This window comes from Campylobacter concisus (genome assembly GCF_003048445.1).
GTDB classification, from domain to species: Bacteria; Campylobacterota; Campylobacteria; order Campylobacterales; family Campylobacteraceae; genus Campylobacter_A; species Campylobacter_A concisus_BF.
Map to the genome: position 1 here is coordinate 1 of NZ_PIQW01000009.1, position 56,176 is coordinate 56,176.

General features: G+C 40.4%; 64 protein-coding genes, 1 tRNA gene and 1 pseudogene (1 of these 66 cut by a window edge). 12 read left to right on the plus strand and 54 right to left on the minus strand.

The window, feature by feature from the left end; translation table 11 throughout:
• Positions 1–292: 292 nt before the first annotated feature.
• The 3 genes from CVT14_RS06380 to CVT14_RS06390 form a co-directional block, all read right to left on the minus strand.
• Positions 293–4,408, minus strand: coding sequence for an Ig-like domain-containing protein (locus CVT14_RS06380; protein WP_021090164.1), 4,116 nt, complete (start codon positions 4,406–4,408; stop codon positions 293–295).
• 30 nt (positions 4,409–4,438) lie between these two features.
• Positions 4,439–4,624 (minus strand): hypothetical protein, encoded by a 186-nt coding sequence (locus CVT14_RS06385; protein ID WP_021090166.1) that lies wholly within the window; start codon positions 4,622–4,624, stop codon positions 4,439–4,441.
• A gap of 127 nt (positions 4,625–4,751) precedes the next feature.
• Positions 4,752–5,126 carry a RidA family protein gene (locus CVT14_RS06390; protein WP_021090165.1) on the minus strand — a complete coding sequence of 125 codons (375 nt, stop codon included), beginning with the start codon at positions 5,124–5,126 and terminating at the stop codon, positions 4,752–4,754.
• 94 nt (positions 5,127–5,220) lie between these two features.
• Between CVT14_RS06390 and CVT14_RS06395 the strand changes: the two genes are divergently transcribed.
• Complete coding sequence (locus tag CVT14_RS06395) at positions 5,221–5,694, plus strand: hypothetical protein (protein WP_021090170.1); 474 nt, start codon at positions 5,221–5,223, stop codon at positions 5,692–5,694.
• Here the strand turns inward: CVT14_RS06395 and CVT14_RS06400 are convergent.
• Genes CVT14_RS06400 through CVT14_RS06410 form a run of 3 tightly spaced genes read right to left on the minus strand, consistent with a single transcriptional unit; the run spans position 5,672 to position 7,668 of the window.
• Positions 5,672–6,211 (minus strand): L-cystine-binding protein TcyA, encoded by a 540-nt coding sequence (locus tag CVT14_RS06400; protein ID WP_107849961.1) that lies wholly within the window; start codon positions 6,209–6,211, stop codon positions 5,672–5,674. The two genes, CVT14_RS06395 and CVT14_RS06400, sit on opposite strands and share 23 nt — an antisense overlap.
• Before the next feature lie 41 nt (positions 6,212–6,252).
• Entirely contained in the window at positions 6,253–6,813 is a 561-nt protein-coding gene (locus CVT14_RS06405) for a Fe-S-containing hydro-lyase (protein ID WP_021092611.1), read from the minus strand.
• A gap of 9 nt (positions 6,814–6,822) precedes the next feature.
• A complete protein-coding gene (locus tag CVT14_RS06410; protein WP_009295312.1) occupies positions 6,823–7,668 on the minus strand; it encodes a fumarate hydratase in 846 nt (281 codons plus the stop codon).
• Positions 7,669–7,826: 158 nt separating this feature from the next.
• Here CVT14_RS06410 and CVT14_RS06415 point away from each other — a divergent pair, with 158 nt between their 5' ends.
• Genes CVT14_RS06415 through CVT14_RS06425 form a run of 3 tightly spaced genes read left to right on the plus strand, consistent with a single transcriptional unit; the run spans position 7,827 to position 9,968 of the window.
• Positions 7,827–8,390: a LemA family protein gene (locus CVT14_RS06415; RefSeq protein WP_107849962.1), complete on the plus strand. Its 564-nt coding sequence runs from the start codon at positions 7,827–7,829 to the stop codon at positions 8,388–8,390.
• A gap of 9 nt (positions 8,391–8,399) precedes the next feature.
• Complete coding sequence (locus CVT14_RS06420) at positions 8,400–9,290, plus strand: DUF3137 domain-containing protein (protein WP_107849963.1); 891 nt, start codon at positions 8,400–8,402, stop codon at positions 9,288–9,290.
• A gap of 9 nt (positions 9,291–9,299) precedes the next feature.
• A complete protein-coding gene (locus tag CVT14_RS06425; protein WP_103602845.1) occupies positions 9,300–9,968 on the plus strand; it encodes a sugar transporter in 669 nt (222 codons plus the stop codon).
• Between the two features lie 442 nt (positions 9,969–10,410).
• On the opposite strand, the gene CVT14_RS06430 is transcribed toward CVT14_RS06425, so the two are convergent.
• On the minus strand, positions 10,411–11,751 hold the full coding sequence (locus CVT14_RS06430; RefSeq protein WP_021086551.1) for a hemolysin family protein: 1,341 nt from the start codon (positions 11,749–11,751) through the stop codon (positions 10,411–10,413).
• A gap of 170 nt (positions 11,752–11,921) precedes the next feature.
• Between CVT14_RS06430 and CVT14_RS06435 the strand changes: the two genes are divergently transcribed.
• Positions 11,922–13,235, plus strand: coding sequence for a sodium-dependent transporter (locus CVT14_RS06435; protein ID WP_107849964.1), 1,314 nt, complete (start codon positions 11,922–11,924; stop codon positions 13,233–13,235).
• A 39-nt stretch (positions 13,236–13,274) separates the two neighbouring features.
• Here the strand turns inward: CVT14_RS06435 and CVT14_RS06440 are convergent, their stop codons facing one another.
• On the minus strand, positions 13,275–13,721 hold the full coding sequence (locus CVT14_RS06440) for a DUF411 domain-containing protein (protein WP_107849965.1): 447 nt from the start codon (positions 13,719–13,721) through the stop codon (positions 13,275–13,277).
• Positions 13,722–13,830: 109 nt separating this feature from the next.
• Here CVT14_RS06440 and CVT14_RS06445 point away from each other — a divergent pair, with 109 nt between their 5' ends.
• The 4 genes from CVT14_RS06445 to CVT14_RS06460 all read left to right on the plus strand — a co-directional run bounded on the left by CVT14_RS06445 (position 13,831) and on the right by CVT14_RS06460 (position 16,656).
• Positions 13,831–14,799, plus strand: a complete 969-nt coding sequence (locus CVT14_RS06445) for a putative transporter (RefSeq protein WP_107849966.1) — start codon at positions 13,831–13,833, stop codon at positions 14,797–14,799.
• Between the two features lie 437 nt (positions 14,800–15,236).
• Positions 15,237–16,040 (plus strand): M48 family metallopeptidase, encoded by an 804-nt coding sequence (locus tag CVT14_RS06450; protein ID WP_107849967.1) that lies wholly within the window; start codon positions 15,237–15,239, stop codon positions 16,038–16,040.
• A gap of 2 nt (positions 16,041–16,042) precedes the next feature.
• On the plus strand, positions 16,043–16,525 hold the full coding sequence (locus tag CVT14_RS06455; protein WP_021090162.1) for a GNAT family N-acetyltransferase: 483 nt from the start codon (positions 16,043–16,045) through the stop codon (positions 16,523–16,525).
• 43 nt (positions 16,526–16,568) lie between these two features.
• A tRNA-Ser gene (locus CVT14_RS06460) sits at positions 16,569–16,656 on the plus strand.
• Between the two features lie 89 nt (positions 16,657–16,745).
• Here CVT14_RS06460 and CVT14_RS06465 read toward each other — a convergent pair.
• The 14 genes and pseudogenes from CVT14_RS06465 to CVT14_RS06530 all read right to left on the minus strand — a co-directional run bounded on the left by CVT14_RS06465 (position 16,746) and on the right by CVT14_RS06530 (position 31,872).
• Positions 16,746–17,258 carry a chemotaxis protein gene (locus tag CVT14_RS06465; RefSeq protein ID WP_107849968.1) on the minus strand — a complete coding sequence of 171 codons (513 nt, stop codon included), beginning with the start codon at positions 17,256–17,258 and terminating at the stop codon, positions 16,746–16,748.
• A gap of 95 nt (positions 17,259–17,353) precedes the next feature.
• Positions 17,354–19,458, minus strand: a pseudogene (locus tag CVT14_RS06470) (TonB-dependent siderophore receptor).
• The gene (locus CVT14_RS06475; protein ID WP_021090168.1) at positions 19,439–20,536 is read right to left on the minus strand and encodes a PepSY-associated TM helix domain-containing protein; all 1,098 of its coding nucleotides are present in this window, start codon (positions 20,534–20,536) and stop codon (positions 19,439–19,441) included. Before CVT14_RS06475 ends, CVT14_RS06470 begins: the two are co-directional and overlap by 20 nt.
• Before the next feature lie 1,225 nt (positions 20,537–21,761).
• Entirely contained in the window at positions 21,762–22,172 is a 411-nt protein-coding gene (locus tag CVT14_RS06480; protein WP_107849969.1) for a tetratricopeptide repeat protein, read from the minus strand.
• A gap of 133 nt (positions 22,173–22,305) precedes the next feature.
• On the minus strand, positions 22,306–23,133 hold the full coding sequence (locus CVT14_RS06485) for an ABC transporter permease (RefSeq protein ID WP_103633393.1): 828 nt from the start codon (positions 23,131–23,133) through the stop codon (positions 22,306–22,308).
• Positions 23,126–23,779 (minus strand): ABC transporter ATP-binding protein, encoded by a 654-nt coding sequence (locus CVT14_RS06490; protein WP_107849970.1) that lies wholly within the window; start codon positions 23,777–23,779, stop codon positions 23,126–23,128. The genes CVT14_RS06485 and CVT14_RS06490 overlap by 8 nt, the downstream gene beginning before the upstream one ends.
• Positions 23,780–23,788: 9 nt before the next feature.
• Positions 23,789–24,688 carry a NapH/MauN family ferredoxin-type protein gene (locus CVT14_RS06495; protein ID WP_021089279.1) on the minus strand — a complete coding sequence of 300 codons (900 nt, stop codon included), beginning with the start codon at positions 24,686–24,688 and terminating at the stop codon, positions 23,789–23,791.
• 2 nt (positions 24,689–24,690) lie between these two features.
• Positions 24,691–25,152: a c-type cytochrome gene (locus tag CVT14_RS06500; protein WP_021089249.1), complete on the minus strand. Its 462-nt coding sequence runs from the start codon at positions 25,150–25,152 to the stop codon at positions 24,691–24,693.
• Positions 25,149–25,700 carry a c-type cytochrome gene (locus CVT14_RS06505; protein ID WP_107849971.1) on the minus strand — a complete coding sequence of 184 codons (552 nt, stop codon included), beginning with the start codon at positions 25,698–25,700 and terminating at the stop codon, positions 25,149–25,151. Before CVT14_RS06505 ends, CVT14_RS06500 begins: the two co-directional genes overlap by 4 nt.
• Positions 25,697–26,374 carry a 4Fe-4S dicluster domain-containing protein gene (locus CVT14_RS06510; protein ID WP_107849972.1) on the minus strand — a complete coding sequence of 226 codons (678 nt, stop codon included), beginning with the start codon at positions 26,372–26,374 and terminating at the stop codon, positions 25,697–25,699. Before CVT14_RS06510 ends, CVT14_RS06505 begins: the two co-directional genes overlap by 4 nt.
• Positions 26,367–27,623, minus strand: coding sequence for a nitrous oxide reductase family maturation protein NosD (locus CVT14_RS06515; protein ID WP_107849973.1), 1,257 nt, complete (start codon positions 27,621–27,623; stop codon positions 26,367–26,369). The genes CVT14_RS06510 and CVT14_RS06515 overlap by 8 nt, the downstream gene beginning before the upstream one ends.
• Positions 27,616–28,371, minus strand: coding sequence for a hypothetical protein (locus tag CVT14_RS06520; RefSeq protein ID WP_021089269.1), 756 nt, complete (start codon positions 28,369–28,371; stop codon positions 27,616–27,618). Before CVT14_RS06520 ends, CVT14_RS06515 begins: the two co-directional genes overlap by 8 nt.
• 81 nt (positions 28,372–28,452) lie before the next feature.
• Positions 28,453–31,041 (minus strand): Sec-dependent nitrous-oxide reductase, encoded by a 2,589-nt coding sequence (gene nosZ / locus CVT14_RS06525; protein ID WP_103610910.1) that lies wholly within the window; start codon positions 31,039–31,041, stop codon positions 28,453–28,455.
• Positions 31,042–31,053: 12 nt separating this feature from the next.
• Positions 31,054–31,872 carry an ATP-dependent protease gene (locus CVT14_RS06530; protein ID WP_107849974.1) on the minus strand — a complete coding sequence of 273 codons (819 nt, stop codon included), beginning with the start codon at positions 31,870–31,872 and terminating at the stop codon, positions 31,054–31,056.
• Positions 31,873–32,289: 417 nt separating this feature from the next.
• On the opposite strand from CVT14_RS06530, the gene moaC reads away from it, so the two are divergent.
• From moaC to CVT14_RS06545, 3 genes are read left to right on the plus strand one after another with little or no spacing between them, the layout of a single operon-like run.
• Positions 32,290–32,766, plus strand: a complete 477-nt coding sequence (gene moaC, locus CVT14_RS06535) for a cyclic pyranopterin monophosphate synthase MoaC (RefSeq protein WP_180996194.1) — start codon at positions 32,290–32,292, stop codon at positions 32,764–32,766.
• Positions 32,741–33,007, plus strand: a complete 267-nt coding sequence (locus tag CVT14_RS06540; RefSeq protein ID WP_103651616.1) for a DUF493 domain-containing protein — start codon at positions 32,741–32,743, stop codon at positions 33,005–33,007. Before moaC ends, CVT14_RS06540 begins: the two co-directional genes overlap by 26 nt.
• Positions 33,008–33,016: 9 nt before the next feature.
• A complete protein-coding gene (locus CVT14_RS06545) occupies positions 33,017–34,255 on the plus strand; it encodes a hypothetical protein (RefSeq protein ID WP_107849975.1) in 1,239 nt (412 codons plus the stop codon).
• 69 nt (positions 34,256–34,324) lie between these two features.
• Here the strand turns inward: CVT14_RS06545 and CVT14_RS06550 are convergent, their stop codons facing one another.
• The 32 genes from CVT14_RS06550 to rplN all read right to left on the minus strand — a co-directional run.
• On the minus strand, positions 34,325–35,119 hold the full coding sequence (locus CVT14_RS06550) for an undecaprenyl-diphosphate phosphatase (RefSeq protein ID WP_103557804.1): 795 nt from the start codon (positions 35,117–35,119) through the stop codon (positions 34,325–34,327).
• Positions 35,120–35,177: 58 nt separating this feature from the next.
• Positions 35,178–37,088, minus strand: coding sequence for a transketolase (tkt, locus tag CVT14_RS06555; RefSeq protein WP_107849976.1), 1,911 nt, complete (start codon positions 37,086–37,088; stop codon positions 35,178–35,180).
• A gap of 107 nt (positions 37,089–37,195) precedes the next feature.
• Positions 37,196–38,095 (minus strand): polyprenyl synthetase family protein, encoded by a 900-nt coding sequence (locus tag CVT14_RS06560; protein ID WP_107849977.1) that lies wholly within the window; start codon positions 38,093–38,095, stop codon positions 37,196–37,198.
• A complete protein-coding gene (locus CVT14_RS06565; protein ID WP_107849978.1) occupies positions 38,092–39,201 on the minus strand; it encodes a PDZ domain-containing protein in 1,110 nt (369 codons plus the stop codon). Before CVT14_RS06565 ends, CVT14_RS06560 begins: the two co-directional genes overlap by 4 nt.
• Positions 39,198–39,512: a YbaB/EbfC family nucleoid-associated protein gene (locus CVT14_RS06570; RefSeq protein WP_021091096.1), complete on the minus strand. Its 315-nt coding sequence runs from the start codon at positions 39,510–39,512 to the stop codon at positions 39,198–39,200. The genes CVT14_RS06565 and CVT14_RS06570 overlap by 4 nt, the downstream gene beginning before the upstream one ends.
• A 3-nt stretch (positions 39,513–39,515) precedes the next feature.
• Entirely contained in the window at positions 39,516–39,863 is a 348-nt protein-coding gene (gene panD / locus CVT14_RS06575) for an aspartate 1-decarboxylase (RefSeq protein WP_012140546.1), read from the minus strand.
• Positions 39,864–39,865: 2 nt separating this feature from the next.
• Entirely contained in the window at positions 39,866–41,149 is a 1,284-nt protein-coding gene (locus CVT14_RS06580) for a UDP-N-acetylmuramoyl-L-alanyl-D-glutamate--2,6-diaminopimelate ligase (RefSeq protein ID WP_107849979.1), read from the minus strand.
• The gene (locus CVT14_RS06585; protein WP_009295268.1) at positions 41,127–41,681 is read right to left on the minus strand and encodes a hypothetical protein; all 555 of its coding nucleotides are present in this window, start codon (positions 41,679–41,681) and stop codon (positions 41,127–41,129) included. Before CVT14_RS06585 ends, CVT14_RS06580 begins: the two co-directional genes overlap by 23 nt.
• A complete protein-coding gene (locus tag CVT14_RS06590) occupies positions 41,668–41,943 on the minus strand; it encodes a NifU family protein (RefSeq protein ID WP_009295267.1) in 276 nt (91 codons plus the stop codon). Before CVT14_RS06590 ends, CVT14_RS06585 begins: the two co-directional genes overlap by 14 nt.
• Before the next feature lie 136 nt (positions 41,944–42,079).
• Positions 42,080–43,000 carry an ABC transporter substrate-binding protein gene (locus CVT14_RS06595; protein ID WP_107849980.1) on the minus strand — a complete coding sequence of 307 codons (921 nt, stop codon included), beginning with the start codon at positions 42,998–43,000 and terminating at the stop codon, positions 42,080–42,082.
• Between the two features lie 75 nt (positions 43,001–43,075).
• Positions 43,076–43,768 (minus strand): ABC transporter ATP-binding protein, encoded by a 693-nt coding sequence (locus CVT14_RS06600; protein WP_107849981.1) that lies wholly within the window; start codon positions 43,766–43,768, stop codon positions 43,076–43,078.
• A complete protein-coding gene (locus tag CVT14_RS06605) occupies positions 43,765–44,514 on the minus strand; it encodes an ABC transporter permease (RefSeq protein ID WP_021089229.1) in 750 nt (249 codons plus the stop codon). Before CVT14_RS06605 ends, CVT14_RS06600 begins: the two co-directional genes overlap by 4 nt.
• Complete coding sequence (locus CVT14_RS06610; RefSeq protein WP_021089266.1) at positions 44,511–45,122, minus strand: hypothetical protein; 612 nt, start codon at positions 45,120–45,122, stop codon at positions 44,511–44,513. Before CVT14_RS06610 ends, CVT14_RS06605 begins: the two co-directional genes overlap by 4 nt.
• A gap of 105 nt (positions 45,123–45,227) precedes the next feature.
• A complete protein-coding gene (locus CVT14_RS06615; RefSeq protein WP_107849982.1) occupies positions 45,228–46,202 on the minus strand; it encodes a hypothetical protein in 975 nt (324 codons plus the stop codon).
• 850 nt (positions 46,203–47,052) lie between these two features.
• Complete coding sequence (rplQ, locus tag CVT14_RS06620) at positions 47,053–47,409, minus strand: 50S ribosomal protein L17 (RefSeq protein ID WP_002941584.1); 357 nt, start codon at positions 47,407–47,409, stop codon at positions 47,053–47,055.
• Positions 47,410–47,420: 11 nt separating this feature from the next.
• Entirely contained in the window at positions 47,421–48,437 is a 1,017-nt protein-coding gene (locus CVT14_RS06625) for a DNA-directed RNA polymerase subunit alpha (protein ID WP_002941564.1), read from the minus strand.
• Positions 48,438–48,451: 14 nt separating this feature from the next.
• Positions 48,452–49,078 carry a 30S ribosomal protein S4 gene (gene rpsD / locus CVT14_RS06630; protein WP_002941501.1) on the minus strand — a complete coding sequence of 209 codons (627 nt, stop codon included), beginning with the start codon at positions 49,076–49,078 and terminating at the stop codon, positions 48,452–48,454.
• Between the two features lie 25 nt (positions 49,079–49,103).
• Positions 49,104–49,496, minus strand: coding sequence for a 30S ribosomal protein S11 (gene rpsK / locus CVT14_RS06635; protein ID WP_002941551.1), 393 nt, complete (start codon positions 49,494–49,496; stop codon positions 49,104–49,106).
• A 22-nt stretch (positions 49,497–49,518) separates the two neighbouring features.
• Positions 49,519–49,887: a 30S ribosomal protein S13 gene (gene rpsM / locus CVT14_RS06640; RefSeq protein ID WP_012140556.1), complete on the minus strand. Its 369-nt coding sequence runs from the start codon at positions 49,885–49,887 to the stop codon at positions 49,519–49,521.
• 3 nt (positions 49,888–49,890) lie between these two features.
• Positions 49,891–50,004 (minus strand): 50S ribosomal protein L36, encoded by a 114-nt coding sequence (gene rpmJ / locus CVT14_RS06645; RefSeq protein ID WP_002941545.1) that lies wholly within the window; start codon positions 50,002–50,004, stop codon positions 49,891–49,893.
• Between the two features lie 189 nt (positions 50,005–50,193).
• Positions 50,194–50,412 carry a translation initiation factor IF-1 gene (infA, locus tag CVT14_RS06650; protein WP_002848031.1) on the minus strand — a complete coding sequence of 73 codons (219 nt, stop codon included), beginning with the start codon at positions 50,410–50,412 and terminating at the stop codon, positions 50,194–50,196.
• A gap of 32 nt (positions 50,413–50,444) precedes the next feature.
• Positions 50,445–51,203, minus strand: coding sequence for a type I methionyl aminopeptidase (gene map / locus CVT14_RS06655; protein WP_021089278.1), 759 nt, complete (start codon positions 51,201–51,203; stop codon positions 50,445–50,447).
• A 1-nt stretch (position 51,204) separates the two neighbouring features.
• The gene (gene secY, locus CVT14_RS06660) at positions 51,205–52,467 is read right to left on the minus strand and encodes a preprotein translocase subunit SecY (protein ID WP_009295263.1); all 1,263 of its coding nucleotides are present in this window, start codon (positions 52,465–52,467) and stop codon (positions 51,205–51,207) included.
• A complete protein-coding gene (rplO, locus tag CVT14_RS06665; RefSeq protein WP_021089212.1) occupies positions 52,467–52,868 on the minus strand; it encodes a 50S ribosomal protein L15 in 402 nt (133 codons plus the stop codon). Before rplO ends, secY begins: the two co-directional genes overlap by 1 nt.
• 15 nt (positions 52,869–52,883) lie before the next feature.
• Positions 52,884–53,327, minus strand: a complete 444-nt coding sequence (gene rpsE / locus CVT14_RS06670) for a 30S ribosomal protein S5 (protein WP_002941646.1) — start codon at positions 53,325–53,327, stop codon at positions 52,884–52,886.
• A gap of 15 nt (positions 53,328–53,342) precedes the next feature.
• Positions 53,343–53,699: a 50S ribosomal protein L18 gene (gene rplR, locus CVT14_RS06675; protein WP_002941658.1), complete on the minus strand. Its 357-nt coding sequence runs from the start codon at positions 53,697–53,699 to the stop codon at positions 53,343–53,345.
• A gap of 10 nt (positions 53,700–53,709) precedes the next feature.
• On the minus strand, positions 53,710–54,246 hold the full coding sequence (gene rplF, locus CVT14_RS06680) for a 50S ribosomal protein L6 (RefSeq protein WP_002941606.1): 537 nt from the start codon (positions 54,244–54,246) through the stop codon (positions 53,710–53,712).
• Positions 54,247–54,443: 197 nt separating this feature from the next.
• The gene (gene rpsH / locus CVT14_RS06685) at positions 54,444–54,839 is read right to left on the minus strand and encodes a 30S ribosomal protein S8 (RefSeq protein ID WP_035169968.1); all 396 of its coding nucleotides are present in this window, start codon (positions 54,837–54,839) and stop codon (positions 54,444–54,446) included.
• A 9-nt stretch (positions 54,840–54,848) separates the two neighbouring features.
• Positions 54,849–55,034, minus strand: a complete 186-nt coding sequence (locus tag CVT14_RS06690) for a type Z 30S ribosomal protein S14 (protein ID WP_002941532.1) — start codon at positions 55,032–55,034, stop codon at positions 54,849–54,851.
• 1 nt (position 55,035) lies between these two features.
• Positions 55,036–55,581: a 50S ribosomal protein L5 gene (gene rplE, locus CVT14_RS06695; protein WP_002941643.1), complete on the minus strand. Its 546-nt coding sequence runs from the start codon at positions 55,579–55,581 to the stop codon at positions 55,036–55,038.
• Positions 55,582–55,586: 5 nt separating this feature from the next.
• The gene (gene rplX / locus CVT14_RS06700; RefSeq protein ID WP_002941666.1) at positions 55,587–55,823 is read right to left on the minus strand and encodes a 50S ribosomal protein L24; all 237 of its coding nucleotides are present in this window, start codon (positions 55,821–55,823) and stop codon (positions 55,587–55,589) included.
• A protein-coding gene (gene rplN, locus CVT14_RS06705) for a 50S ribosomal protein L14 (RefSeq protein ID WP_002941516.1) crosses the window boundary here: on the minus strand, positions 55,823–56,176 show its 3' portion. Its footprint extends 15 nt past the window's final position; 354 of the gene's 369 nt are visible here — the last part of the coding sequence; its start codon lies beyond the right edge, outside the window; the stop codon is at positions 55,823–55,825. Before rplN ends, rplX begins: the two co-directional genes overlap by 1 nt.

Genomic DNA, 56,176 nt, shown 5'->3' on the forward strand with positions numbered 1-56,176 from the left:
ATAGACTGGCTCAATCGATCACTTGTTTAGATTTCAAAGATTGACTAATAGTTTTAACAATTGTAAGTTAAAAGAACAACGATAAGAAAAAGGCTTTATTAACGTTGAAGTTAAAGGTGGTTTCTCGTTTCGTGAGCTGGAATTATATATGAGGGATGCTTAAAGATAGTTGAAATAATTGCAAAATATTTTATAAATTTAAATTTTATTTCTTAGGTAAAAATTTTGGAGAGCTTCCTTGCTCTCCATTTTGATTTAGCACTGCCTTTTAGCAGTAAATTTACATCTATGATTACATAGGTTGTGTTACATCGTCCTTGATCTCAACAGTAACAGTTGTTCCGCTAGCATCATTTGTATATGCAGTATAACCGTCAGTTGATGCACCTTTTTGCCAGCCGGCATCTTTAAATTCTACTTTGTCTCCAGCGTCAGCTGTTATTTTTAGTGTATTGTCACCATCTGTTAAGCTTATGACATCACTTAGTTTAACGCTTAAAGTAGTATTTTGGCTCTTATTAGAGATATTAAGTTCTTCAAAGTTGTGTGCTTGGCTTGCAATACTATCTAAATTTATAGATGTTCCTGGATTAGTGATAGCTAGTTTGTCATAGCCAGTACCACCGTTGATGTCGTTGTTATTGCCTTTGATCCATCCAACTGTTATAGTATCATTACCATCACCTAAATTTATCTTAGAATTTACGACATAGCCTCCAGCTTCTATAACATCATCGCCACTTCCAGTTACGACTTTCGAGTTATCTATGTTTGTGCCAACTTTTAGTTTATTATTGCCGTCACCTAGATATACACCGTACTCTTCTTCAGTTGTTCCTGCGATCTTACCGCTAGCATTCCATATATAACCTCTTACTTCTACATTGTCATCACCGCTTCCAGTTGTGACTTTAGAGTTATCGATATTAGTTCCAACATCAAGCTTATTATTGCCATCGCCTAGATCTACTGTTGACTTACCAGTTATATAACCATCTCCCTTGGTAAATTTATTATTCGCCTCGTCAAAGCCGGTTTTAACTATATCATCACCACTACCCATTTGAACTTTAGAACTAGATATATTTGAATAAACACTTAAATAATTGTCCCCATCACCTAGATTAATCTCAGATCCATCAGTGACATAACGACTACTATGACCTGAAGTTCCGACTACTACCTTATCATTGCCGCTACCACCTATAATGGTTCCGGTATCGACATCTGTGCCTATTCCTAATTCGTTGTTATAGTAGCGAGCTCCATTGCTATTAACTACATGGCTAGCTACTTTACTATCTGAAGCTGTGTTGCCAACAGTATCACTTATCTCGACACTTATTTTTTCATTAGGGCTAATAGTTCTTGTTAAATTTACCCTCCCATCAAATTTTCCATTAGCATCAGTAGTAGCTCTACCTATCTCATGGTCATTTGCATCTTTGATGATAAATTCTCTATTGTGTTCGTCTGAGCTAACTGAGATACGAACATTTTTAGTTAGTTTGGTATCACCTTCACCTAGATTAATGGTACCTTTATTGCCCAGAATACCTCCTAAGTATCCTCCTATACTTATCTTATCATTTCCTTTACCAGCTAGTACTTCAGCCCCACCTGTAACATTGTCACTAATATTAAGAATATCATTGTGGTCACTAAGAGACATTTTTCCACCTGTTAAATTTCTTACTGGCAATGGCATAGTCCCTGTACCTGGCAAACTACTGCTATCTGCAACAAGATCAACACTTTCTAGTGTGATACTTACATGCGTATCTATATCTATTGCATACTCGCCACTTGTCTTGCTAGAGCCACCAATAGTTGCCTTGGCTGTAAATTTATGCTCGCCGTCATTTAGTGGAGTGCTAGGCGTAAAGCTCCAGTTACCATCTTTGTCAGCTGTAGTTGTGCCTAAAGAGTGTATGCCATCAAAAATTTCTATCGTAGCAAATTTATCTGCTTTGCCTATTAACTTTGGAGTTTTATCGTCAGTCTTGCCGTCTTTTGATACATCTCCTGTCACGCTACCAAAATCATCATGTACGGTTGTGATAGTAACATCTTTAACATTTACGGTCTCACGGAAGACATAATTTGCAATGTCACTTGCGCTATCGTTACCATTTAGATTAAGATGATCTGTGATGGTCGCATCAACACGAGTTGCATGAACAAAACCAGTTTCATCTCTACTATATAGAGTTATTTCAGATACATCTAGAGCACTATTATTTACTGATGGGATACCTGCATGTATGACATCACCACTTGCATCAACCTCGTCAAATGTCACAGTGCCATCAGCAGCTTTGTGGATAACAAATGTCTTCACAGCTGTTGGAGCTGGATTATCATCTGGATATTTTACTACGCCAGTATCTGCATAAATTTTGTTATAGTCAGTTATAGCAACTGTTAGTTTGTCGCCATCTGAGAAGATACTTGGTAGCTTGATACGTGCTGTGGTGTGGTGTATATCACCATCTAGTCCAGCGTACTCCATTTTCATACCAATAGATCCAGGTCCGCCATTGCCTACTATGGCTGGATCAAATTCTTTGCTGCCTTCTACAAACATAACAGTTGGGGCTTGCATACTTTCTCTACTTATATACCTAGAATTCATACCCATACTCGAATCATCTTCGCCTGTTATTTTTACTTCTATACCACGTGAATGTGTGTGATCATAGTTGGCTGTTGGCATATCGTGGATATCTATACCAAATTTCTCGCCAGCGCCATTTGTAGATGTAAGACCTGATTTTATAGGTGTCTTATCAGTCTCTGAAGTGATCTGATCAACCGTCATAGAGCCATCAGCTGCTTTATGAACTAAGAAATACTTATAAGCAGTCGTATCTGTGCCACCTGTTGCAGCTAAAGATGCAGCACTAGGTCCAAAACCATATTTTACGGTTATAACGTCGCCATCTTGGATATTATCAGGTAATGATATACGAGCTGTGGTATGGTTTATGTCACCATCAAGTGCAGCCGTGGCTCTATCATACCTCCTAGTAGTATCTATGTTGCCAGTTTTCATATCGCTTAAAACATTACCATTCTTATCAAGCTCTACAAATTCAATGTCAGCCATTTTGACATTTTCAAATTTAACACTTGAAGTAGCTTTAAGGGTTGTGCCTTCTAGCTCAGCTGTGATACTAGCTGCATTTCCGAGGGCTGTTTGGTAGTGGTTATAGTCATAACTAACCTTTATACCATTATCGCCGTCAAATATATTGTTGCCTTTTGTGTCTATAACGCTTGTAATATTGCCACTAGCATCTTTATGAACTGTGTAATAGTCATTTATACCAGTGCCTATAACGTGGATCTTGCTGCCATCCTTTGCAAGGTTTGGTATGCTGATAGTTGCAGTAGCTTTTACGCCATCCTCAGCATAGTTCTCACCTCTTGTGATAGTGCCGTTGCCATCTGCATCATCATTAAATTTGATAATAAATTTATCTGGAGCAGTAGTCTCGCCTGTGGCTGTGTTGCCAGCGCCATCAGTAGCCTTTGCAGTCACTGGAGTGTTGTCTTTTGTCGCATCGTCGCTGATAGTGACCTTGCCACTATGTGGATCAAGCTTGAAAGCACCTGTTGGAGCTGTCGTCTTGCCAGGAGTGCTATCTACGACCCAGCCAGCGCTTGGGTTTTTGACCACGGTGATTGTTTGCGTGTTGCCGCCATTATCTGTGTATGAAATTTCAACCTTTGTCGCGTCATTGTCGTGAGATACTACTTCAACCGTTCCGTCATGTTTTGGTGTTAGCTCGACGCTTACCTCGTGATCTTCATCTATATTACCCTTAGTTGGATCGCTTGGGTTAGATGGGTTGTTAGGATTAACTATCTCAGCACTAATTGGGTTATTACCAGGTTTAACTGGAACATCAGGGATGCTTACCTTACCACCATTATCAAGATCTCCTTTAGTGATCTCTTTCTCACCTACTTTATTTCCATTCTCATCTTTAATGATTACTTTATCACCTGGTTTTACACTACCATCTGTTGGAACTATAACATCTACAGGTGTTTTACCATGGTCATTGTCACCAGCTTTGTTTTCATCATCAGAAATTTTGCCATTATGGTCTTTATCTTCTGGGAATTCTATCTTAGATGGTTTGTTTGGAATTCTAGTAAGGTCTGGGTTAATTGTTGCTGCACTGCCACCAGCATTATCGGCTGCGCCACTTACGCCGCCCACCCTCTCAGCACCTCTTGCGCTGTTTAGATCACCTATAGAGCGGAAATTTTCATTGATATTTGAGTAGTGACCGCCCTCATCAAACGACGCTGCACCAAGACTAACGCCATCTCCACCACCAGCGGCAGTCTCCTCTATTTTTGTTAGATCTTCGCCGTTTAACAACGCTTTTTGCAAGTCACTAACATCTGCTACAGTATTTGGTTTTTATCCTGCGGCTACATTTTCGTCAAGCTTTAACGACTCATCACCCAAGATGGTGACATCTTTGCCATTATCCATTGAAACTACGGCTTTAGAAGAAGCTGAAGAGGTCTTTACAACCTCCCCAAGATATAAAGCGTCGCCAACTTTTAAAACGCGGCTAACGCCATTTTGATCTACAGCTACCACTAAGCCTGAGATTTGTTTGATTACTCCTACTTGAGTTTGTATGTCTATCCTTATCGTAAAATAAATTTTACGTAATTTTAAGACATTTTAATCTTCTTTGTATATTGTACTTGGTACAGTTGTGATATTATTGTGCTGCGATAACCTCAATTTCTACAAGTGCATCTTTTGGCAAAGTCTTCACAGCCACCGTGCTTCTGGCTGGATATGGCTCTTTGAAAAATTTAGCGTATGTGACATTTACCTTGGCAAAATCTGCCATATCTGCTAAAAAGATCGTAGTCTTTACGACATTATCAAAACTAAGTCCAGCCTCAGCCAAAATGTTTTGTAAATTTGTAAGTGACTGCTCGGCTTGTGCCTCTACGCTACTACCTGCAAACTCGCCCGCTGGTGTGACGCCAAGCTGACCTGAGATAAATAAAAATCCATTCGCACTAATCGCCTGAGAATATGGTCCGATCGCTTGCGGTGCATTTTTAGTTGAAATTTGTTTTTTCATATTTTATCCTTTGAAATTTGGCAAAATCCTACTATAAATTTCTAAATTTTTAGGCACCAAAGGCTATAATGAACAAAATTTCAAAAGGACAAAGATGCAAATAACCCTTGCACCAAACGAATTTTTAGATGGCTACGTGCTTGGTGCGCAGCTCGCCAAAAACGCTAGCATCTCATCAAACGCCTATCTTTTTTGGAAAAATGCTATCAGCGCTAAATTTGAAAACTCGCGCATCGTTTTTATTAGAAAAAAGAGCGTCCCAGAGAAATTTAAAAACGCGCTAGAAGAGTGCACGCCCTTAAATGGTCTTGTGCCAACTGGCGTTTTTTGTTCATTTACCTCGCTTGCCCCTTCGCACCTTGTCGCCAAAAATGGCTCTAAAATTTATGATCTTTTTGAATTTCATGAAATTTGCGGTATCAAATTTTTAAATTTAAAGAAATTTTATGATGATTTCGAGCTTAACTACTCGTATAGAATTTATATAGAAAAGTGCAAATTTTTCTCGCCAGCGCCCTTTGAAAAGCGCATAAAACTGACTGAGACTATGTGTCTTGGCTACTACTAGCCACCTCGTAAACGATTAGCGCCTCAGTTTTGTAGCCCTCCATCCTATCTTTATATAGTAAAATTTCGTCATTTTCTCTTTTGGCGTAAATTTTAATGTGAGCGGAGTTTGTTCTCTCATCGTAGTCCTCATATATAAATTTAAACTCCTCACTATCCAGCGTGATAAACTGCAGCGCCTGAAACGAAACAGCAAGCACTATCTCCTCGCTAATGCCACTTGTTCTAAATTTATCAGCCAGCTTCACTACAAACGACCCCACGTCGCTAAAATACTCCTCAAGGCTTTCATACTCGCTTTCAAAAACTACTATCTCATTTAACGACCACTCATTTTGCGTCTTATTTTCTTCAAATTTCTGACCTTTTTTGATGGTGCTTTTTAAAAATATCCCTTGTGGCTTTGAGATAAAGCCCTCGTTTAAAATTTGCTTTAGTTTTAAATTTACTAGCTCGCTTTTGGTTTTGGTGAAAAATTTAAGTAGTGGCTTTGCTTGATCGTTGTAAAAAGTTTTCATCTTGGGAGAAATTCCGCTAGCTGGGAGCTAGCGGATCAAATTTAGATCTTTTTATAAGGCGCTTGACCGACTTCGTAGAAGTTATTGCCCTCGCAGTCGATAGCGACTATCGCTGGGAAGTCCTCTACTGTGAGTCTTGCGACTGCCTCTGGTCCTAGCTCTGGATATGCCAAGACTTCGTATTTTTTGATACTTTGGCTAATGACCGCTCCAATGCCACCGATAGCGACCATATAAACACAGCATGATTTTTTCATAGCCTCGACTACGGCGTCGTTACGGTAGCCCTTACCGATCATGCCATTTATGCCGACCTCGTTTATCATAGTTGGTGTGTATTTGTCCATTCTACCGCTTGTTGTTGGGCCTGCTGCGCCGATAGCTTGGTTTGGCTTAGCTGGTGTTGGTCCGACGTAGTAGATAGTCTCGCCCTTTAGCTCAACTGGCAACTTCTCGCCGCGTGCTAGAGCCTCTGTTAGCGCCTTGTGAGCGGCGTCACGAGCAGCGATGATAGTGCCTGAGATTAGGACATTGTCGCCTGCTTTTAGGCTTTTTACCACCTCTTTATCAAATGGTGCTGTTATTCTTTTTACTTCTGACATGTTATCTCCTTAAAGCTCGGCGTCTGCGTGGCGTGCAGCGTGGCAGTTAATGTTTATGGCTACTGGTAGGCCTGCGATGTGAGTTGGATACCACTCGACATTTACTTTTATAGCAGTTGTATCGCCGCCAAGTCCTTGAGGACCGACGCCTGTTTTGCTAGCAAGCTCAAGAAGCTCATCTTCAAGTTTTGCATATCTTGCATCGGCGTTTTTGCTATCTACTGGACGAACTGCAGCTTGTTTAGCTAGAAGTGCTGCTTTATCCATAGTGCCACCTATGCCAACGCCTATCGTCATTGGAGGGCAAGCGTTTGGTCCAGCGTATTTTACAGCCTCTAAAAATACCTTTTTAACGCCCTCTATGCCATCAGCTGGCACAAGCATTTTTAGTATTGATTTGTTCTCACTACCAAAGCCCTTTGGAGCGACTTTTATCTTTAGCTTATCGCCTGGGACGATCCTAGTGTGGATGACGGCTGGGGTGTTGTTTGTAGTGTTTTTTCTCTCAAAAAGCGGCTCAGCAACGACTGATTTTCTAAGATAGCCCTCGGTGTAGCCCTTCGCAACGCCCTCATTGATCGCATCTTCGATATATCCGCCTTCTATATGCACGTCTTGACCGATCTCTACAAAGACAACCGTCATACCTGTATCTTGACAAATAGGCGCAACGCCCTCTTCTGCTAGCTTGGCATTTTGCAAAATTTTGCCCAAGATATCCTTGCCAAGAGATGAGCTCTCAGTGGTTTGAGCTTTTGTAAAAGCAGCCTTTAGATCTGGTGTAACGACGTAACAGGCTTGTTTGCAAAGCTTTGCAACAGTCTCTTTTATATCTTTTACGTTTACCGTTCTCATTTATCCTCCTCGTAAAAAACAATTTTTAATTATATAAATTATATGTAAAATTTAAGATTAAATTATAATATTAAATTTAATCACCCAACTTCGGTGTTTAAATACTCTTAAGCAACTTTGGATAAACTACAATAAACTTAAATTTCAAAGGAAAAGTTATGAATTCGTTAGTCATCGTGATACTTGTTGTCGCAGTCATTTTTGTCTTTTTCATCAGCCTTTACAACTCGCTTGTTGCAAAGCAAAACCAGGTAAAAAGCGTGGAGGCTGGCATCGACGCACAGCTAAAAAGAAGATATGACCTCATACCAAATTTAGTAGCTACTGCAAAAGAGTACATGGTGCATGAAAAAGGCCTACTAGAAAACATCACTGCCCTTAGAGAGAGTGCTAGAAGCGCCTCAACAAATGAAGAGAAATTTGAGCTAAATAACAAAATTTCAGGCTTGCTAAATGGTTTAAGAGTGAGCGTAGAAAACTATCCTGATCTAAAAGCAAATCAAAATTTGCTTCACATCCAAAGCACACTAAACGAGGTTGAAGAGCAAATTTCAGCTGCCAGACGTGCTTACAACTCAGCTGTTGAAATTTACAACAACGCCACACAGATGTTTCCTTCAAACATCGTAGCTTCAATGTTTGGCTTTCACAAAGATGTATTTTTTGATATCCCAGAAAACGAGGCAGCTGCTCCAAACGTCGGTGATCTTTTCAAAAAATAAGGCATAAAAATGCAAGCAGACGAACTAAAAGGCATCGATCTAAGCGACCTTGACGAGCTTGAAAAAGAGCGTCTTGCTATGGGGCAAAAAGCCTTTAAAATGATCGTTTATGGCTTTCTTGGCATCATAGTTGTAAGTGGTTTTTTGGCATCACTGCACCTTGGAAATTTATTTTTCTTTTTGCTAATCGGCGGAGTTTTTTATCTTGGCAAGACGATAAATGGGCTAAAAAACGAGCTTATAGCAAAATTTAAACAAAAAGTAGTTGGCGTCATCGTAAAAAACTATGGTCTAAATTTCAGCGCAAATAGCGGACTAAGTTTGAATGATTTTTATAAAATTTATGACGCTGACGTAAATAGACACTACGCAGAAGATATGATCTACGGACAGATCGATGAGACGCAGTTTAAGCTTTGCGATTTTTATGCGGCAAAAGAGACACAAGGCGAGAAGCGCACCACCACAACGGTAAAATTTCAAGGCATTTTGCTAAAGGCTGAGTTTAAAAAAGAGCTAAACGCCACGATCTACGTCTGCGATAAAAAGCGAACATCTGATCTAAGAAGTGATGGCGAGCTAGCTGTGATGGATAATCCTAAATTTAATGAGCTTTTTAAGACCTACACGACCGATCAGATCGCTGCTAGATACGCTCTGACGCCAAAGCTGATGGAAAATTTAACCAGTCTAAGAACCAAATTTAACGCCCCGCTTTCGGCGGCATTTTTAAAAAATGAAATTTTCATCGCGATCGACCTTAGAAAGGACAGCTTTGAGCCTGATCTTAAAAAGCCGATAAACAGCAACGAGAGCGTGCAAAACTACATCGCAGGAGTTAGCGACTTTGTGGAGATTGTGCGTGATCTGGAGCTAAACAAAAATATCTGGAAGAGCTAAATTTATAAAATGCCAGATAAAAAAATCAAAGAAGGCGACATATTTTACGTCTATAATGACTATTACAAGAGATATTTCTTTGGCAAAATCTTAGTTGATATTAAAAACCGCCTTGTAAAGCGAGTAAATGAGGGTCTTCTTTGGCCGCTTGATTTTTTTAGTGACTGCTATTTGGTTGCTGTTTATAAAAATATAGTAGATGCGCCGGTGCTAAAAAGCCGTGAATTTATCATCCCGGGTAGCTTCATCTACAAAAGCAGTTTCAACCGCAAAAATGAAGACGGCATAAAGTGGGTCTATTATGATCACGAAGATATCAACTACCATGAGCTAGAATTCCCAGAGTATATCATCAGTAGCAATGATAAAATTTGCCTACAACGGGGAGAGCTTAGCATACCAACTAGCTTAACTCGCACGCAATATGAAAATGAATTTAACATTACTGGCAGCAAAACTGGTGGCATAAACTACTCAAATGCCCTGCTTTTACAAGGGTTACCAGCATATAAAGAGAGGATAGACTATAGCGATCTTCGCCTTTTGCCAGAGCTTCGTAAAAAGCTCTATGAGATGATAGGAGAGGATCCAGACATGCCGTACTACAAGCTAGCATTAAAGCACGGTAAAGATCTAGCACGCTTTTATCAAGATAAATTTACACATAAAAATATATAAGCAAATTTGGCTACAAAAGAGCTATTAAGAGGCGTTTTAAAATTTAACAAAAGAATTTAGCTCTCTTGCTTCAGCCTAGATGAGCGCGATAGAGAAATTTATGACGAAATTTTGTAGTATCGCATCTACGAGCCAAGGCTAATTAACTTTAGTAAATTTAAATATCACAAGCAAGATTACTCGGCTACTTGTACGAGCGGTTGATAAATTTTAAAACTAGCAAGCCATTTTTAAAAATTTATAACCAAATTTACAAAAAAGCGGTGCTAACGTTTTAGAGAGCTATTTAAAAAGGTGGTATCGCTTTAAATTTTGTGATTTTAAAAGCTAAATTTGATGGCTTAAAGTCTTTAAAAAGCGCAATGCCACTTAAATTTACCCTATTTTTTTATGATTTGACGAAGTTAAATTTAATGGCGAAAAAAGCCATTAAATTTATAAACTAAGCCTGAGCAGGCTCCTCTTCTTCTTTTATCTTTTTTCTAACTTTTACGCGTGAGATGCTAGCTCCGTCCATCTTTCTCACCTCGTAGTAGCAGTTTTCATCTTCGATCTTGTCTCCAACTACTGGCAAACGACCGATAAGATTAAAGACATATCCGCCGATAGTGACTTGATCAGTCTCTTCATCAAAGCTTATGCCAAGAAGCTCTTCAACGCTCTCTAGATCGTACCTGCCTTGGAATTCATAGATGTTTTCATTTATCTTTTTGTAGTGTTGATCGACCTCGTCGTGCTCGTCGTTAAAGTCTCCAAGCACCTCCTCCATGATATCCTCCATCGTAAGAAGTCCAGCCGTGCCGCCATACTCATCAACGACAAGTGCAGCTGAAATTTGCTCCTTGTTCATCATCACAAGCACTTTTGATATAGAAAGGCTCTCAGGCACGATGACAAATTTACGCACGATCGCGTCAAAACTCTTCTCTTTATCCTCGCTAAAGTGCAGCTGTAAGATATCTCTAATGTGTATCATGCCCAAAATGATATCTTTTGAGCCGTCTATATAAGGGTAGCGAGTATATTTAGACTCAAAAACGACTTGCAAATTTTCTTCAAAGCTCTTTTGTTTGTTTATACAGATCATGTCGCGTCTTGGCGTCATAACCTCTTTTGCGACCGTGTCACTAAAATCAACTGCATTTTTGATAAGCTCAGTCTCAAAGCTATCAAGCACGCCGCCCTTTAAGCTCTCGCCAACGATGATCTTGATCTCCTCTTCAGAGTGCGCTAGCTCATTCTCTTTTGCTGGCTGGATGCCTAAAATTTTAAGTCCAGATGTAGCTAGGATATCAAAAAGCTTTATGATAGGCGAGAAAAGTATCCAGAAAAAGTGAAGCGGACGAGCGATTTTAAGCACTGCTGATTCTGATTTGGCTATGGCGACTGACTTTGGAACAAGCTCGCCCATAACGACGTGAAGTAGTGTGATAAGCGTAAATGCGATCGCAAAGCCGACTGTATGAACTAAGATATCGCTAAGATTAAAAACATTTTTAAGTGGGGCTTCTATAAGCCTTGCGACTGCTGGCTCACCGATCCAACCAAGAGCAAGTGAGCTTAGCGTGATGCCAAGCTGAGTGGCGCTAAGATAGGTATCAAGCTTGTTTGACATCTCAAAGGCAAGCTGGGCGTTTGGCTTTTTCTCTTTTATAAGCTCTTCAAGTCTAGACTTGCGAACCTTAACAAGGGAAAATTCCGACAAAACAAAAAATGCGTTTAGTAAAATGAATATAATGGCAAGTATTACCATTAAAAGCGAGTTATCGCTACTGGGGTACAATTATGATCCTTAAGAGTTAAAAATTTTGGCTGATTATAGCGAATTTATATTTAGCGGTCAAATTAGCCGCGCCCAAAAGTAACAACATTTCTTAAATTTAAGATTTATAAAAAGTTCTTAAATCATATTTTGGTAACATTATTTTCATCACTAAAATTATGGATTTTACAATGAGCAAAAAGAATTTTTCATCACGCTGGGCGTTTATACTAGCCTCAGTTGGTTCAGCCGTTGGTATGGCAAATGTTTGGGGCTTTCCTTACAAGCTTGGCACAAATGGTGGTGGAGCGTTTTTACTCATCTACATATTTTTCGTAGCGCTTTTTTCTTACGTTGGTTTAAGCGCTGAGTATGCGATCGGCAGACGAGCAAAGACTGGCACGCTAGGATCATATAAATTTGCTTGGCAAAGTAGAAATTTAGGCGTCATCGGTAGCATCGTTGGCTGGCTCCCACTTGCTGGCTCGCTTTGCATAGCCATCGGCTACGCTGTCATCATCGCTTACGTGCTAAAAGCCCTTACCCAGGCGCTTACTGGCTCATTTATGAGCGTTGATACAAATGTTTGGTTTAACTCATTTGCACTTCACGAGTACTCGGTCCTGCCCTATCACTTCATAGTCATCGTTGGCACGCTTCTTACGCTATTTTTTGGAGCAAAAAGCATCGAAAAGACTAATAAAATAATGATGCCACTATTTTTCGTGTTATTTGCCATTTTGGCTACAAATGTCGCGATGCTTCCAAACGCATTTGAGGGGTATAAATTTCTATTTATCCCTGATTTTAGCAAGCTTGAAGATCCGATGGTGTGGGTCACAGCGATGGGTCAAGCCTTTTTCTCGCTCTCTATCACGGGATCAGGCATGATAGTTTATGGAGCATATCTTTCAAAAGACGAGGACATCGTAGAAAGCGCCAAAACTACGGCATTTTTTGACACGCTTGCAGCCCTTGTAGCAGCGCTTGTCATGATCCCAGCAGTCTTTGCCTACGCTATGGATCCAGCTGAGGGTCCAAAGCTACTTTTCGTAACGCTTCCTAAAATTTTACAAAACATGATCGGCGGTCAAATTTTTGCGATCATACTATTTACCGCGGTCATCTTTGGTGGCATCACCTCGCTTCAAAATATGTTTGAGGTGGTAGCTGAGTCACTTATGCATAAATTCCCACGCCTTAGTAGATTTTGGGTGCTTGTGCTACTTTGCGTGGTTTGCTTTGGCTTTGGAGCGTTTATGGAGCCTATTAGCAGTTGGGGACCTTGGATGGACTTTGTCTCTATCTACATCATCCCGATCGGCGCGGTTATCGGCGCTATATCTTGGTTTTGGGTCATTAAAAAAGAAGAAATTTTAGATGAGATAAACTCTGGAGCTAGCAAACCTTATGGCTCGCTCTGGTATTTTGTGGGTAAATTTATCTACGTTCCGCTCACGCTTTTACTCTGTGTGATCGCCATTAGCAAGGGAATTTCTTTTTAACTTAGCCCATCAAAAGACGAGCTAAGTCTAAATTTGAAGTTATTTTAGCTTTTTAGAGCCGATATAAGTAGCAAAGACCTCTTGCGAACCATCTTTTTTAAAGAGTATGACGTCGTATTGCTCGGCTTTGCCGCCTTGCTCCATACCCTGACTCTCCATAGGCATGCCAGGCACTGCGATACCAACGGCATCTTTTGGTTTAAGCTCCAGCAGGCGCTTGACCTCATCAGCTGGCACGTGACCCTCGATGACGTAGCCATCAATGATAGCTGTGTGGCAGCTTGAAAGCTCTAGTGGCACGTGAAATTCTTTTTTAACCTTGACCAAGTCATCTACTTTGATGGTCTCTTCGCTAAAGCCAGCCTTTTGCATAGCACTCGCCCAGTTGCCACAACAACCGCAAGTTGGGCTTTTATAGACCTTCATATCGGCCCCAAGCGCTAAGGTCGCACAAAAGCTAAGAGCTAAAAATGCAAATTTCTTCATCATTTTCCTTTACATTAAAATTTGCAAAATGATATAGTTTGGGTTTAAATTTTATATAAATGCTTAACCCTTGCCTGCTATAATTGCCAAAATTTACAAAAGGCACTTTATGTTTTCATCATTTTTCAAAGATAAAAAATGGGCTCTTTGGGCTTACGGCGGAGCGATATTTATCATCTTGCTGCTTGTCTATCAAACGCATCTAAATGTCCGCATCAACGAGTGGTATAAAAATTTCTACGACATCATGCAAAACTCAAAGGATCACAATGTAGATGAGTTTTGGCAAGGGATATTAAATTTCTTAAAGATCGCCATGCCTTATGTCGTAACCTACACGGTGATATCGTTCTTTGCGAGCCACTGGGTCTTTCGCTGGAGGGAGGCGATGACCTTTAAGTATCTCAAATTTTGGCGAAACTGCCAAAACGACATCGAGGGCAGCTCACAGCGTATCCAAGAGGACGTTTATCGCTTTGCCAAGATCATGGAGAGCCTTGGCGTGCAGGTTTTAAAGGCATTTATGACGCTGATCGCCTTTATACCAGTGCTTTGGGAGCTAAGCAAAAGCGTGAGCCTGCCTTTCATCAAGGATATCGAAGGCTCGCTAGTTTATATCGCGCTACTAATTAGCATCGGAGGCCTCATCGTATCGTGGTTTGTGGGTATAAAGCTGCCACACCTTGAGTATAACAACCAAAAAGCGGAGGCGGCGTTTAGAAAAGAGCTAGTTTATGGCGAGGATGATAAGCTTAAATTTTGCCAGCCAAACGTCATGCTAGAGCTTTTTACTGGGCTCAAACTAAACTACTATAAGCTCTTTTTGCACTATGGCTACTTTAATCTTTGGCTCATCTCATTTTCGCAAATTCTTGTCATCGTGCCTTACATCATCATGGGCAATGGCCTATTTAGCGGCGTCATCACGCTTGGCGTTTTGATCCAAGCTAGCAATGCTTTCTCGCAGGTCAGAGAGAGTTTTAGCGTCTTTATCGATAACTGGACGACGATAACGGAGCTAAGATCGGTTAATAAGCGTTTGAGAGAATTTGAGAGAAATATAGGCTATAAAGCGTAGGGGTTAAATTTACATACTGAAGAAACTCGGATAAATTTTAAAATTTTATGAACGAGTAATTTCGGCTCTAAAATTTGAGCTAAGCGATAAGCGAAGCCAAATTTTAGTAGTCAATTCTTGCGAGTGAATGAAGTTTTAAATTTTACAAAGACAGCTTGATTGAATTTGTAAATTTCTTTTTATCCAAAAGGGAGACAAGGGGACTTGAATTACGAAGCCGTCCCCTTATCCCCCTTTTTAAATCCCCCAATCCCCTCGCACGTTAGAAGTGGCATGCTTCAGTGCTTCGCACTGCATGCGGTTTATTGAAATTCTAGTAAATTTTAAAATTTATGAAAAATCAAAACCAACGCAAAATTTAAATTTATCCCTTCGTTTAACAATGCATATCCAACTCAGGCTATAATACGCCAAATTTTAATCCAAAAAGGATGAAAATGAAAAAATTTTTACTTACGTTATTAACAGCTAGCATGCTTATCACAGGCTGCACGAGCGTCACAAAGTCAGGCGTCGTGGGCGCAGATCGCAAGCAGTTCATGCTAGTATCTTCTGAAGCGATGGAGCAAAGCTCGGCTCAGGCTTACGTAAAGACACTAACAGCTGCTAGAAGCAAGGGCGAGCTAAACGTCGATCCGATCCTCACAAAAAGGGTTCAAGATATTGCAAAAAAGCTGATCGCGCAAACTGGCGTTTTCAGAGAGGATGCCCTAAAATGGAAGTGGCAAGTAAATGTTATCAACGAAGATACGCTAAATGCTTGGTGTATGCCAGGTGGCAGGATCGTCGTTTATAGCGGTATTATTAAAAAGCTAAATTTGACAGATGCACAGCTAGCAGCGGTCATGGGTCACGAGATCGCCCACGCGCTTAGAGAGCACAGCAGGGAGCAAGCGAGCACCGACCAACTCAAAAACATCGGCATCTTCGCAGTCGCAACCGCCACAGGACTTGGCGATCTTGGCGCAAGCGCTCTAAATTTAGCTAGCCAATACACCATATCACTACCATTTTCTCGCTCACACGAGACCGAAGCTGATCACATCGGCACTGAGCTAATGGCAAGAGCTGGGTACGATCCAAAAGAGGCGGTTGAGGTTTGGGTTAAAATGAGCAAGATGAATGTCGGCAAAATACCTGAAATTTTAAGCACTCACCCATCAAACGAGAGCAGGATCAAGGATCTAAAAGAGATCGCAGCAAAGCTTGAGCCGGTCTATCAAGCAGCCAAAAAAGGCTAGGCTTGATCGAGCGAGCAAATTTAAGCGACCTTGAAGCGATCACGCAAATTTACAATGACTACATCTTAGAAAGAAGTGCGACTGCTGATATGCGGCCAGTTAGCACAAAGGAGCGAGAGCCTTGGTTTAACGCCCACGGCGGCTCGCGCCCTATCTTTATCTACAAAGAAAATGATGAAATTTTAGGCTACTGCTCGCTAAGTGACTTTAACCCCAAGATCGCTTACGATATAAGCGTAGAGATAAGCATCTATGTCGCTAAAAAGGCTCTTAAAAAGGGCATCGGCAAGCAGCTTTTAGCCCACAGCCTAAACGAAGCTAGAGAGCTAAATTTAAAAAACATCATCGCGCTAATCTTTAGCAAAAACGAAGCAAGCCTTGGGCTATTTTTGAAATTTGGCTTTGAAAAATGGGGCGAACTGCCTGGAGTTTGCCTGATGGATGGCGAGTATAAAGATGTCGTTATCTTGGGGCTAAAGCTCTAAAAGCCAAGCATTAAGCAAATGAAGATATAATCACCTTCTTCTTGGGTAGATGTCCGAGCGGTTTAAGGAGCACGCCTGGAACGCGTGTGTGGGGCAACTCACCGAGAGTTCGAATCTCTCTCTGCCCGCCATTATTCATTATTGTTAGCAAATTTAAAAATTTATGCACTATTTATCACATCGACCTTGAGGAGCAGAGGTGGCGTGCGCATAGCGAGCACTAAAATTTTCTCCCGACATTGCAGCTTACCGCACCGCAAAATCTCTTGCCAAATTTGGCCTCGACGATGAGCACAAGCACAAAAAATATCTTCTCATCATTTAGCCTTGCGATCTGGCGCAGGGTCTGGCTGGCGTCATTAAATTTAACATCATTTTCGCGCAAATTCTTGCAAAACTCAGTCTCGTCAAAGCCAAGCATGCGTGAAATTTCACTGATAGTGTAAGGCTCAAGCGAGGCGATGATGCGGTCCATGTTACAGATCGTTGGATTTTTGCGGTGTGTGGTGACGTCGATTATCTCATTTACGAGCTTTACTAGCTTTCTTCTGCGGTTAAAAAGGTGCAAGATCACGGCACAAACGATCAAAGCTCCTGCAAATTTATGCGCACTCATCATCCACTCGCTATAATCACCCATGGCAAAATTTAGCCCAGTAAATGCAAGCAGGCAGATCCCACAGGCAAGAGCACAAACAAGACAAAATTTATATATCACTTCTACTTTAAGCAATGCAAATTCCTTAGTTTTCTTGAAATTATACACCCCTGAGCAAAAAATGAAGGGCGCCAACTAGAAATTTAGCTGGCGCGTTAGAGTAAATTTTACTAAAACTTGTAGTTAAAGCTGAGATTAAATGTGCGTGGATCGCCATAAACCATCATGTTTTTGCCGATGCCTTCGTAGTATTTTTTATTAAAGAGATTGTCGATATTTAGCTGCACGTCAAAGTTTTTACCAAATTTATATCCAAACATCAAATTTGCCAAGGTGTAGCCCTTTTGCGTGATCTCATCTGCGCCTTTGCCAGTGTAAATTTTGCTCTTATACATAGCTCCAGCCCCTACTCTAAAATCCCTAAATTCATACTTTGCAAATAAATTTGCCGTGCTTCTTGATGAGTCGGTGGCGTATTTTTCACCATTAGCATCTTTTGCGTTAAAGTGCGTTGCACCAAAGCTTAGGCTTAAGTTTTTAGTGATCTCACCGTTTAGATCTAGCTCGACGCCCCTACTTGTCACGCCTTTGCCAGCTTCATATATTTTGGCATTTGTCGCTGGATTTATCTTGCCAGTATCTATGCCAAGCTTGTCTTGCACGATCTTAAAGACGCCAAGACTTGCTTGAAGCGCCCCGTCAAGATACTCGCCTTTGATGCCCACCTCATAGTCCTTGCCTTGGATCGGATCAAGATACTTGTCGTTTGCGTCCTTTACGCTTTGGGGTTTAAATATGCTCGTGTAGCTAGCATATAGAGTGTGGTTTGCTCCGATGTCGTAAGTGATGCCAAGATATGGCGTGATCTCATTTGTGAAATTTCTATTGTCTTTGCCGCCCTCGATCTCGTATTTGTAGTAGCCACCCTAACACCTAGCAAAAATTTAAGCTCATCGGTGATTGATAGTTTATTTGCCGCGTAAAATGCCTTTTGTATCGTTTTGTCTTTGTTATTTTGATCTTCGTAAGGGAATTTTGGATCATCAAGGTGTAAGTTTTTAAAATCGATCCTGCTTCTAGCCGTATAAGCAAGCCCAGCTGGCGTAGTCCTTTGCAGCCAGTAGCTACTTACCTTATCGCTACTTTTTTTATAGTTGTTATACATCGCGCCAAAGACAAACTCATGGGATAAATTTGCTATCTCGTAAGGGATATTTGCGTATGCATCGACGTTGTGGATATTCTCCTCTCTTTTGTTTGCATAGGCGCTAAGATCGCCTATATTGCCAGTACCGTCTAAATTTACCACTCCGCCGTAGTAGAGTAAATTTGAATCAGTGTTTGCCCGTCTAAATGAGTAGCTTAAATTTAAGCTCGCTTCATTTTCAAAGTAGTGTTTAAAATCAGCGTAAAAATCAAGCGTTTTTATATCCCACCTAGTCCAAGGCTGAGAGAAAATTTCATTTTTACTAAAATTTGTCCTAGAGCCATCTGTGTAAAATGCTGGCATGCCGCCCCATCTAACGCCGCGACGTCTTAGCTCTTGATAAAACGCACCAAGGCTAAGCCATGAGTTATCGCCTATGTCGCTATCGACTACGCCATAAATCGCGCTATTTTTGCGGTTGTAATAATCCATATAAGAGTGCGACTTCTCATGCATAAAAGAAAGCCTTGCTCTAACGCTTTCGCTCTCATTTACTGGCGTTTGCACATCGCCATTTACACCGTATCTATCGTATGAGCCAGCACTTAGTCCAAAATTTCCTTTAAGCTCCTTTGAGTCTGCTCTTTTTCTTATGAAATTTAAGCTTGCAGCTGGGTTGCCAGCGCCTGCAAGTAGGCCATTTGCCCCTTTTACCACCTCAACTCTTTCATAAGGCAGCAAGCTCATATCATTTGCGCCAAGGCTAAAGCTAGGCATCGAATCAAGCAAGTAATAATCTATCTTAAAGCCACGAGCCGTCGGATATACGCGCTCGTCCCATTTATTTAGCGTGACGCCTGGGATATTTCTAAGAAGCACTTGATAGTCCTTGATACCTTGATCTTTTAGCCTTGCTTCTGTTAGCACGGTTAGCGACTGGGGCGTTTGGCGAGAGGTTAAATTTAACCTAGTTGTACTCTTTACAAGCTCTTTTGCAAAGTAGTTTGCATCGTCTCTTCGCTCGCTCTCCACAACATCGACCGCTTCTAAAACCTTCTCATTTTCACTAGCATAAATTTGAGGCAATGCCAAATTTAAAGCAACTAAGCTAAATAAAATTTTTTTCATTTTTTCTCCTTTTAAATTTTCTAAACCACAGATAAAGCCCTGAAATACTCAAAACTAGCGGCGAGATGCCCACTATAAACCAGATAAATTTTGTAGTTTGGTTGTAGTTTCCAAAGTGCGATCTTCTAAAGGCTGAGAGGATTTTCTCGCTTAAATTTGCATTTTTTATGTCTAGGACGCTAACTAGCTTGCCGCTATCTTTGTCATAAGTGATCACGCTCGAGTATTCGTTATGCAAAAAACTTTGCCATATCACGTAGCCAAAGATGCGGATGTTTGCTCCTTGCATGAAAGGCAGCGATATGAAGTGTGGCTCAAAGCCTTTGATATCCTTTTTGCTTCGCGCCACCAGCTCATCAAGAGATAAACTTTTGTTGTAAATTTTTGCGTCTATCACGAAGTCATCTTTAAACTCTGGCGCGCGTGCCATCTGAAATTCCCACCAAGCGCCACTTATGCAAATGAGAAGCAAAACTGGCGTGCAAAAAATTCCTATTATCTTGTGGATGTCATTCATGAAAACGTTTAGGCCATTTACGCGCAGTCTAAGCAGAGTTAGCCAAAATTTACGGTAGATCACAAAGCCGCTAATGCAGATAAAAAATGTAAAAATAGCTGTTAGAAAAAGGATAATGTTGCCACTTTTTTCAAGCAAAAGCTCCTCATGGATATGCGCCAAAACCCCGAAAAATCCCTCATCATGCGCAAGTGGCTCGCTCTTTATCTTACCGCTAAAAGCATCAAAATAGATAAATTTCCACTCTTTTTTGCTGTCATTATGCTCGATTAACCAAATTTTGTCACACTTTTTAGGGTTTGCATCGATATTTACACCAACCATCTCGTAGCCGCCAAACTTGCTTGCGATGATATTTCTTAGCTCGTCAAAGCTAATCCTTTTGCTTAAATTTTCTTTGTTTAAATTTACATTTACGATATTTGGGATAAAAAGGCTGTTTAGTTCGTCTTTATAAACGAGGATCGCACCGCTAAAGCAAACTACAACAAGTGGGATAAAAAAGAGAAGCGATAAATATGCATGCACCTTGTAAAAAAGCTTTAAATTTAAAAATTTCACCCCTTTAGCCACCTTTTAAAAGTTAGTCTTGATAACAGCTCGCAATTTTATAAGATTTTTGCTTTTATAATTTTTAAAACCATTATCAAAATATAATTTTAAAAAGAAAGTGACGTTTGTGAAATTTGAGTTTGCAAAGGTAAAAAATTTGATTTAAAAAAGAGAGACAACTCCTCTTTATGTAAGCGGAAAAGCCAGAAAAGGGGGAAGCAAAGTCTTAACCGCTACAAAAAGGAGGGTCCGTTTAGGACGATGAAATGTTATTATTTAAATATAAATTTTAATGAAATTTTTAGTTAATAAAAAAGAAATTCTGCGTAATACTAAAGTCAATCGCGATATTTAGGCATTTTATAAAGAAATTTCTCTTTTAAAATGGTAAAAATATATGCTTTGCATGAAAGCAAAATCACATTTGAAATTTCATTTTTATTACTATTAAACGTTGTTTGTAATGTTTAATTTAGCGACGTAAAAAGGTATCTCGCTAAATACGCTTAAAAACTCGGACAAATTTTAAAATTTCATGAACGAGTAATTTCGGCTCTAAAATTTGAGCTAAGCTGCAAGCGAAGCCAAATTTTAGTAGTCAATTCTTGCGAGTGAATGAAATTTTAAAATTTGTAGCTACTAACTAAAAATTTAATTTTTACAAAAAAGGTTCAAGCAAATTTTAAAATTAGAGCTGGCATATCACGGCTCTAAATTTAGTGGCGAGTGGCTACGAGACCTAAATTTAGTAGTCTGCTAAGGCGAGTGAGTAAAGTTTTAAAATTTATAAATTTGCAAATAGCAAATTTCTCTTTTAAAAATACGGACCTTAAATTTAGAAACTCTTTTATCCAAAAAGGGAGACAAGGGGACTTGAATTTTGCTTCGCTAGCTCGCAACTGCGGGGCAGACACGAAGTCCGTCCCTTATCCCCCTTTTTAAATCCCTCGTCTGCTTGCAGTTACGAGACGAAGTCGAAGTAAAAACCCCTCGCACGTTAGAGGGGCATGCGATAGCACTGTCGTGCCGCATGCGTTTTATGTGAGAGAATTTATAGTAAATTTTAAAATTTCATGAACGAGTAATTTCGGCTCTAAAATTTGAGCTAAGCTGCAAGCGAAGCCAAATTTTAGTAGTCAATTCTTGCGAGTGAGTGAGATTTTAAAATTTGCAAATTTGTTTTATCAAGTTAAATAAGTGTCGGACAAATTTTAAAATTTGCAAAAAAGCTCAATTAAAAATTCTTAGGCACAAGCTCTAGGACGTTGCAAGCTCGTTTGCTGCCCATCTTACAAGCTTTATCAAGGGCGTTTGCAGATAGATCAAAGCTCTGCTCTACGCCGTTTCCTTGCAGATATTTTGTAGCTAGCTCGTAGCAAGCTTCACTGCTACCATTTTCACAAAGCGACTTAAAGACTTCGTAAGATTTAACCAGATCTTTTTCAACGCCAAGACCTCGCCCTAGCATGTCAGCATATAAAAAGCAAGAAGTTTTGTCTTTGTTTTCGCACTCGCTTGAAAGCTTTTTAGTAAAGCTCTCACAAGCTTTTGCGTCACTTTTGTTGATGCAGTTTTGCATATTTTCATCCCAGTTTGCACTTAGAGATAAAACGGCAAAGGTTAAAAATAAAATGGATTTTTTCATAAATTTCCTTGAGAGAGATAAACCCCCTTTGGGGGAAAGGGGGTCATTACAAAAAGGAGGTTTCTTGTTGGACAAGTGGAATAATACAAGCCTCGTCTAAATTTAAAGCCAACTCTTATTTAACAAAAAACAATCAAACAAGATCTCTCTTGCTAAAGCCCAAATAGCCGCAAACTAGCAAGATCGCGCCAAGCACTAAAGGGTAGATGATCGCATAAGCTACGAAGGTCGCTTTTGAAAATGTGCCTAATATAAAGTAAGATGCAGTGCCTATGACTGCTAAATTTGGGTCAAAAAGGCTAAGTGCGGCTATCCTAAAAAGCTCGATCGGATTTAACATAGCGATAGAGTAGATGACGTACTCATCGACAGAGCTTCGCATAAGCAGCCCAATGAGCGCTAGGTCGATAAAAGCTAGCATGATAAGCCAGAGCAAAAACGCCACACCTTGGCCTGTTTCTTGGTTTTTGATAAGGCTTGAGATAAAAAAGCCAAGTGACAAAAAGACGATACTTAGGCTAAAAAGCAGACCAAAGTAAAGCACAAGCACGCTCCAAGGTATCGACACGCCCTTTATAAAGCCAACCACCACGCAAAGCAAAAGCGAAAACAAAAGCGGCACAAAAACGACAAATGTCCGCCCAAGCGCCTTGCCAAAATAGTACTCTTTAAGGCTTAGTGGGAAGCTTAGTACGTACTCAAGCAGGTTTGTGTCTCTGTCTTGATTTATGCTTCTAACGGTTGAGATGAGGATAAATATCGGCACGATGATGACGCAAATTTGTATAAACAAAAGTAGCGCCCTTGTTAGTCCAGAAAAGCCTAGCACGCGCGAGTCGGTCACTCCGCTAAATAAAAATCCTATCATCAAAGCAGAAAAAAGAAGCGCATAGATCGCAAACCACCTTGAGCGAAACGACTCTTTTACGTCAAGTTTTGCTATTAAAAAAAGGTTATTCACTCTTGCTCCTTAAATTTTCTTCTTTGATGATCTTACCAAGGTCCATATAGACGCATCTATCAAGCAAATGAGCGATCTCATCTATGCGGTGTGAGATGAAAACTAGTGTCTTTTTTTGCGTGAAATTATCAAGTAAATTTTTAAAAGACTCCCTTGCTTTTACATCTAAATTTGCCGTTGGCTCGTCAAACATCAAAATTTCACTATCTTTTGCAAATGCAATGGCTATTAGCATCTTTTGCTTCATACCGCCAGAGAGCTTGTAAAAGGACTTGTTTAAATTTGCGTGCAGATCAAGTTCTAAAAGCTTGCTAAATTTCTCTATCTCTTCAAATTTGACATTTGAGCTTTTGCAGACAAACTCGCAAAGCTCACGCAGGCTAAATTTAAGCGGTGGTGGAGTTTGCGGTACAAATGAGATAAACTTTAGCGCCTCTTTTCTATCTTTTAGGGTATTTACACCCTTTATCGCGACGCTTCCGTTATTTGGCACAAACTCGCCCAAGATGATACGCATGAGCGAGCTTTTGCCAGCTCCATTTTGCCCAAGTATCGCTATCTTTTCGCCAGCTTTTACATTTAGACTGACGCTATCAAGTATCTTTTGTGAGCCAAAAATTTTCGTTACTTCTTTTATATCTATCAAAAAAATTCCTTATATGAGTTTCTTAAAGCCGTTGTCAAATTTAAGCGCATCTTGGTGGCAAACGTCGATACACCTGCCACAAAGTGTGCAGTCAGCCCCAGCTATCCTAAAGAGCTTTTTACTATCATCAGTTTTTGCGCCCTTTTTTGTCATAAAAAGCACGTGTGGCACTAGGCAAACATCGGTGCAAACTAAGCAGTGATCGCACCTTTCTTTATCCCAGCTGACCTTTATCGCATTTGGCTTTGCTAGTAGCGAATAGGTCGCTCCAACAGGGCAGACATATCTACACCAAGCCCTGCGTGAGAAGAAAATTTCAACCACAAGCATGGCTACGACTAGCCAGATAGCGTGAAAGTAGCCATAGATGATAAATCTTGAAAATATCCCAACGACGTTAAAAATTTCAAAGACTAGGCTTGAGCTAGCAAAGCTAAGAGCCAAAAACAAAATAGTAAAAGCGTATCGCCACTTTGTGTCAAAAACTCGCGGTTTTACTATCTTTTTGGCGCGTAAATTTTCATGGATCTTCTCGGCTATCTCGCTTATAAGCGAATATGGGCAAACCCAAGAGCAAAAACCCCTGCCACCAAAAATGACATAAAAAGCCAGGATGCTAAGTGATCCAATCAGCAAATTTACATGAATTTCATGCGTTGCCAAAAAGACTTGCAAGCTCATAAATGCGTCTGCTAGGTGAAAGCCAAGTATCCTTGAGGCGCTGATGTCGCCCTCTAAAATTTGCACATCGACCCTGTAAGAGAGCACAAATAAAAGATGCACTAGCACGATGGTAAAAATGCGCCAAAAACGTATGCTCGGGCGCTTTTTACCATCTTTTGTAGTCGTTATTAGCGTGCTTAGAAAGCTTACGTTTCTAATGGTCGCACGAACGTTATATTTATCCATTTTTACTTTTTAAATTTAGAAATTTCATCAGCAAGGCTGTTTAGATCGCTGTCGCTAACATTTGTTAGCAGTCCCTTCATAAGCGTGTTTTGCACCTTGCCAGCCTTATAATCAGCTAGTTTTTTTAGCAGATCCTCTTTGCTTAGATGAGTGATGTCAGGCGCTACTATGCCTTTGCCATTTGCGCCGTGACATGGTGCGCAAGAGGTTAGGTATTGCTTGCTAACGCCTTCATTTTGCGTCTTAGCCACGCTTAGGCTTAGCTCTTTTACCTTTTTTAGCTCATCTTCGCTGGCAAATTCCTCGCTAGACTTTGACTGCTCTTTTGAAACATTTTGCTCCACTTTTGGCTGAATGCTAGCTTCTGCTTTCTCCTTTTTAGGCGGAGTTTGGCTTAGCATAAACACCATGATGCCACATATCAGCACCGCTAAAATGATCGTTATGATTTTTCCGATTTTCATTGTTTGCTCCTAAACTGCGCATTAAAATCGCTTATCTCTTTGGCTAGTTTTCTAATCTCACTCTCATCCATCTTTTTAACAAGATCACGCATCAGCACATTTACCTTCTCTTTGTTTTTATAAGCGTTTATCATCTTATAAATTTCATCTTCGCTCTTTGTTAGAAGAGATGGTCCGATGATGCCATTTGCATAGTCGTCGTGGCAGGCTGAGCACTTTGTAATGAAGTCCTTGCTAAGTCTGCCCTTTATGAGCCTTAAATTTATAGTCTGAAGCGGGCTTTTTACCATGGCAAGCGCTCCGATCTGGCGGCTTACGTTGTTATCTTCAAGTCCAAATTTAACGCTTTTTTCGCCGTGCATGTCGTATTTTATAAATTCATTTTGCTTATTTGCACTCTCGTTGTTTTCATTTTTTTCGACCTTTATGCTAGCACTCGTGGCTACTTTTGCGCCTTGCTCGCTAACAGCCTCTTGCGCTTTGTCCTCACTCTTTTCACAGCCGACAAATAGCAACGCAGCAGCTACTAAAGGTATTATTACTCTCATTTTTTCTCCTTGTAAATTTCATCATAACTCATCTTTGGGGCGATATTTATGATCTTTGTTGGGCAGACCTCAGCGCAAACGCCACAACCCACGCAGCCATTTTTTATAAGTGGTAAATTTGCCTCGCTCATTGCTATTGCGCTATCGCCAACTGGACAAAGCGTGACGCAAAGATCGCAAATTTGACCGATCTTGCCTTTTATCTTATCTTTTAGCGCCTCTTCTCTGTCGTTATAGGCTTTGCGATCAAGCAGATGCTTAACGCCAGCTTCGCTTAAATTTTCTCTTTTCACGCTCAAACAGGCCGCCGTGTCACTTAAAACTGCAACGCCCATTTTGACATCGCCCACGACCTTTGTGGCGTGATCGAGCGCACCGCTAGGACAGGCTAGCACACATGGGAAAAGGTCGCACAAGTAGCAGCCTCGCTTTTTGGCGTCGATGTGAGCTGAGCCACTTGAGTAGCCATCTTCTATATCAAGTAAGCTTATGCTGTGATAAGGGCAGACTTGCACGCACTGACCGCATTTTACGCAAAGATCATCAAAGTCATCAACAGCACCTGGAGGTCTAAGATAGAGTTTGTCGCCACTACTTTTTGGCAAAAACTTGCCTATGGCGTATCCAGCCACCGCTGCAGCTGAGCCAATTATCATAAAATTTCTTCTATCCACGTTTCGCCTTTAAAGCGTTGAAATTTGAAACATCAAGCGGTTTTATCCTAGGCGAACTATCTTCAAGTAGCTTTATGGGCTCAGAAAATGGAGCTAGTTTAGCTAAGAAATTTAAGACGCTAAAGACGCTTGAGCCATAGAAAAACTGCAAATTTGGATAGTACTGCCAGAGCTGATCGATGTATGAGAGGTGCAAAAATGGCGTGTCACCGTAGCCATCTTTATCTCTATCAAAGCTCTCATACTCATCATAGTAGTTCTTGCTCCACCTATTTAGTAACATCTTTTCGCCTGGAGTGTCGTTTACGACGATGTCCATGTTGCCGATAAAGTCGTTGTTTTCAAAGATACTTGTGCCTTGCGTAGCGTGAAAATAGACGCCAACTACGTTGTGTAAAATTTTATTGCCTATAAAATTTATAGTTGATCCCGGCTGAAACGGCGAGTTATCAAGCAAGATGCCACGCGCGTTATAGACAAGGGTGTTGTTTTCTATCGTAAAGTCAGACACGTCCTTTAGTCCGATGCCGATGCCAAAGGCGCCGTCACTATCCATAACTAGGTTATTTTTTATATTTGAGCTAGCTGAATACATAAAAAACATACCAACAGCGTTGCCGATAAATTCGTTATTTTCAACTAAATTTTGATTCGCATACATGAAGTGAAGCGAGTATCTGCTGCCAACTGCTTTGTTGCTTAGAAATTTATTGTGGCTTGCGTACCATGCGACCATGTCACGGCTGTCGCGGATGTTGTTGTGCTCGATCAAATTTTCATGGCTATACCAAAGTCTCACCGCATCGCCTCTAAAGCCAAGGCTAGCGCCTTTTTTTGAGGTGATGTTGTTTTCAGTGATCTTTGAGCTACTGCACTCTTTAAAGTCAATCCCAAAAAGTACATCGCTTATGTCGTTTTTAGAAATTTCAACGTTATTTGCCTTGTCACAGCCTATGCCAGCGTCAAGCTCGCCAAGGTCGTTGCCACTGCCACTTATCTTTAAATTTTTAAGTGTCACGTTTGAAGCTATGATCTTTATAACACTGCCCTTGCCGTCACCTTTTATGTGGGCATTTTTGCCTTCTCCTATGATGCTAAGAGGCTTAGAAATGATTATATTTCCTTCATAAATGGCATCCCCCAGCTTTATCACATCGCCAGGGCTAGCGTTATTTATCGCATCTTGAAGGACGTTTGCAAAGCCAAAAAGTGGCAAAAAAACAAGGGCAAATTTAGAAAATTTACGCATTTAGCTCTTTTTTCTTTGAAAATACCGCAAGTATGCAAAGCACGCTCATCACCATCATCACCCAAAAGCCGATAGTTGGATAAGAGTGCGTTGTAAAGTGCGCCACGCTACCATCACCTAAGACTGTTGGCATAAATGGCTTGATCTTAAAGGCGCCCCACTCTTGCATATTGTGTCCATACCAGTATAGCCAGCCTACAAATGCGCTCATAAATAGCACAGGTGCGATGATGGTTGGCACCATGAGAAGTGAGTTAAATTTACCGTCATAGTATAAAAACGCAAGCATGCAAAGTGTGGCGATAAGTAGATAATAAGGTGCGATCGCTCGCTCGACATTGCCGCCATGCTCCATAGGATACATACCGATGTAGTGGTTTATCGTATTCATCTCGTGCACGTCGCCACTATATCCATCTACGTGAAAATATACTGGGATGCCATCTGGAAAGGCTGCCTTTGGATAGTTTGGCGCTTCAAGAGATACGTACCAGATAGGGAAAGATGGTGTGCCGATCTCTGCTTTTTGCTCGATCATCTTATGAAGATCACTTGCCACCTCTTTTGGCAAAAGGTGGTTTTTATACTGAAAAGAGCTATAAAGATCGTAGATAGTGTAAGCATAAGATGGTAGCTCGTCGCCATTAGCTATGCGCTCCTTTGCTCCGTGCCAGCCAAGAACTGGCAGAGTAAAACAAACGCTCATGATGATAAGTGCAACAATGGTATAAATTTTATATTTATTCATAATCTCTCCTTTAAATTTTAAAATTTAGCCTAGCAAAAGTTAAATTTTAAAATTTAAAAGGGGCAAAGATGCCCCTTAAAACTACATGCCTGCGTTTTCGTCTATCCATTTTAGATACTGGATGATATTTTTGATCTCTTCATCGCTCATGTGCTGATTTGGCATTCTAAGTTTAAAGAAATCAATCATCGCTTTAACGTAGTCGTCATTATAGAATTTAGCAGGGTCTTTTATAAAGTCTGCTACCCATTTTTCGCCGTTTTCATGTCTTAGCAAGACACCAGTTAGGTCTGGGCCTGAGCTTACTTGACCGATGACGTGGCAGCCATTACATCCGCCTTTTAGATAAGCTTCTTCGCCTTTTGCAGCAGCTGGGCTCATCGGAGTTGCGATCTCTTTAGCTAGGTTGTTTTTAGCTCTTAGACCAACGTCGGCAGTTTTTACCATGTATTGCCATACTTGGTACTCCCAAAGGATAGCGCCATTTACGTCGCCTTTTTTGTAAGCTTCATCAGCTTTAGCTTTTACCTCTTTGATGTGGCCGTATTGATCAAGTGCGTCATCAACCAAAGCTTTTACTTTTGGATATTTCTCATAATGTTTCTCTTTTAGGTATTTAACAACCTCTTGTATAACATCATCAGTTGCTTTGTTAGTTGCGATTACTTTGTCGTACTCAGCTTTTAGAGCCTCTGGACTTAGAGTTTTTAGCTTGCTATTTTTTGCAGATTCATATTTTTTATTTGGATCTTTAACAAGTAAGTAACCCATCATCTCTAGGTGAAGTGCTGAACAAAACTCGGTGCAGTAGTATGGGAAGACGCCTTCCATATCAGCTACGAAATTTACTGAAGCAGTTTTGCCAGGCTCAAGTGAAGCGTGGATGTTGTAAAGGTCGATGCCAAAGCCGTGAGTCTCATCTTGAGCGCGCTCTAGGTTTGTTAGGTGGATAGTTACGTTATCGCCTTTATTTACCTCGATGTGCTCTGGGTTGATGTGGCTTCTGATCATTGTCGCATAGACAGTTACGTTTTTGCCGTTTCTCTCAACTCTTTCTTGACCAGCTAGAGTTGCGTATGGGCTAGCCTCGCCTGTTCTTGAGTTTGTACCCATGTTGTAAGTAAGCGCTGGAGTTAGCTTGCTAGCAGCGATTGAGACAACGTCGTGTGGCTCACCAAGTGGGATAGGCATATCATAGATTAGATCCATTTTTGCGCCAGTGATGTCTATTAACTGGTGGTTTTGTGGATGGAGTGGGCCAACTGGATTGAAGCGATCGATTGAAAGTTTATCAAGAGCGATTGCGTATTTGCCCTTAGGTTTTGCTGATTTGCCTTCCATTGTGTCAAGGTGACCGATGTTGTAGTGAACATTTACTTTATCTAGCACTTTTAAATTTTTGTAGTCCCATTTTACGATTTGGCTATCAACGTAAAGTGAAGTATAAAGTATGCCATCTTGTGAGTCAAATGATGTGTGCAGTGGTCCAAGGCCAAGTTCTACTTGTCCGTGCATTGACTTTTCTCTATCTAAGATAGGTATGCCATATGGGTCAGTGCCAGCGTACTCTTTTTTGTCGATTAGCTCTTTGATCTTTTTAAAGTCATAAACTGATGCGTGAGTATCAAGCTTACCGCCAACGATGATGTATCTGCCATCTGGGCTTACGTCACAACCGTGTGGGCTCTTTGACTCTGGGATCAAAAATAGTGCTCCAGCTTTTACAGCAGCTTCTATCGTAATCACTCTATGACCATTTATAACTTTGTAGTTTTTCTTGTCTTGTGCAAGTTTTTCTAAAATTTGCCAGTTATAAACGTGCAAGAAGTCGGTGTCATTTCTACTAGCACCCGCCTCAAATGGAGGAAGACCTTTTTCGATACCACCTGTATACATCTCAGTGTTTATCGAGTTTGTAAAGCCCCAGCCGTAGCTCTCGCCCTTACCAGCGTCGCTTAGGTCTTGCCAGTATGGAGGAAGTTCAAGTGAGAAAGATGCTTTCTCGTCGATCTTACCTTTTGGATAGTCAAATTTCCAAAATGTCACAGCACCTCTATAAACGGCTTCGTAGTCGTCCATTGAGTGATAGTTATCATCAAGTGGAGCTGCGTACTGGCTAGCTTCGATGACGTACTCGCTGTTTGGAGTGATGAAGCTACCGCCGTGCTCACTCTTCATGATAGGGTTTACGACCATTTGAGTTGTCTCAAAGTCTTTTAAATTTATAACAGCGATCCTTGGGTTTGCCTTGTCGTTGATAAATAGATAATCACCAACATACTCACCATTTTTCTCAGTGAAATTTGGATGGTGTGTATCGCCCCAAGTTATCTCCTTGCCCCTGATGTTGCCTTGTTTTAAAACAGCTTTTGACTCATCGTCATAGCCATATCCTTGCCAAGGCTCTGGGGTGAAAACGCCGATGTATTTGTAAATTCTCATCGACGGAACGCCATAAACTAGCACTTGACCACTTTGCCCGCCAGATGAAAAGACGATGAAATCATCTTTTTTACCGCTTGGCTGGTAAGTCTTAGCAGCTGCAAGGACATCTTTTTCGCTTAGCCCGCGCTCTTTCATGACTTTTTCAAGGTCACTACTAGCAGCACAAGCAGCAGTTAAAGATAGCCCAAGCAGTGCAGCACTTGCGACACAAAATAACTTTTGCATTTACTCTCCTTTTTAAAATGAATTTATCTCTAAACTCTTTGTCTTATTACCTAGATCCACGCCAACAAGCACGTTTTTATCTATAAAAATTTCTTTTATCTCGCCGCTAAAAAGCTCTTTTTTGCTCTTTAGCTTAAAGCTTTTGTCAAATTTATAGATCACTCCGTCCTCGCCAGCTACTAAAACCTCATCTCCCACGCACGCAAGAGCTGAAATTTTAGATCTTAAAATTTGCTTTTTAGCTCCACTTTTAAGATCTAAAATTTCTCCGTTTCTAAAGCCTATGAAAATTTCATCATCGCTAAATTTACAAGCGCTCACTGGCGCAAAGCCAACGTTTTTTTGCTCTTTTACGTTAAGCTTGCTATCAAGCAAAAACGCCTTGCCATTAAAGCTAGTAAAAAATGCTCCCTCACCAAGCGGTAAAAAGCTAGAAATTTTATAAACATTGTTAAAATTCTTTGATATAAATTTTTTAGAACTCTTGTCAAAAATGGCGATCGTTACGACATTTGCCATATCGCAAGCGACGTAAATTTTATCTTTATCTAGCAAGATATTTGAAACCTTACAGCCAACATTTGGCAGAGCAAATAAAAATTCCTTCTCGCTAGCTACCTTTACGATCTCGTTGTTTAAATTTGCAACGTAAAAAGAGCTCTCATCAAAAGCACATCTTTGATCTTTGTAAATTTTCTCCTTTAGCCCTAGGCTTTTTGTCTCGCCATCTTTTACAAAGATGATGTTTTGACTATTTTCATCGACGAAACAGCCCTTACCCTCGGCAAAAAGCGCTATCAAAGATAAGCTAAGACATAGCAGAAATTTCATTATCTAGGTTGCTTTCATCGTAAATTTAAAATTTGTAAAAACTATACAAGCATAACTCTTAAAAGCAAATTAGCGATTAATTTACTTTTTTAAGCATTTAAAGAAAAATATCAATAATTTTTTTTAAATTTTGCCATTTACAATAAATAGACTTTAGAATTTAATGGATAGAAATATACTTTTGATAAAATTTATTATCTATAAAAATTCGTATTTTAGGTATATTCTGCATTAAAATTTAAATTATAAATATTTTTTTAAAAAAATTATTTAAATTAGATAATTATATTAAGAAATGAAAAATCGCTCTTGCGTTTTGAGCGAAGCTTAAATTTTAGATTTTTGATATTTTTTTGCTTAAATTTGCTGATAACTTAAATTTGCTTAAATAGGCTATAATCTGCCAAAAAAGGAGAGATAATGCTAACACATTTAGATGAAAAAGACCGTCCAAAGATGGTCGATGTAAGCCCAAAAGATCCAACTAAAAGAGTAGCAACTGCTAGCGGGATCATCAAAATGAGCAAAGATGCTTTTAAGGCGATCAAAGAAAATACCGGCAAAAAAGGCCCAGTCATCCAAACAGCCGTCGTTGCTGCGATAATGGGCGCTAAAAAGACAAGCGAGCTAATACCTATGTGCCATCCACTGGCCATTTTGGGCGTGGATTGTGACATCGAGGAGCTGCCTGAAATTTGTGCTTTTAAGCTTTACGTGAGCGTCAAGATAGAGGGCAAAACAGGTGTTGAGATGGAGGCGCTAACAGGCGTGAGCGTGGGACTTTTAACCATTTACGACATGGTAAAAGCCATAGATAAGGGCATGCAGATAGACAACATCGTGCTAGAGAGCAAAACAGGAGGAAAAAGTGGCGAGTATATGCGATCTAAATAATAAAAAAGCAAAAATCGACTACCCAACACACTGGGAGTATAAAGTGATATTTGACGCTGGCGTAAATGCCGAAGAGAAGGTAAAGGAGATAGTAAAAGATAGAGAATTTAAGCTAGTTTTTTCAAAATTTAGCAAAGATAAAAAATACGCTAGCTACGACCTAGCTGTGCTAGTTTTAAGTGAAGAAGAGAGGCTGGAGATTTTTTCAGCGCTAAAACACGAAGCAAAATACGTTTTATAAGGCAAAAATATGGATAAACTTGAACAAAATTTACGTGATTATAAAGATAGCGATGGGCTACTAACTAGCATAAAAGCTCTTTGCAACGACTTTTTTAAGGATGTCACAGACAAAGACGAAAACACACTGCCTGATCTTTTGAAGCAAAAGATGAACGAGCTTTACGACAAGATGGACAAAGAGAGCCTAATAAATGCTAAAAACCTAAAAAGCGCTATGGAGGGGATAAACCAAGCTCTAGTTAGCGGCGAAGAGAAGGAGCTTTATGAGCTATTTGATAAAAGAGATGGGATAAATAGAGCGATCGAGGCAAAGCGTGAAGAGATAAAAAATAGGCTAAAAATTTCATTTGAAGCGGCTGAAGAGGTCGTAAAAGATAGAGATTTTGGCGAAAAAGAGGAAATTTTAGAGCTTTTAAATAACGCGATCATTAGAGAAACAAGGATGCTTGGCATCTTAAAAGAGAGCGCTCAAATCGCATTTTTAACGACGCTTGAGGGCGCAAAGGACGTAGAAGAGACCGCTGGCGCGATAGCTAAAAATATGACCTATTCTGCGATAAGAGGTGGGGAGTTTAGCAAAGAGCGAATGTTTGAAATTTCAAAAAATATCATCAGTGCAGCGGGGAATTTAGCAAATGAGGGGCACATCTTTGCAAAAGAGCTCATAAAAGGCGCGATAAATGGTACGAGAGATGGCATTTTAAGAGCTATTGAAAAGCTAAAAGATGAGGCTAAATTTGCTCCAGACGAGCTAAGGCTAAACTCACAGCTTTTAAATTTAAAAAACGTAGATGAAGAGTTTATAGCGCTTCTTAAAGAGCTTGAAAATGAATTTGATGGCGTAGCTAAAAGCGAGATCGAAAGCGTGATAAATAGCGAGCTTGACACAAATCTAGCAAAATTTAAACGCATAAGTGATCAAGCGATAGAGCAGATCAGCTCAAGGCTTGAAGAGCTAAAATCAAACGGCGTTGCAAAGCTTGTGAGCGAGGCGAACAATAAATTTGAAGCTCTAAAGCAAGAGCTAAATGACAAGAGCAAAAAACTAAAGCTAAATTTTGACGCTAATGATAAACTTGAAGGCCTCAAACAAGATATCGCGGAGTTTGAAAAAAAGGCAAACGACAAGCTTGAAGATATCAAACAAATGGATATAAAAACAGAAGCTAAGAAATTTGGCGATAGAGCCTATCAAGCCGCAAAAGACTTTTTAAACGTCATAAAAAAAGATAAAAAAGAGGAGTAAATTTGCCAAGCTTTTTGGCAAATTTATCATTTTGGCTAGGTCTTAGCCTAGCCATTTTACAACTTAAATTTATAAAAATAGATAGAGCAAAAACGCACCCAAGATCAAGCGGTAGATGACAAAAGGTAGCATCCTGATCCTTGAGATGATCCCCATAAATAGCTTCACGCAAATATAAGCACTAACTGCACTTATGATGACGCCAAGGGCTATGTCACTCCAAGGAAGCGCGTTTGGATCTTTTATGAGCTTGATACTCTCTAGGCCGCCAGCTAGGATGATGACTGGGATCGACATCAAAAATGAGAAATTTGCACTGCCTTTGTGGCTAAATCCTAAAAATAAGGCTGCTGTCATCGTTATGCCTGATCTTGAGACGCCAGGGATGAGTGCCACAGCCTGCGCTAAGCCTATGATAAGAGCAAATTTTATGGTCATTTCATATTCACTCTTGTTTGTCGAGCGAAGATCAGCAAAGTAAAGTGCGATGCCAAAGATGATCGTAGTAACAGCGATCACAACGCCACTTCTTGCGTACTCTTCGATCACATTGTTAAACAAAAGTCCAAAAATCCCCACTGGGATAGTGGCAAATCCAACGCACCAGACAAGCAGGCTATCGCCTACCATCTTTCTTTGCGCGATCGAGGCAAAAAAGTCGCGAAGTAGCTTAAAAATCGTATCTTTAAAATAAAAAAGTATCGCGCTTAGCGTACCAACATGCACTGCCACGTCAAAAGCAAGCCCTTGATCTGGCCAGCCAAGTAGCTTTGGCACCAAGATGAGATGAGCCGAGCTAGATATCGGCAAAAACTCGCTTATGCCTTGCACCAAGGCCAAAACGATAACGTGAGAAATTTCCATAAAATGCCTTTTTTGATTGTAGATTGCAGTTGGGGATTTTACTCCCCAAAGTTAAATTTTATATAAGTTCGCTAGAAAAATTTGCAAGCTTTTGCGGAGTAAATCCGAAGTGATCAAATAGCTCGTTCGCCTTGCCGCTGGCGCCAAAGCTGTTCATGCCATAAACTGCGTCGGCAAATTTATACCACTCATAGCCAGTTGCAGCCTCAACTGCAATGATCGTTGTGTTTTTATCTAAAATTCTAGCCACATACTCAGCTGGCTGCTCGCAAAGCAGGTCAAAACAAGGCGCTGATACGATATTTGCGCCGATACCTTGCTCAGCTAGAAGTGCGGCTGCTTTTACACAGAGTGAGACTTCGCTGCCGCTTGCTATAAATGTGATTTTTGCATCTTTTGCCGAGCTTAGCAGATATGCGCCATTACCAACCTCGCCAAATTCGCCTTTTGCAAGTGGGTCAAGCCCTTGGCGACTAAGCACAAATGCACTTGGAGCGTTTAAATTTAGAGCCGCGTGCCAGCTAGCTGCGTTTTCGTTGCCATCAGCTGGGCGGAAAGTGTAGAAATTTGGCATCGCTCTAAATGTGCTAAGTTGCTCGATAGGCTGGTGTGTCGGACCATCTTCGCCAACGCCGATGCTATCGTGTGTGAAGACAAAAAAGTGCTTGATGCCCATTAGCGCTGCTATCCTTGCACTTGGCTTTAGATAGTCGCTGAAGATGAAAAATGTCGCTGAAAATGGCAAGAAAAGACCGTATCTGGCGATGCCGTTGTTGATAGCTGCCATGGCATGCTCTCTGATGCCGTAGTGGATATTTTTGCCATTTGGGAAGTCACCCATGCCCTTTAGCTCGGTCTTGTTTGAAGGAGCAAGATCTGCGCTACCGCCGATAAAGCCAGGGAGTTTTTTAGCTATCTCATTTAAGATAACGTGGTTTGTATCTCTTGTAGCTAGCTTTTTGTCGCTAAAATCTGGAAATTCGATCTTGCTAAAGTCTGGATTAAGAAGTGAGTTTAATAAATTTTTGCCCTCAATGCTTAGTGCCTCGACCTTTTTGTTCCACATAGCCTCTTCAAGATCGCCCTTTTCTACTGCGCCTCTAAATCTTAAAAGCACGTCCTCGTCGATGGCAAATTTCTTCTCAGGGTCAAAGCCAGCTGCAGCCTTTGCCTTTTTTATGATCTCCTCGCCAAGCGGTGCGCCGTGGCTGTGGTGGCTGCCCTCAAGCTCCATTGCGCCGCGTGCTATGTGCGTGTTTGCGATGATGAGATATGGCGACTCTTTCTCGCTAGCTTGCTCAAGCGCAAATTCGATCTGGTTGAAGTCATGTCCGTCTATGCGTGCGACCTCCCAGCCCTGCGCCTCAAACCTAGCCTTGACGTCCTCGCTAAATGCTATCGCTGTGTCGCCCTCGATCGTGATGTTGTTTGAGTCATAGATGAGCACAAGGTTGTCTAGTCTTAAATTTCCTGCGATTGAACATGCCTCGTAGCTTATGCCCTCTTCAAGGTCGCCGTCGCCGCAAAGGCAGTAAATTTTATGATCGATTATTTTATTATCTGGCTCATTCAGCACGTTTGCAGCGTATTTTTCTGCCATGGCTAGACCAACTGCATTTGCTACGCCTTGACCAAGCGGGCCAGTAGCCATCTCAACGCCTGGAGTGTGAATTTCTGGGTGTCCTGGGGTGTTTGAGCCAAGTTGGCGAAAATTTTTGAGCTCATCTAGGCTTAGGTCGTAGCCGCTTAGGTGCAAAAAGCTATAAACCAAGCTTGATGCGTGACCACCGCTAAAAACTAGCCTATCTCTGTTTAGCCATTTTGGATTTTTAGGGTTGTGTTTTAAAAAGTTGCTTAAAACCACCATGATATCGGCTAGGCCCATAGGAGCACCTGGGTGTCCGCTGTTAGCGTTTTGCACCATATCAGCGCACAAAAATCTTATAGTATCGGCTTGTTTTTTTAGCATATGATCTCCTTTTATTGCGTCAGATTATACAAAAAAGTGATTAAAACTTGCCTTGCGTTTTTGCCCAAAATGTCTAAAAAGTGATATAAATTTACGAAATTTACGCACTATCTTAGATGCTTGTCTGCAAGCTCTAAGATCATCTTTGCGATATTTGTATCTACCTGTTTTAGTGCCTCTTTTATCTCGCAAATAAGCTCATCTTTTTTCTTTTTTGCGCCAGATAGGCCTAGTAAATTTGTAAATGAGTTTTTAGCTAGGTCGTTATGCACGGGCTTTCCAGCGGCCGCTTCGTCGCTTGTAAGATCGATGATATCATCTTGTATCTGAAAAGCAAGCCCAAGCTTTAGTCCGATATCATAAATTTTCTCGCACTCTATTTCGTTTAAATTTACTATCACAGCGCCCATTTTTAGGCTTGCAGCGATGAGCTTTGCGGTTTTATGGATGTGTAAAAAGACTAGCTCATCAAGGCTTAGCATCTTGCTAGAGAGGCCAAATTTAGCCTTTGCTCTTTTGATGTCCTCTTTGTTTGTATTTTCAAAAAAACAATCCAGCGCCTGGCCTAGCACCATGCCGCTAACGCCAGCATTTTCGCTTAAAATTTCAACACATTTTATACGTGTGTCAGCTGGCAACTCAGCGCGTGAAATTTCATAAAAAGCATGCGTATTTAGCGCATCTCCTGCAAGTATCGCAGTTGTCTCGTCGTAGGTTACGTGAAGCGTTGGTGTGCCGCGCCTTAGGCTTGCATTATCCATAGACGGCAGATCATCGTGGATGAGCGAGTATGTATGCATCATCTCAAGCCCCAAAGCCACTCTCATCGCCTTTTGCGTGAGGCTTTTATCGACATTTTCGACCACACCTAGAAGCAAAAGCGCCCTAAAGTGCTTGCCTCCAGCCTTTAGCATAACGCCAAGCGCCTCCTCGTAGTAAGGATGAAAGCTAGGCGCCTTTGGCAAATTTGCATTTAGAAATTTTACGAAGTCCTCAAGTAGGCTCATTTTGGCACTCTTGCAAAGAACTGAAAGTCGTTTCTAGTAAATAAAAGCACGAAATTTTGCAGATCGCTGATCTTTTCTAAAAGCTCCTCGCGGCTATTCACACTCTCTTTGTTGTAGCCTAAAATTTTATCGCCGATCTTGATGCCAAAAATTTCAGCATTTGACTTTGGCTCAACCTTTGTAACTACTAAATTTTTATCAACCGTGATACCATAATCCACCAAAACTTTATCATCAAGCAAGCTCTCAGGCGACTTTGGCATGACGTTTAAATTTGGCAGATCAAGGCTTGAAGGGGCGTCAATGTCGAGGCTTTGGTTAAATTTCACATCTCCGCTTACTGGCACTTGAAAGAGTAGCTCTTGCCTATCACGCTTCACGATGATATCCAGTTTTGCGCCCTTTGGAGCAAAAAGCACCATCTCATTTAGCTCTCTTAGGCTCTTTAGTTTGATGCCATTTACACTAACAAGCTCATCATCTACCATCATCATCTTGCCGCGGCCCAGTGGATCAACAAGACCCACAAAAAATTTATCCTCTTTTTGCAAGAATTTCACGCCGATATCGCCGTAATATACGTCATCGTAAGATACAAAGTGCTTTAGATAGCGGTTTGGTATAAATTTATCAGCTCCAACAGCTATGCCTATCATCTTACAACAAGGCGTGTTTATCTCGCCAGTCGCGTTATACTCGAAGCTTAGCGTGTCAAAGTCGCCTAAATTTTGCCCCAAAGACTTGATGTGACCCATGACGGTGTTGTTAGAGTCGTTTAAGATGCCAACCCAAGTGCTCTTTTTTATGCGCTCCTCGTTGGTCTCATCAGCCATCACGACAGGGCTTAGCTCCTTGCTAGAGCGCACTAAGAAAAGCTGCAAATATGGGTCAAATTTGACATATTCGCCAAGCGGAGCTCCCTCGCTTTTTGGCACTGCGATCAAATTTTTCGTGATAGCCACGCCAAAGTGTTTATTTACCGAGACGATTGAGTTTTTGTTCTTTTCAAAGCAGGCGTTAAAGTCCTCTTGCGTAGGCCTAGGATCGGCGTTTAGGCAAAGCGCTGATAGCAAAAAAGCAAGGGCAAATTTATATTTTAGTCTCATTTTATCCCCATCGAAGCAAGGCCGCCAAGCATCCTTGAAGCGGTGTTTTTCTTATCAGCCTCAACTGATTTTAGCACGTCATTTACGGCACTTATTAGCAAAATTTGCATGCTCTCTTTATCTTCAAGCAAGCTATCATCTATGCTGATATCAAGTATTTCGCCGCTGCCGTTTGCTCTCACGCTCACTAGTCCGCCGCCGCTTTTTGCGCCAAATTCTTTATTTTTGCTCTCTTCTTCCATCTGCTTGGCCTGTCTTTGCACATCCTCAAGCATCTGCCCCATCTTTGAAAAGTCAAATCCCTCAAACATCGACTACTCCTTTATGATCTCGTTTTTGTTATTTACATGCACGATGGTTGGCTTAAATTTCTTAGCCTTTTTAAATTTCATACTAGCATAAGCCACGATGATGACCACGTCGCCAACGCAGACCTTTCTAGCAGCTGCGCCGTTTAGGCAAATTTCGCCTTTTTTGCCCTTGATCACGTATGTGGCAAATCTCTCGCCGTTATTTATGTCTAAAATTTCAACCTTTTGATTTTCTATCAAATTTGCAGCCTTTATAAGCTCCTCGCCGATGCTGATCGAGCCAACATAGTTTAAATTTGCGTCTGTTACGACGGCTCTGTGGATCTTACTAGCTAAAATTTCTATATTCATTTTTACCTCTTTAAAAGCTCTTTTACTACTTCTTTGTCGCTAAATGGGTGCTTGACGCCCTTTATCTCCTGATATGGCTCGTCGCCTTTGCCAAGTATGACAAGCGCCCAGCCAGGCTCAAGCTTGCTAATAGCCAGTGCGATCGCCTCTTTGCGGTTGGCATTTCGTATCAAATTTTCATTTTGGCTCATGCCAGCGCAAATTTCATCGATTATGCTCTCTGGCTCTTCGCTTCTTGGATTGTCACTTGTGACTATGCAAATTCTTGCGTATTTTTGGGCTATCGCTCCCATTTTAGGGCGCTTTGTCCTATCTCTGTCACCGCCTGCGCCAAAGACTGCGATCAAATTTAGATGTCTAAGCGAGTTTAGCACCTTTTCTATGCCATCTGGCGTATGAGCAAAATCCACGATGACTAACGGATCGGTGCTAACGACCTCCATCCTGCCGCTCACACCTTTAAATTTGCTTATCGCCTTTGAAAGTGCGGCCGCTTCTGGGCGCTCTAGCAGGCAAACGGCGCCAAGTGCTGCGATTAGGTTGTAAAGATTAAACTCGCCTTGAAGGCTTGAGTCTATCTCCACATCGCCATTTGGCGTCTTGATAACTGCGTCTATGCCGTCCTTTAGCCCATAAACTATCGGCGCAAAGCTAGCTGGCTTTTTGAGCGCGTATGTGTAGGCGTTTTTTGGGTTAAATTTAACTCCGCCATCGTCAATGTTTATGAGCTTTACGCTCTCATCGTCAAAAAAGCTTGATTTTACCCTAGCATACTCCTCCATGCTCTTGTGGTAGTCTAGATGGTCTTGAGTTAGGTTTGTAAAAATTTTAAGGGCAAATTTTAAGCTCTCTATGCGCTTTTGAGCGATCGCGTGCGAGCTAACCTCCATCACGAAGTACTCACAGCCCTGCTCGCTGGCTACTTTTAAGTATGAGAGCGTCTTTAAAATGGCACTTGTCGTAAGCGCCTTGTCATCTATCTGCTCGCCCTCTATAAATGCCCCTCTGGTGCCACTTAGGCCGCATTTTTTGCCTAAATTTCGCAGGGTTTCGTAGATAGCCGCAGCCGTTGTGGTCTTGCCATTTGTCCCTGTAATGCCAACTATTTTTAAATTTTCGTCTATTTTTAAAAGCTTTTTGCACTCTTCAAGGGTGATTATCTTAGCGCCCTTTTTTACCGCGTGTTCTACAAATTTCGCATTTGCAGTAGTTTGCACAAAGTATGCACCCTGCTCGCACTCGTTTGAGTCATCTGTTATGAAGCTATTTTCTACTGATATTTTCATCGTTTTGTCTTTTTTGTATCTCTTTAAAAAGCTGATCTATACGCTCGTCGCCGCCAAACATCACCGCCGCACTCTCAAGGTAGTTCATGCTCATATCGATGAAGTCATTTTTTATCAAATTTCCTAAAAACTCCAAAAAATCGTCTTTGTTTGAGATCATCACTTTGGTTGAGAACATGATGTTTTCAAAGACCTTTTTAAAGCTGCCATCCTTATAAACAGCCCTTTTAAAGTCCTCGTAGCTGATCGCATCTTGCTCTTCAAAGTACTCGCTCTCCTCGTCTCTGGACTCTAAAATTTTTAAAATTTCCTCCACGCCCTCGTCGTCCTCGCCAGCTCTTACTTTCGCCATGTAGTAGTCAAACAAGAGTTTTGCCTCTTCGGCATTTTCCTCGCCAAGAGAGCAAATTTGTATCAAAAATAGTAAATTTTTCTCCTGCGTCTTTTCGTAGGCTAGTGAAAAGTAAAAGATCGCATCTTTAAATTTAGAGCGTTTGAAATATTTTATGCCTATTTTTTTATAATCTATCAATGTCAAATTCCTCGCCTATTGGGACATTTATGACCTCAAGCTCTGGATGAATGTCGATGCGAAGCTGCCTTTCGATGCCGTATTTTAGCGTGGTTGTGCTAGCTGCGCATCCGTGACAATGCCCTGTGAGCCTTACGTAAATTTTGCCGTTTTTTATGCCAAGTAGCTCCATGCCGCCGCCGTCATTTTCAAGCATCGGTAGCACCTTTTGCAAACTCGCAGTCACTGGTTTTAAAAGCTCTTCATCACTAAATGGGATCATATTTTTTCCTTAAATTTTTTAGCTATTATAGCAGATAAAGTGCAAACAAACGTTTTCTAGGCTTTTGCTGGGGGCGTTTTGGCTTTAAATTTTGGTGGTTTTTTGTGAGAAAAAAGGGCAAATTTGCCCTTTAAATTTAGTTTAGTAGAAGTGATTTTATATCGATTTTATGCTCTATCATCTTGCTCTCAAGCATAAATTCTTGCGTAGCTTCAAGAGCTTTTATATCATCAGCCGTGATCTTTGAGCTAAAGTCGTACTGAGGATACATGCTCTTTACCGCCTCTATGCTAAGTCCAGTCTCTTCAGCTGTAAATTTAAGCGCCTCATCCTCGTTTGCTTTGATGTAGTCTAAAATTTCGTCCTGAGCCTTTTTAAATTTCTCAACTACATCTTTGTGCTTTTTATAAAACTCTCCGCTTGTTGCCGTGACGATGACCGGAGTGATGACGCCTTTGCCAGTTGTCACTACATTTAGGCCTGATTTTTGAGCGTTGTAGGCCGCTGGTCCTGCAAGAAGCGCTGCATCGACGCTGCCGTTTTCAACTGCGGCTTGCGCAGCTGGGATACCCATAGAGATGAACTCTACGTCATTTATACTAAGTCCGCCAAGCGCTAGGTATCTCACCAAAAGCTCGTTTAGGATAGTGCCTTTTGGGCCTGCTACTTTTTTGCCTTTTAGATCTTTTGGCGACTTGATGTTTTTGTCTTTTGAAAATATGACAAAGGCTTCAGGTGCCCTTGAATAAGCGCTTATGATCTTTATATCAGCCTTATTTGCAGCTGCTAGTATGACAGAAGTGCCGCCCACGCAGTTTAGAAACTGGAGCGAATTTGAAGCCAGAGCTTGCGTTTGCTTCGCACCTGAGGTGATCTCAGAGTACTCAACCGGCACGCCAAAAGACTTCGCGTAAAAGCCTTTAAATTTATCGACGATCGAAGGGACGTTTAGCGGCGATTTGACATAGGTCATGCCGATCTTATCTAAGCCCTCGCTTGCGTTTGCGACTAGACAAAACAAAGAGGCCGCACACAAAACCTTAAAAAACTTTCTCATACTTACTCCTTTTAAAAATTTCCAAGATTATATAATCTTTTGCTTCATTTTGGTTTTAATTATCATTTTATTTGCCTAAATTTCACTCAAAATTTTGCGTTTTATCGCTATTAGCTCCTCACTTAGCAGATCTCTTGGTCTTGCTAAATTTGATAGATCGTAGTTTGACTTTATCCCGCCCTTTTCAAGCAAGATGATCTCATCAGCCAAAAATAGCGCCTCATCGATGTTGTGAGTGACAAAAAGGATGGTTTTGCCAGCTTGTATTTTTAAAATTTCAGCCTGCATGCTAGCTCTAGTAAAGGCATCAAGTGCGGCAAACGGCTCATCCATAAGGATCAAATTTGCCTCGTACGCAAGCACCCTAGCAAGCGAAACACGCGAGCTCATACCGCCAGAGAGCTGCGAAACTGCGGCAAATTTAAAGTCACTAAGCCCTATCATAGATATCAAACCATCGATCTTTTTAGCCTCGATCTCCTGCTTTTTAAGCGCAAATACGATATTTTCATAGACATTTAAAAACGGCATAAGACGGGGCTCTTGAAAGACGAAGCCGATCTTTGCTTGCTCTTTAAATTTTATCTCGCCAAAACTTACGCTCTCAAGGCCTGCTATAAGGCGTAAAAGCGTAGTTTTGCCACAACCGCTTCTACCAAGTATGACGGTGATCTTATCTTTTTTTATGCTTAAATTTAGCTCTCTTAAAACGTCGATCCGCTTTTCGCCTATAAAAAAATGCTTGGATAAATTTGAAATTTCTATCATTTTTCACCTCGCAAAAGGCTAAATTTCGCTATCAAAAGCAAAAAGAGCCTATCTATAAGCACGCCGCAAATGCCGATCGTAAAAATGCCTACAAATATCCTATCCGCGCGTGAAAGCTCCTCTGCGTCAAGGATTAAGTAGCCTAGCCCGCTTGAAGCCGCTATCATCTCAGCTCCGATGATCGCGCGCATGGCGTAGCCAAAGCCTATGCGCATGCCAACAAAGATATCTTTTAGTGCGCTTTTTAAGATGATCTTGTAAAAAATTTCAAATTTGCTAAAGCCAAAAATTTTGCCAACCTCGATAAGCTTTATATCACAGCTCGTTAGCCCCTTTTGGATACTTAAAAACATCGGGAAAAACGAAGCTAGGATGATGATGATGATCTTTGGCGTCTCGTTTATACCAAACCAAAGCACCAAAATGGCGATCAAACTAAGCGGCGGGATGTTTCTAAAAAACTCCAGTATCCACTCGTAATAAACGCTGATCTTTGGCAAAAGTGCCGCTATACCGCCAAGCACGAGCGCTAGGGCAAACGAGAGAGCATATCCTGCAAATATGCGCTTAAAGCTGATGATAGTATGCGTGGCTAGCTCGCCGCTTAGGCTCATGCTATACATCGTCTTAAAGGTCGCAATGGGGCTTGGCAAGATATACGGCGTGAAAATTTCTAGCTCGCAGACGACCTGCCAGATGGCAAAGATCGCTATGATCAAAATGCTCTTTTTAAAAATCTCCCTCACAGCCCATCTCCGTTGTGACAGCCGTTTTCGCAGTATAAAAGCTCGATGATCTGGTAGTTTTTAAGCTCGCTAAATTTATATGAAAGGGCGTTTTCTATCTTCTCTTTACTGCTAAGGCTTAGGGTTTTTACGCCCAAATTTGTAAAAAATCCCGGCGGTACCGGACTTTGCTCGATACTACGCATCTTTAAATTTATAGCGTTTTGCTCCCTAAAGCTTTTCCACGTCAAAAATGTGGTTCGCGCTAAATTTAGCCCCATGCCAAGCTCTGCCAAGTCCTCACAGGGCGTCGTCACGTAAAGCCACTCGTCCTCTTTTAGCTTTGCGCTAAGCTCAAGCGCGCTTTCTATTAAAATGGGGTTTAAATTTGAGATGAGATCGGCTTGCTCTTTGAAATTTGCCCTGATGAAATTTACAGCCCTCGGACAGCGACTATCGTAAATAAGCTCACTTTGCGCAAGAGCGTTTTTGTATGCGTTTTTTACGCTTTTAACGTGGTCTTTTTCGCACTCTACTACGCTAAAACCTTTGTTTTGCAAAATTTCTTTAAGCGCTGCAAAGTCGTAGATGTTTTTTACAACAGGATTTAACCAAACCACTTTTTTCATGAGAGCTCCTGTCAAATTTAAAAGTAAAATGTAATAATTAAAATCAAAATTGTATCACTTGAAAGTAAAAAGATGGCTTTGGAGGTTAAATTTATAAGAAAACAGCTAGGCTTTTACGTCTAAATTTCGCTTTTTCTGGCTTTTCTCCATTAGCTTTAGTATATCTATGCCATTTTTTTCAAGGCGCATTAGTTCCTTAAGATAGGCAAATTTCTCATCTTTATTGATGTCGTAGGTCGCTAGTTTCTCACTTCGGCCGATCACCGAGGCATAGACCTTGTTGCCGTCAAGCTTGTCCGTGTTTTGCACATTGTAAAGCGAGAGCACGCCCTCTATCACCTCTTTAAATTTCGCGCCGCTCTTCATGCCAGCCTTCATCAGCATTAAAAATCTATGCCTGCTCTCATCGTCAGTGAAATTTATACTTTGCATTGTCTCGTATTCGATCGGTGGCTTGTTTGTGCTAGTTAGCATTGAGATAGCCTTCTTGCCTATCGTAATGCTCTCCACGCCGACCCTCTCGCCAAGATATTGCCTCAGCGCATAGTCCAGCCACCTATCTTTAAATTCTTCTACGCTCATGTCCTTATCAAGTATCTCAAAGCCCTCCACGTGGCTCTTGTATCTAAGTCCGAGCAAGGTGCCGCTATCATCTTTTGACGTGTACTCTTTCGCGAAGAGATCGACGTTTGTTGGATAGTATCCGATGATCGATTCGTAAAGCCTTCCAAAGCCAAGCGCCTCGGTCTGATTGACGAAGCTTTTAAGCTCGTTTATCTCATCTTGGCTCATTTGCTTGTCGTATCCCATGAGTTTGCCCCAGATGCTTATCTTGCCATTAGCGGCTATGCCTGTGAGTGAGTTATCTCTAGCAAATTTTAGCGGCTCATCATCTTTGCTAAATTTGCTCTCGCTAGCGCTACCTAAATTTATCTGATTGGTGTTTTTGGCTAATTTTTGAGATGATAAATTTAAGGAAATTTCGTCTGTGCTAGGCTTACTACGGCTAGCGCTTTGCTCTCTAATGTTTTGAAAGCCGCTATATAAATTTACATTAGCTCCATTTACGCCACCTATCATCTCAAGTCCTTTGTAAGATAGTTAAAACAAATATCGTCTTTTTAAAATAATGTTTGATACAAAAGCATATTTAAAAATTTATGGAGCATTTTGCTTTTAAAATTAGGCTGTTTGAAGCTGGCTAAATTTTAGATATTTTATTATTTTGCTATTTTTTGAAATTTACCTGCGCCATTTTTTATTGCATTTATCCAATATGTTAGCTTTGACTGTAAATAGTATATTTGCCAAAGTATTTAAATTTAGACCATCTCTGCCCTCGTAGCCACATTAGTCCAAGCCTTCTGGAACCTATAAAAGTGAGAGTTTCTCAGCTTTTTGGATTGTAAATTTGAAATTTGTTTTTTGAATAATTTAAATTTGAGATAGTTTGTCTGGATGATTTGCCTTGCTTTTGCATCATAAATAAACTTCGCAAATTAGCTTATAAATTTGACCCAGAACCACTCAAAATAGAAATAACCTGCCTAAAGCAAATATCACAAAAAATCAACGAAGTAAAATTTAAAAACTACTGGATCTAAATTTAGAAATTTATGGTGTTAGCTTTGAAATTTAATAGATAAGTTGAGCTAGAAATTTAAAACCTCATTTTGGAAGTTTTTGGCATAAATTAAAAAGCGTCTGCTTGCATTTTTGTGCTTTAAAAACGCTATAAATTTACTTACACTAACTATTTTAACCTATAGCATCAGCTCATCTAAAAGCCACGAAATAAAATTTATAATGCTCCGACTTGTAAATTTGCCACAGTCCAAGATGGATAAATTTAAAGCAAAAACTTTTTAAAAAAATAAACGTAAAAAGATAAATTTAGAAAGAAAAGAGAGCCAGATAGGCTCCCTGGGGATTATTCAGCTACTAGCTCTATATAAGCCATCTCGGCTGCGTCGCCTCTTCGAACGCGAGTTTTGATGATCCTTGTATAGCCACCGTTGCGCTCTTTAAATTTTGGAGCTACTTCAGTAACTAGTTTATTTGTAGTCTCTTTGTCTTGCAAAGAAGCAAATACTGCTCTATGAGCGTTAGAGTCGCCCTTTCTAGCTCTTGTGATAAGCTTTTCAACATAGCTTCTAAGCTCTTTTGCTTTTGGTAAAGTTGTCTCTATCTTTTCGCTTTTGATGATAGCTATCGCTAAATTCTTAAGCAATGCAGATCTATGAGATGACGTTCTACCAAGTTTGCGATATCCGTGTTTATGTCTCATCTATTGTCCTTTTATTCTTTTGCACTCATTTGTGATTTTAGCTCGGTTATTTTCTTTCTGAGTTGCTCTTTGCTATCTTTTAACACATCGACACCAACTGGATAGCCTATCTCTTCCATAACCGCTTTTATCTCTTCAAGAGATTTTTTACCTAAATTTTTAAGCTCTTTAAGCTCATTTTCGTCCATCAACGCAAGCTCACCGATAAATCTAATATCGGCTTTGTCAAGGCAGTTAAAACTTCTAGCGCTTAAATTTAGATCTTCTACACTAGAAAGTAGCTTTGAGAACTCGCCGCTTGCACTTGAACTAGCAACTGGGGCGCTAACGTCAATATCTAAAATTCCTTTAAATACTGACATTTGTTGATACATAGCTTCTAAACAATTTTTAAAAGCTTCTACTGGACCAACTTGACCATCTGTTGTTATCGTAAATACGATCTTCTCGTAGTCTGGGTCATCTTCAACCAAGACGTTTTGTATCTCATAAACTGCTTTTTTAACAGGTGTAAAGAAAGCGTCTAGTGCGATATACTCGTCTTCGATCTCTTCTCTGATCTCTTCACTAGGAACATATCCGATACCTTTTTGGATGATAACTGAGAAATTTAACTCAGCATCTTCGTTGATGGTTGCAAGATATGCATCTGGATTAACGATCTCAACTAGGTCGTTATTTAGATCAGCTCCAGTTATCTCTTTTGGTCCTTTAAAGCTATACTCTATAACTTCACGCTCGCTGCCGCTTTTTAATTTAAATCTAATCTTCTTCAAATTTATAATAAAAAATGCCACGTCCTCAAGCATGCCACGCATACTATCAAATTCGTGACTAACGCCTTTTATCTTTACGCCGATAGGAGCAAAGCCTACTGTGCTTGTGTAAAGAAGACGGCGTAGTGGGTGAGCCAAAGTAACAGCATAACCTGCTTCAAAAGGATATGCTGTAATGTTAGCGACATTTTCGCTAACACTTTTAACTTCTATTTCAGTTGGCATATAAGCTGATGTAGTAATCTTTCTCATCTTTATACCCTCTATTATTTTGAGTAAAGCTCTACTATAAATCTTTCCTCAACAGGAATGATAACCTCTTCTCTTTCTGGATTTCTAGTGAAAATTCCAAATTTTTTCTCTTTTTCCACATCTACCCAAGCAACGATGCCAGTTTGAGCTGTAAGATCGATCGCGCGAACGATTTGTGGATTGTTTTTAGATTTCTCAGCAACTTCTACTTTAGAGCCTGGCTCTACTCTGTAAGATGGGATATCTACTCTCTTGCCATTTACTAAAATATGTCCGTGAGTTACAAGCTGGCGAGCAAAACGACGAGTCGTTGCAAAGCCCATTCTGTAAACAACATTGTCTAATCTCTGCTCTAGTAGTTGAACCAAAAGAGCACCAGTGTTGCCCTCGCGGCGTGCTGCTTCTTGGAACAATCTTCTAAATTGTTTCTCTGAAACACCATACATAAATTTAGCTTTTTGCTTCTCGCGAAGTTGTAAGCCATATTCACTTATTTTTGCTCTTCTTTGTCCGTGTTGTCCTGGTGCATAAGGTCTTTTTTCTAAAGCGCTTTTACCAGCAAGTCTTCTTTCGCCTTTTAACGCAAGAGACACACCAAGACGTCTTTCTAATTTTTCAACAGGTCCTGTATATCTAGCCATAATAATTTCTCCTAATTTTATCTAATTATACGCGGCGGCGTTTTGGCGGTCTGCAACCATTGTGTGGTAAAGGTGTGATGTCTTTGAAGAAAGTTACTTTTATGCCTTCAACACCACCTACACTCTTAACAGCCGTTTCACGTCCGCTACCTGGACCTTGAACCTTGATGCCAACTTCTTTAATGCCGTGTTCTTTTGCTTTATTTAAAGCATCTTCTACAGCTTGTTGAGCTGCATAAGGAGTTGATTTTTTACTACCCTTAAAGCCTAAGCCACCTGCACTACTCCATGCAATAGCATTTCCCATTTCATCAGTTACAGTTACCATAGTGTTGTTAAATGTTGCACTGATATAAACGATACCTTTGGCTATGCTTTTTCTAACTACTTTTTTCTTAACAATTTTTCTTTTCGCCATTTATTATCCTTTAACCCTTGCCTTACTTAGTAGCCGCACCGACAGTTTTACGTCTGCCTTTTCTGGTTCTAGCATTAGTTTTAGTCTTTTGACCACGAACAGGAAGACCCTTTCTATGGCGAAGACCTCTATAACTTCCAAGATCCATAAGAGCTTTGATATCCATAGCAACTTGTTTTCTTAAATCACCCTCAACGACGTGGTGCTCTTGAATTTCTTTACGGATAGCTGCCGCTTCGTCTTCGCTAAGCTCATAAACTCTCTTGTCGTAAGAAATTCCAGCTGCGTCAAGGATTTGACGAGATTTATAAAGACCTATACCATAGATATAAGTCAAACCATACTCGATTCTCTTTTTGTTTGGTAAATCTACACCTGCAATACGTGCCATGCCTTATCCTTGTCTTTGTTTATGTTTTGGATTTTCGCAGATAACACGAATTATGCCACTACGTTTGACAATTTTACATTTGTCACACATCTTCTTTACAGAAGGACGAACTTTCATTTTAGTCTCCTAAAAATTTATTCCACTTTTTTAGGGGCTGCATCAGGTCTAAAGAAATAATTTAAACCAACTATTTTCAAAATAAGTGGGGAACTTTGAAAATAATTCTTCATACAGCTTTTCGCAAAGCTTGGATTTTACCCAAAACCAGCTTTAAATTTACTTAGCATATTTGCCACAAAATCAAATTTACTTATATCTATAAGTGATCCTGCCCTTGTCTAGGCTATATGGCGTAAGTTCTACTTTTACGCGGTCGCCAGGCATTATCTTTATATAATGCATTCTCATCTTTCCGGCGATATGACATAAAATTATATGTTTGTTGTCAAGCTCAACTTTAAAAGTTGCATTTGGCAGTGCTTCAACAACATTTCCATCAATCTCAATGACATCGTCTTTTGCCACAAACTCTCCTTTCTTTAAATTTGCTATAAATTTTACGCTTGGCTTAAAATTTCGGCTTTGCCATTAACTATCGCCATGCAATGCTCATAATGGCTAGTTCTCAAACCATCTTTTGAGGTTACTTTCCAGTTATCGCTTCCTAAAACTGGCGTGCCATCTTTTTGGCAGATCATCGGCTCTATACAAAAAACCATTCCCTCTTTTATCTTTGGTCCAGCTTTTGGGTTGTTTCCTTCAAGATAGTTTGGAATTTCTGGCTCTTCATGTGGCCTTTTGCCTATGCCATGACCGCAATATCCGCGCAAAGGTACATATCCTCTACCAAGAATAAATTTCTCAAGCTCGTAGCTAATCTCTTTAAAATGCATACCAGCTCTTATAAAATCAATCGCAAAATAAAGCGCGTCTTTTGAGCAAGCGATCAAATCCTCGTCATCTTTTGAAATTTTACCAACCCCAAAAGTCCTAGCCGAATCGCCAAAATAACCATCTAAATTTGAGCCAATATCAACACTAACGATATCGCCCTCTTTTAGTTTGTATTCGTTTGGAATTCCGTGTATTACCACTTCATTGACGCTTATGCAAGCTGCATTTGGAAAGCCATAAAGCCCTTTAAAGGCAGGTTTTGCTCCAGCGGCTCTTATCATATCTTCGCAAATTTTATCTATCTCAAGAAGGGAAATTCCAGGTTTTATGATCGTAGAAACATGATCAAGTGTTCGAGCGACGATCTTGTTCGCCGCTCTCATTTTCTCTATCTCAGCTGGTCTTTTTAGCGTGATAGACATTTTATAGACCTACTGCACTTAGAGTTTGGTATTTGTTTGTATAAGACTGAGCTTCTATACGTCTCATAGTATCAAGTGCTACTGAAACCACGATAAGAACTGATGTACCACCAAAATAAAATGGTACGCCCATAGTCTTTACAAGTACCCAAGGTAGTGTTGAAATGATACCCAAGTACAAAGCACCACCTAAAGTTAGCCTGCCAGCTACTTCATTTAGATAGCTAGCTGTACTCTCACCTGGTCTAACACCTGGGATAAATCCGCCTTGTTTTTTCAAATTTTCACTTATATCTTTTGTGTTAAACACGATAGATGCGTAGAAAAACGCAAAGAAGATGATAAATAAAAATGTCAAAACGTTAAACATATAGCCATTTGGACTTAAAAAGTCGTTGATAGCCTGAATTACTGGATTTGTGCTAGCCTGTAAAATAGTACTTGGAAACATCAAAATCGCGCTAGCAAATATTGGTGGGATAACGCCACTTAAATTTACTTTGATCGGTATATAGTTCATTATACGCTTGTTTTGATTTTCCATTATCACTTTTCTTGAGTAAGAAATAGGGATACGTCTTTCGCCCATCTCGACAAAGATAATAGCACCAATGGTAGCTAGAATGATCACCAAAATAGCAATTACTGTTAGGAAATTCATCTCAGAAGTATTTACCAAATTTACAGTTCCGCCGATCGCACTAGGTATGCCAGAGACGATGCCCGCAAAGATGATAAGACTTATACCATTGCCTATACCGCGCTGCGTGATCTGCTCACCTATCCACATAAGTAGCATAGTGCCAGTTAGCATAGACACAGCAGAGATCGCGATAAATAAATTCATATCTATCATGATAGCTTGCTCGCCACCACGACCGCTTAAGCTTTGAAGTCCGATAGAGACGCCGATTGATTGTACAAGAGTGATAACGATGGTTGCATAACGTATGATTTGCATATATTTTTGCATACCGTCGCGCTCTTTTTTCATCTGACCTAACTTTGGAAATGTCGCTGCTAGAAGCTCCATGATGATCGAAGCTGTGATATAAGGCATGATACCTAGAGATATGATACTTAAACGCTCAGCGGCCTTACCACTAAACATATTAAATAGACCCAAGGCGTTGCTATTGTTTGAATTGAAAAATTCTTTAATTACGTCGACATTAACACCAGGAACTGGCACATAAGCCAGTATCCTGTATGCGAACAAAAATGCCAACGTGATCAAAATCTTGTTGGTCAGTGTTTTATCCATTATTTTGTTCCGCTAACGCTAACGTTCTCGTCTTTGATCTTTGAAGCAAGAGCTTTTGCGCTTGCACCGATTAGTTTTATCTTAGTAACGCTCTTTGAAATTTTATGAACGCTAGCTATTGTTGCGATTGAAATTTCCGCAAGCTCTTTTATAGCTGCGATCTTTTCAACATTGATAACATAAGGTTTTTCAAATTTAGAAGTAAAGCCTACCTTTGGAAGACGTCTTTGAAGTGGTTGTTGTCCGCCCTCAAAACCTCTTTTTTCATTGTAGCCTTTTCTCGCTCTTTGACCTTTATTACCTTTGCCAGCAGTTTTGCCATTGCCGCTGCCTTGACCACGACCTATTCTTTTAGTTGCATGAGTTGAACCTGCAGCAGGTGTTAATTTTTCTAATGCCATCTTAACTCCTTTCTCTTAGCTTTTTAGCAAACTAAGTGCTTTTATAGTAGCACGAACTACGTTTGCTGAGTTGTTTGAGCCAAGTGATTTAGTAAGGATATCCTTAATACCTGCAAGCTCGATAATAGGACGCGCACTACCACCAGCGATAACACCAGTACCTTCGCTAGCTGGACGAAGTAGCATTCTACTTGCGTTGTATTTTACCTCTACGTCGTGAGGGATAGTTGTGCCCTTGATCTTAACGTGGATAATATTTTTAAATGCGTCGTCAATCGCTTTTCTCATCGCATCTGGTACCTCTTTAGCTTTGCCATATCCAAAGCCAACTAGACCATTTCTATTACCTACAACAACTAAAGCTGTAAATCTAAATCTACGACCACCTTTAACAACCTTTGTAACCCGACCGATATCGACGATTACTTCTTCAAATTCTTCTCTATTATATTTTTCCATCGATTTTCCTTTGGGTTATAGCTTGATGCCATTTTCTCTTAAAGCTTCAGCAAATGCTGCGATAACGCCATGGTATAAATAACCATTTCTATCAAAAATTGCAACATCTATCTTCTTAGCTTTTAAAGCCTTAGCAAATTCTTTAGCTAAAGTGACCGCACCTTCTTTGTTTGCTTTTATGCCTATTTTTCTACCATCAACTGCAGCTAGTGTAGTAGCTGTAACGTCGTCAATCGCTTGAACATAAAGAGTTCTGTTTGATTTGAAAATAGAAACTCTTGGGCAAGTTGCAACACCAGAAATTTTACCTCTGATTCTTCTTTTTCTCTTAATTCTAAGAGCGATTTTTCTTTTTAGTACTTTTGCTGTCATTTACCGCTCCTTACTTCTTAGATGTCTTGCCCGCTTTGCGGATGATACGTTCTTCTAGATATTTAACGCCTTTGCCTTTGTATGGCTCAGGTGGTCTAAATCCTCTAACTTGAGCAGCCACTTGACCTACTACTTGTTTGTCGTCACCTTTGATAGTTATAACGTTTTTATCAACGCTAGCTTCAACACCTGCTGGTAGCTCATAGTTGATAAGGTGTGAAAAACCAAGAGAAAGCTCTAAAATTTTACCTTTTGCAGCTGCTTTGTAACCAACGCCGTTGATCTCAAGCTGGCGAGTAAAGCCATGAGTGATACCAGTTACGATGTTGTTAGCAAGTGCTCTATATGTTCCCCAGTAAGCTCTGCTTTGGCGATCTTCGCCCTTTGGAGCAAAAACTATATGACCATTTTCTATCTTGACATCAACGTGACCTTTTGTATCAAGCTCTTTTAAGTGATTGCCCTTTTTAAATTTTAGGACATTATTTTCAACACTAACGTCTACACCACTTGGGATAGCGATAGGCTGTTTTCCAATACGTGACATTTTTTTCCTTTACTTGTCTAGGGTGTTCCTACATTTACGAATAAACACCACAATGCCGTAAATTTGATCGTCAAATTTGACGAAACCTTCATTTGAATTTCTAAATTTAGCTTTGGCGAAATATAAAATTTCACCTAGCTAAAAAGAAATTTTAACCTTAAGTTATAAGGTCAAAATAGCGTTTTTAACGCAGTCTATTACCAAACGGTGCAAAGAACCTCGCCGCCAACGCCAGCTTTACTTGCCTCAATACCGCTCATAACGCCTTTGCTTGTGCTAACGATAACTGTTCCGTAACCATTTTTAAAACGCTTAATGTCGTCTTTGCCTTGATAAACACGGCGACCAGGTTTTGAAACCCTTTTAAGCTCATTTATAACGCTTCTGCCGTACTCATCATACTTTAAAACTACATTTATAAATTTCTTGTTACCTTCTTCGATAACGTTGTAGCTCTCGATATAGCCTTTTGCTGCAAGGATAGAAAGAGTAGCCTCAACAACCTTAGAATGAAGCAACTTAGCAGTCTCAAGTCTTCTCATACTTGCATTTCTAATGCGTGTTAATCCATCTGATATTAAATCGTTCAACATTTCTCTTCCTTACCAACTTGCTTTTTTAAGACCAGGTATTAGGCCTTCGTTAGCCATTTTTCTTAGGCAAACACGGCAAATTCCAAAATCTTTATAAACAGAGTGCGGACGACCGCAAATTTGGCATCTAGTATAGCCGCGAACCGCAAATTTTGGCTTGCGTGCAGCTTTTGCTATCATTGATTTCTTTGCCATTTTACTTTCCTTTTGCAAACGGCACACCAAATAGCTCTAGCAATTTGAATGCCTCTTTATCGTTTTTAGCCGTAGTAGCAATCGTAATATTCATACCATGAGTTCGTAAAATTTTATCATACTCAACCTCTGGAAACATTAGCTGCTCGCTAAGACCGAAGTTATAGTTTCCACGTCCATCAAAGCCATTTTTTGGAAGACCACGGAAGTCTTTAACTCTTGGAAGAGCAACGCTGATTAGCTTATCTAAGAAAGCATACATTTGCTCTTTTCTCAAAGTTACTTTGATACCAACAGGGAAACCTTCGCGAACTTTAAAGCCGGCAACTGATTTTTTAGCATCAGTGATAACCGCTTTTTGTCCAGCGATAAGTGAAATGGTATCAGCCATATTTTGAAGCACTTTCTGATCTTTCGCAGAGTCTCCAGCGCCTACACTGATCACGATCTTCTCGAGCGCAGGGATAAGCATTGGATTTTTGATGTCAAATTCTTTTACGAGAGCTGGCTTGATAGTTTCGTTAAATTTATCTTTTAATCTACTCATATCTCTTATCCTTCAACTTTCGCGACGTTTGATATGTCAATTGGCATCTCTTTATTTACGTGACCACCATTTGGAGTTTTTTCGCTTGGTTTGATAGCTTTTTTAGCTATTTTGCATCCCTCAACTATAACCTGACCTTTTTTTGCAAGAACTGCTAAAATTTTACCAGTCTTGCCTTTATCGTCACCAGCGATGATCTTAACAGTATCGCCTTTTTTGACTTTAAATTTTACATTAGCCATTATAAAACCTCCGGAGCTAGCGAAACAATCTTCATAAAGTTAGCATATCTAACTTCACGTCCAACTGGTCCAAAAATACGAGTGCCGACTGGCTCTTTTTTGCTATCAAGTATAACAGCTGCGTTCTCGTCAAAGCGGATTAGCGAACCATTATCTCTTTGAACCTCTCTTTTAGTTCTTACAACAACAGCTTTTACAACCTGTCCTTTTTTGATCTTGCCATTTGGAAGAGCTTTTTTAACAGAGCAAACTATGATATCGCCAAGTGTAGCGTATCTTCTTTTGCTGCCGCCAAGAACTTTTATACACATTAACTCTTTTGCGCCGCTGTTATCAGCAACTGCAAGTCTTGT

Bases quoted from the DNA above. Each gene is read 5' to 3' on its own strand.
- CVT14_RS06390 (WP_021090165.1), bottom strand. From the start codon at position 5,126: ATGAAAAAACAAATTTCAACTAAAAATGCACCGCAAGCGATCGGACCA.
- CVT14_RS06395 (WP_021090170.1), top strand. From the start codon at position 5,221: ATGCAAATAACCCTTGCACCAAACGAATTTTTAGATGGCTACGTGCTT.
- CVT14_RS06400 (WP_107849961.1), bottom strand. From the start codon at position 6,211: ATGAAAACTTTTTACAACGATCAAGCAAAGCCACTACTTAAATTTTTC.
- CVT14_RS06405 (WP_021092611.1), bottom strand. From the start codon at position 6,813: ATGTCAGAAGTAAAAAGAATAACAGCACCATTTGATAAAGAGGTGGTA.
- CVT14_RS06410 (WP_009295312.1), bottom strand. From the start codon at position 7,668: ATGAGAACGGTAAACGTAAAAGATATAAAAGAGACTGTTGCAAAGCTT.
- CVT14_RS06415 (WP_107849962.1), top strand. From the start codon at position 7,827: ATGAATTCGTTAGTCATCGTGATACTTGTTGTCGCAGTCATTTTTGTC.
- CVT14_RS06420 (WP_107849963.1), top strand. From the start codon at position 8,400: ATGCAAGCAGACGAACTAAAAGGCATCGATCTAAGCGACCTTGACGAG.
- CVT14_RS06425 (WP_103602845.1), top strand. From the start codon at position 9,300: ATGCCAGATAAAAAAATCAAAGAAGGCGACATATTTTACGTCTATAAT.
- CVT14_RS06435 (WP_107849964.1), top strand. From the start codon at position 11,922: ATGAGCAAAAAGAATTTTTCATCACGCTGGGCGTTTATACTAGCCTCA.
- CVT14_RS06440 (WP_107849965.1), bottom strand. From the start codon at position 13,721: ATGAAGAAATTTGCATTTTTAGCTCTTAGCTTTTGTGCGACCTTAGCG.
- CVT14_RS06445 (WP_107849966.1), top strand. From the start codon at position 13,831: ATGTTTTCATCATTTTTCAAAGATAAAAAATGGGCTCTTTGGGCTTAC.
- CVT14_RS06450 (WP_107849967.1), top strand. From the start codon at position 15,237: ATGAAAAAATTTTTACTTACGTTATTAACAGCTAGCATGCTTATCACA.
- CVT14_RS06480 (WP_107849969.1), bottom strand. From the start codon at position 22,172: ATGAAAAAATCCATTTTATTTTTAACCTTTGCCGTTTTATCTCTAAGT.
- CVT14_RS06495 (WP_021089279.1), bottom strand. From the start codon at position 24,688: ATGGATAAATATAACGTTCGTGCGACCATTAGAAACGTAAGCTTTCTA.
- CVT14_RS06500 (WP_021089249.1), bottom strand. From the start codon at position 25,152: ATGAAAATCGGAAAAATCATAACGATCATTTTAGCGGTGCTGATATGT.
- CVT14_RS06505 (WP_107849971.1), bottom strand. From the start codon at position 25,700: ATGAGAGTAATAATACCTTTAGTAGCTGCTGCGTTGCTATTTGTCGGC.
- CVT14_RS06515 (WP_107849973.1), bottom strand. From the start codon at position 27,623: ATGCGTAAATTTTCTAAATTTGCCCTTGTTTTTTTGCCACTTTTTGGC.
- CVT14_RS06520 (WP_021089269.1), bottom strand. From the start codon at position 28,371: ATGAATAAATATAAAATTTATACCATTGTTGCACTTATCATCATGAGC.
- nosZ (WP_103610910.1), bottom strand. From the start codon at position 31,041: ATGCAAAAGTTATTTTGTGTCGCAAGTGCTGCACTGCTTGGGCTATCT.
- CVT14_RS06530 (WP_107849974.1), bottom strand. From the start codon at position 31,872: ATGAAATTTCTGCTATGTCTTAGCTTATCTTTGATAGCGCTTTTTGCC.
- CVT14_RS06545 (WP_107849975.1), top strand. From the start codon at position 33,017: ATGGATAAACTTGAACAAAATTTACGTGATTATAAAGATAGCGATGGG.
- CVT14_RS06550 (WP_103557804.1), bottom strand. From the start codon at position 35,119: ATGGAAATTTCTCACGTTATCGTTTTGGCCTTGGTGCAAGGCATAAGC.
- tkt (WP_107849976.1), bottom strand. From the start codon at position 37,088: ATGCTAAAAAAACAAGCCGATACTATAAGATTTTTGTGCGCTGATATG.
- CVT14_RS06560 (WP_107849977.1), bottom strand. From the start codon at position 38,095: ATGAGCCTACTTGAGGACTTCGTAAAATTTCTAAATGCAAATTTGCCA.
- CVT14_RS06565 (WP_107849978.1), bottom strand. From the start codon at position 39,201: ATGAGACTAAAATATAAATTTGCCCTTGCTTTTTTGCTATCAGCGCTT.
- CVT14_RS06570 (WP_021091096.1), bottom strand. From the start codon at position 39,512: ATGTTTGAGGGATTTGACTTTTCAAAGATGGGGCAGATGCTTGAGGAT.
- panD (WP_012140546.1), bottom strand. From the start codon at position 39,863: ATGAATATAGAAATTTTAGCTAGTAAGATCCACAGAGCCGTCGTAACA.
- CVT14_RS06580 (WP_107849979.1), bottom strand. From the start codon at position 41,149: ATGAAAATATCAGTAGAAAATAGCTTCATAACAGATGACTCAAACGAG.
- CVT14_RS06590 (WP_009295267.1), bottom strand. From the start codon at position 41,943: ATGATCCCATTTAGTGATGAAGAGCTTTTAAAACCAGTGACTGCGAGT.
- CVT14_RS06595 (WP_107849980.1), bottom strand. From the start codon at position 43,000: ATGAGAAAGTTTTTTAAGGTTTTGTGTGCGGCCTCTTTGTTTTGTCTA.
- CVT14_RS06600 (WP_107849981.1), bottom strand. From the start codon at position 43,768: ATGATAGAAATTTCAAATTTATCCAAGCATTTTTTTATAGGCGAAAAG.
- CVT14_RS06610 (WP_021089266.1), bottom strand. From the start codon at position 45,122: ATGAAAAAAGTGGTTTGGTTAAATCCTGTTGTAAAAAACATCTACGAC.
- CVT14_RS06615 (WP_107849982.1), bottom strand. From the start codon at position 46,202: ATGATAGGTGGCGTAAATGGAGCTAATGTAAATTTATATAGCGGCTTT.
- rplQ (WP_002941584.1), bottom strand. From the start codon at position 47,409: ATGAGACATAAACACGGATATCGCAAACTTGGTAGAACGTCATCTCAT.
- CVT14_RS06625 (WP_002941564.1), bottom strand. From the start codon at position 48,437: ATGAGAAAGATTACTACATCAGCTTATATGCCAACTGAAATAGAAGTT.
- rpsD (WP_002941501.1), bottom strand. From the start codon at position 49,078: ATGGCTAGATATACAGGACCTGTTGAAAAATTAGAAAGACGTCTTGGT.
- rpsK (WP_002941551.1), bottom strand. From the start codon at position 49,496: ATGGCGAAAAGAAAAATTGTTAAGAAAAAAGTAGTTAGAAAAAGCATA.
- rpsM (WP_012140556.1), bottom strand. From the start codon at position 49,887: ATGGCACGTATTGCAGGTGTAGATTTACCAAACAAAAAGAGAATCGAG.
- rpmJ (WP_002941545.1), bottom strand. From the start codon at position 50,004: ATGAAAGTTCGTCCTTCTGTAAAGAAGATGTGTGACAAATGTAAAATT.
- map (WP_021089278.1), bottom strand. From the start codon at position 51,203: ATGTCTATCACGCTAAAAAGACCAGCTGAGATAGAGAAAATGAGAGCG.
- secY (WP_009295263.1), bottom strand. From the start codon at position 52,467: ATGGATAAAACACTGACCAACAAGATTTTGATCACGTTGGCATTTTTG.
- rplO (WP_021089212.1), bottom strand. From the start codon at position 52,868: ATGGCATTAGAAAAATTAACACCTGCTGCAGGTTCAACTCATGCAACT.
- rpsE (WP_002941646.1), bottom strand. From the start codon at position 53,327: ATGGAAAAATATAATAGAGAAGAATTTGAAGAAGTAATCGTCGATATC.
- rplR (WP_002941658.1), bottom strand. From the start codon at position 53,699: ATGACAGCAAAAGTACTAAAAAGAAAAATCGCTCTTAGAATTAAGAGA.
- rplF (WP_002941606.1), bottom strand. From the start codon at position 54,246: ATGTCACGTATTGGAAAACAGCCTATCGCTATCCCAAGTGGTGTAGAC.
- rpsH (WP_035169968.1), bottom strand. From the start codon at position 54,839: ATGTTGAACGATTTAATATCAGATGGATTAACACGCATTAGAAATGCA.
- CVT14_RS06690 (WP_002941532.1), bottom strand. From the start codon at position 55,034: ATGGCAAAGAAATCAATGATAGCAAAAGCTGCACGCAAGCCAAAATTT.
- rplE (WP_002941643.1), bottom strand. From the start codon at position 55,581: ATGAGTAGATTAAAAGATAAATTTAACGAAACTATCAAGCCAGCTCTC.
- rplX (WP_002941666.1), bottom strand. From the start codon at position 55,823: ATGGCTAATGTAAAATTTAAAGTCAAAAAAGGCGATACTGTTAAGATC.